The organism is Lacrimispora sp. 38-1 (genome assembly GCF_049890855.1).
GTDB lineage: Bacteria > Bacillota > Clostridia > Lachnospirales > Lachnospiraceae > Lacrimispora.
Window position 1 is genome coordinate 57502 of record NZ_JBANEW010000032.1, and the last position, 57671, is coordinate 115172.

Here is a 57671-nt window from a genome sequence, read left to right on the forward strand (position 1 = left end):
CGGGATTCGGACTTGGATTTGAACGCTGCGTCATGTATTTAACCGGCATGGCCAATATCCGCGACGTCGTTCCATTCCCGAGAACCGTTAACAACTGCGAATTATAAGCCGCTGAGGCTGCTGCCAATAAATCAGACAGCCTCTTTATACGGGAACCATGTATGAAGGGAGTTTGGAATTTCTTTTATATGTGGTTCCAAGTCTATGAAAGAGGAATACGTACAGCAGGCATCAGGTTCTTTCATGCAGTGCTGTACAAGCGAGGTATTGACGATGAAATTCATACATATTGCAGATGTTCACTGGGGCATGAGCCCTGACAGCGATAAACCCTGGAGCCGGGAACGTTTCCAGGATATAAAGGACACCTTTTCAAAGGCCGTAAACCAGGCTAAGACTCTGGAAGCTGACTGTCTTTTTATTTCCGGTGATCTTTTTCACCGCCAGCCCCTTGCCAGAGATTTAAAAGAGGTTAATTATTTATTTTCAACCATTCCGGGAGTGCGTGTGGTCATCATTGCCGGAAATCATGACCGAATCCGTAATAACTCCGCCCTTTTAAGCTTTACCTGGGCTCCAAACGTGACTTATATCATGGGAGAAGAGCTGGAAAGCGTTTATTTTAAAGAGATCAATACGGAAGTCTACGGCTTCAGCTATCACTCTGTTGAAATACCGGAAAACCGCCTTGACCACTTGAAAGTGCCTAACAACGGAAGAATTCACGTTCTTTTAGGTCACGGAGGAGATGCCAATCATATCCCCTTTGATAAAGGCGCCATGTCAAATCTTGACTTTTCCTACATTGCCATGGGACACATTCACCGCCCTGAGATTCTTATTGAAAACCGTATGGCATTTGCGGGTTCTCTGGAACCTCTGGACAAAACAGAATCCGGTCCTCACGGCATTATGGTAGGAGAGATCAATGAGGTGACCCGTATGGTAACTTCATTAAAATTCATTCCTCTCGCAAGGCTTCAGTACATCTCTCTTGCAGTCAATGTTACCCCTGCCACCACGAATACAGAACTTGCCATGAAAATCACCCAGGAAATTCAGAACCGTGGCGGAGATAACATTTACCGGTTTCGCATACGGGGTATGAGAGATCCTGATATTACTTTTGATTTGGATATGTTGTCTGCCCGCTTTAAAATTCTGGAAATCATTGACGAATCGGAACCACAATATAATTTCTCCGCTCTCTTTGCTGAACACCCAAGCGACATGATCGGCTTCTTTATTCAGGCACTTCAGAAGCCTGAGATGAGCGGGGTGGAGAAGAAAGCGCTTTATTACGGAATCAATGCTTTGCTTCGTACTACGGATGAAAGGAGCTGACCCATGAAAATACTGGACATCTACATCAATGGATTTGGGAAATTCCATGGCAGGAACTTAACGTTTCATGATGGAATCAACATTGTTTACGGAAAAAATGAGGCTGGAAAATCCACAATCCATACGTTTATCCGCAGCATGCTCTTTGGAATCGAACGGCAAAGAGGCAGAGCTTCCAGAAATGATCTCTACTCCCGTTTTGAACCATGGGAAAACAGCGGGACCTACGAAGGCCAGATCCGCGTGGAACATAAGGAACATACCTACCGCATCGAACGCACCTTTCAGAAGAACAAAAAAGAGTTTAAAGTGGTAGATGAAACGGCAGGACGAGAAATCGAGCCCACGAAAGCGTTTTTAGATGATCTTCTGTGCGGATTAAGCGAGACCTCCTACGTCAACACCATCAGCATCGGCCAGTTAAAAAGTGCCACTGATGAAGGCATGGTAACAGAGCTGAAAAACTATATTGCAAACTTAAATACAACGGGCAATCTCGCACTTAACATCACCAAAGCCGCCGCCTGCTTAAAGTCCCAGAGAAAAGAGCTGGAGGCCCAGATGGTGCCGGAAGCAGCCCGCACCTATACCTCGTTATTAAGTGAAATCCGCAATATAGAAAAGGAGATTTCAGCCCCTGAGTATGAAAACCAGATTCAGACCTATCAGAAGCTCCGCGTGGATATGAAGACTGATTTGGAAGAACGGCAGGCGGAAAAGGAAGAGCTGATCAAAAAAGTGGCAAAAGGCCGGCAGGTTCTCACAAGCAACCAGTTTACCGATCACGAATCGATTCAATTTTATTCACAGAAGGCAAAGGAACATTATGATGATTACATGGAGGCCGAGGCAGCCTGTAACCGCAGGCCAAGAAAGATTGCCTCCGCTTTTTCATTAATTATTGCAACACTTTTGCTTTGCAGCACCGGTATTATTTACTATATGGGGGAATCTAATTATTTCTCCGCGTATTACGGAGTTGATCTCATTCTGCTTCTGAGTATTTTCGTGAGCGGCGCTCTTATTTTCTATCTGATCGGCTTAATCCTATTTCTAAGACTTCGCCATCACCTGAAGGATATGGAAATGAGCGGCAAGATACTTCAGGAGATCCTGTCCAGGCACTTAGGGGATACAGACATTTCACCGGATGCCATACAGGCGTTCCAGAACCGCATGGCAGAATTCACCCGGCTCTGTTCTGCTGTCTCCAAATCGGAAGATGCCATCAGTCAGAAAGCTGCTGAGATTGAAGAACTGAATAAAAAGCTGGAAGGCTGCGGAGTGACCATTGAAACGCAGCAAAAAAGCCAGTGGGAGCTGGAAAAGAAGCTGGATCATCTCTCCGGCTGTAAGACTCAGGCGGAAGGGCTGAAGCACATTCTTGCTGAAAATGACCGTATACGGGAAGAAATCTCTGCTGTAGACTTAGCACTGGAAACCATGACCAACTTATCTTCATCCATACGGGACTCTTTCGGACTTTACTTAAATAAGGCAGCCTCTGATTTAATAGCCGGAATCACAGGCGGGATCTACACCAGCATGAGCGTAGATGAAAACCTGAATATCTTTTTAAATACCAAAACCAAGCTGGTTCCTTTAGAGCAGGTCAGCAGCGGAACAATGGACCAGGTTTATCTGGCGCTTCGTCTGGCTGCTGCTACCTTAATTCAGACAGGCGATGAAAAGATGCCCTTTATCTTCGATGACAGCTTTGTCCTTTATGATGACGACAGACTTAAGACCGGTTTAAAATGGCTGTCAGCTACTTATACCAATCAGATTATTATTTTCACCTGCCACCAGCGGGAGGCTCAGATGATGACTGCCAACTTAATGCCTTATCATTTAATCGAAATATAAGAAAATCCCTGAAAGAGGTTTTAATCTCTCTCAGGGATTTTCTATTTATCACAGGTCTTAACTGACCCGGTTATAACTCCGATTATGGCTCCGATTACAATGCCAAAAGCTGAAGGAAAAATCCAGCCAAGTCCCGCCGTATAAAACGGAAGCTTTATAAGCAGGGCATGTAAAAATCTAGCTCCTGCCTGTTCCAATGCCAGAAGCACTCCTGTAATTCCGGTTAAGCCCATGGTACAGACATAGACCGCTCTCCAGCGTTTCCCATCGCGAAATGCGAAAGAAAGTATAATCAGTACAATGGAAACCGGATAAAGAGCATTTAAAACCGGAACTGATATCTCCAGTATCTTATTAAGTCCTGCATTGGAAATAATCAGACTGACCAGGGCGAATAAAAAAGCCCACGTCCGGTATCCTACCTTTGGTATAATGGTACAGAAATACTTGCTGCAGCAGCTGATCAGACCGATGCAGGTATTCAGGCATGCGATGAAAAAAACAACCGCAAGCAGAACAAGACCGGCTTTTCCATATAAGAACTGTACCGCCTGGTTTAGGGTCTGAGCACCATTCTCAGCTGTACCGAATGCGCCGCCCGTCACTGCTCCTACATGAGATAAGGCACTGTAGACCAGTAAAAGGATTCCACCTGCGAAAAAACCGGCCCGAATGGTCTCCCTGACCACATCCGTTTCTTTTTTTACACCCATAGCTTTAATATTAAGCGATATAATAATGCCGAAATTTAAAGCTGCAATGGTGTCCATGGTCATATAGCCTTCCAGAAAGCCTTTGATAAACGGTGCCTTCTGATATGCCTCTGAAGGCTGTCCATATACCCCTGCCGGGTGAATGATACACCCTGCAAAGATCACTGCTATCAGAACCAAAAGTATGGGGGTCAGAATCTTACCCAGACGGTCGGTCAGCTTATCAGGTTTTAAAGCTATTACAAATGCAATGGAAAAAAACACCACTGAGTACAAAAACTGCATCAGCCCGCTTGAGCTCCCCTCCTTTAGAAAAGGAACTACTGCCATTTCAAAGGACGTGCTTGCAGTTCTGGGAATGGCAAGGCATGGTCCGATGGATAAATAAATTAGAAAGGTAAAAATAAAAGCAAATTTCGGGTGAACCCGTCCCGCCAGCTTATCCAGTCCGCCGGACTGGGCTACTGCTACGACTCCTAACACAGGAAAGCCAATTGCGGTTACTGCAAAACCTGCCACTGCAATCCAGGAAGCTGTTCCTGCTGATGCCCCCAAAAAGGGTGGGAATATCAGATTTCCCGCCCCAAAAAACATGGAGAATACTGTCAGACCCGCTAAAACTAATTTTTCTTTTGTTAATCGCTCCATAGTCCCCCCTCCATATATTAACGGTCTCCGGCACGGTAACGCTCCAGCAGACGGTTGATTCTGGTAGTTGGATTGAGCAGACCGCTCAGGGAAGCATCATGGTTTAAATTGTCAATTATAAGGGCAATGTATTTGCTCATATCAACATTGATATAATAAGGTCTGGACAGAAGATCCGGTGTCTGGTATACCAGATTGGTGGTTAAAATCCTGTCGATTAAACCATTTTCATAATATTCATCAAACTTTGCAAGACCGTTGGTAAAGAGTCCGAACGTAGCGCATACAAATACTTTTCTGGCCTTTCTCCGCTTCAGCTCTTTTGCAACGTCAAGCATACTTTCGCCAGAGGAGATCATGTCATCAACAATGATTACATCTTTGCCTTCCACGCTGCTTCCCAAAAATTCATGAGCAACGATTGGGTTACGACCATTTATAATCTGGGTATAATCACGCCGCTTGTAGAACATACCCATATCAAGTCCCAGTACATTGGCAAAGAATACTGCACGTCCCATCCCGCCTTCGTCCGGGCTGATTACCATCATATGCTCGCTGTCAATATCCAGTTCCTTCTCTTCCTTTAATAAGTATTTAATAAACTGGTAAATTGGCTGAACAGTCTCAAAACCTTTTAAAGGAATGGCATTCTGCACTCTGGGATCATGGGCATCAAAGGTAATAATGTTTTCCACACCCATATTCACAAGCTCACGAAGCGCCAAAGCACAGTCAAGAGATTCTCTTCTGGAACGCTTATGCTGACGGCTCTCATATAAGAAAGGCATGATCACATTAATACGTCTTGGTTTGCCTGCAGATGCTGCGATCACACGCTTTAAATCCTGAAAATGATCATCAGGGGACATGTGGTTGGTCATCCCGCACAGAGAATAGGTCAGACTGTAGTTGCACACGTCAACCATGATATAAAGATCATCGCCCCGCACTGACTGCTGCAGGGTTCCTTTCGCCTCTCCGGTTCCAAATCTGGGGGTACTGGCTCCAATGATGTAAGTATCTCTCTGATAACCGGAAAAAGCGATGGTAGATTTATGTTCACTTTCCCGATCCTGTCTCCATGCTACCAGGTAATCATTCACTTTTTCTCCCAGTTCCTTGCAGCTTTTTAAAGGAATTAAGCCCAATGGTCCAACCGGAATGGTTTCTATCGTTTTCTCTTCGTAAAGCATTTGTTTCTCCTCCAACGTGTCCTTATGCAATGCAACGGTTCTTTTATAACATTATGCGCGAAAATAGTCAAGTTAATCGGATAGTTTTTTCCTGATCCTGATATCATCTCCGTAAAGAGGAATCACGGTATAGCGGCTGATCAGCCTGGAGGTAACACGCTCCGTATACCGGTCTCTCAGTTCATTGATCGGATGATTGGTGGATATAATTGTGGACTTTGAAGAATTAAGCCGTTCATTAATGCAGTAAAAAAGTTCGGAAGAGGTAAAGCTGTTATTTAACTCTGTTCCCAGATCATCGATGATTAAAAGATCGCAGTCCAGAATGTACTGATACATTCCTTTCATATCATCCTCATCCTGATAATCAAACCGGTTTTTTGAAAATACTTCAAAGAGGTCATTGGCAGATAAATAGATCACGGAGTAAAATTTATCGATCAGCTCTTTGGCTATACAGTTTGTTAAAAAAGTCTTCCCAACTCCTGTCGGTCCTGTAAACAGCAGATTACCATGGTCTTTGGATAGATTTTTAATAAAATTTTTACAGGTATCCGTTACCTGTATCATATACTGTTTCACTGTCCTGTTTAAAACTGGAATTACTCTGGTATCATCAAAATATTCATAGGAAAATGTATCAAAATTCTCAACAGCAATGATCTGTTCAATATTGGACTGTGCGTATAAATATTTCATCTCTGACTGACGGAAGCAGTGACACTTAACTCCCTTAGCATACCCGGTATCTTTACAGTCCTTACATAAGTACTGCATCTCCATAAAATCTGCCGGATAACCGTAGGACTTTAAAAGAACCGTCTTCTGTTCCCGCAGATCTGCAATTTCATCTCTCAGCTCTTTTAAAGCTTCCTTATCTCCGTCCAAAAGTCTTCGGGCGCAGACGACTGCTCTGGTGCTGATGGAATCATCAAGTTCCTTTATCACAGGTATCTTATTATAAACTTGTGCAATCCGCTTTTCCTGTTCATGCCGGTTCTTTAACTGCTGCTGCCCGTAAGCCCGCATGATGGCATCATATTGTGAATTGCTCAGTGCCATAATTACCTCCGTTCCTGTTGTGCTTATCTACCGTTACTTAAGCTCTGTCAGCTGTCCAAGAATAAGGGCATCATAATCAATCTCCCGTTGAGGGAAATTCTGAAACTGGTTCTGCCCGCTTCTTCCCTTTGTGCCTGCTGCCTGCTTATATTCTACTGCTGTCTTTTGGCCTTTATCGCTTCCAGCCTTTTTCCGGTCCGCATGCTGCTCGTCCAGCCTGCGAATGTCTTCCATTGTACGGGCTCCGGCTTTCTTCCAGCCTTCTATAATCTTATCCGTATACGGGAAACTGGGGGAATGTGTCGCTGTCAGAGTGCGGCTGCAGGCCTCCATAACCAGCTCTTTGGTAAATCCGTAAGTACGGAACCATTTATCCATGTACTCCCGCTCTGAGTCGCCGGGATTGCGGTCACTCAGTCCAAACGCCCTCATGACGGCAAAGGAATCCTTAGAAAAAGTAAGTGCATTATTCTTCGCATCATCTACCGTCTTAATACCCTTTTCGTGCCAGCTGATGGCTACCGTCTCAATATACCGAATGCTGGTATGTCCGCCCTGTACACAATACTCAACCACATATTCTAAAAGCTCTGCAGGCATATGAAGCCCATCATAAAGATAAGCAAATACCTCACATTCTCTCTGAGTAAAAACTTTGTTCATATATTTCTGGGCAATATAAAGCAGCTGTGAAAAATCCTCATCTCCTGCCAGCCCGCTGATCTGATCAGGAGTGTAGGATTTACGGCCTGCGGATTCCACAGGTTTCTCCTTTTTCTCTTCCGCTGCAGGGCGTACGGAACATGCAGTCTCCGATACCGCAGAAGTAACCTGCTGCTTTGAAATGGCCTCCTCGCCCAGTACCCCAGCCTTTTTCCAGTAAGATAAGGCACGCATCACATCGGCCTCTGTATGGTTTAAGGCATCGGCGATCGCAGATACGGTTACCTCTTCCCCTTCATGACGCATCAGAAACAGATATTCTTTTATGTATTCACCATTCGCCGAAGCCATAAAATCATCTATAAATTGATTGGATATTATCGTACCATTGATCTTAAAACTGCTCTTAAAATTCACCGCCATAACCTCACCTTTTTATCATGTTCCTATCATACCACAGGTCTTTCCAAAAGAAAATAGGGGCAGTTATCCACTAAATCAATTGTGGATATTGTGGATAATGTGGAAACTAAGTATACATAATCTTGGTTTATCCACTATCATCCTGTTGAATTGCTGATAAAACCGAGATTTTTTAAATTGTGAGACTATAATTTATGTAAATTAAAAAATCCACATAGTTTCTTAACATAAAATGTTGAAAACTATGTGGATAATGTGGATAACTATAAGCCCAACAGCTTTTCTCCCACTTTTACAATATCTCCGGCACCCATAGTTATCAACAAATCACCGTGTATACAATTTTCTAAAATAAATGTTTCAATCTCATCAAACGAGGTGATATAATGCGCTTTTACACCTTTTTTCTCTATTCTATCCACGATATCTGCAGAGCTGATCCCCAGATTATCGGTTTCTCTTGCTGCATAAATTTCTGCCAGAACTACCTCATCTGCCAGAGACAGTGCATCTGCAAATTCCTCAAGAAATGCCTTTGTACGTGTATAAGTATGGGGTTGGAAAACAACCCACAGTTTTTTATGGGGATAATGCTTCGCTGTATTCAGGGTTGCACGGATCTCCTGGGGATGATGGGCATAATCATCAATGATGGTAACACCTCCCAGTTCTCCCTTCTTTTCAAAGCGCCTGTTGGTACCTGTAAAATGTTTTAGCCCTTTTTTTACCTGATCCAGTGAAATTCCAAGCTCCGCGCAAACGGCGGCAGCTGCCAGGGAATTATACACATTGTGTTCTCCGGGTACTCCAAGGGTGACCTTATCCACGACAGTACCATCGATCTTTAAATCATAGGTGGCTCTTGCCAGATCATCAAACTCAATGGTCTCCGCCTGGTACCTGCTTCCGGCTTTCTTTCCAAACGTAATTACCTTACAGGGAAGATCACGTACGATCTCCTCGATATTTTCAATGTCGTTATTAATCACCAGCAGTCCATCCTTAGGAAGCTTCTGGGCAAACAGCCGGAAAGAGTTACGAATATCCTTGATATCTTTAAAGAAATCAAGATGATCTGCCTCTATATTTAAAATAATCTCAACAGTCGGATAAAAGGACAGAAAACTATTAGTATATTCACAGGCTTCGGTCACAAAAAGTTCCGGACCTCCCACACGTATATTCCCCCCTATGGAGTTTAAAATTCCTCCTACTGAAATAGTGGGGTCCGCATCTGCACAGAGAAGAACCTCTGTAATCATAGAGGTTGTCGTTGTTTTCCCGTGAGTTCCCGAAATCGCAATCGCATTCTCATAATTCTTCATCATCTGACCAAGCAGCTCTGCCCTGCTGAGAATGGGCAGTCCCTTTTCTCTTGCAGATATCAGCTCGGGATTATCAGAATGTACCGCAGCCGTATAAACCACCACATCGATTCCTTCTGTAATATTCTCCGCACACTGTCCATACGCAATCTTTGCACCTTTTGCTTCCAGGTGATGCGTCAGTTCCGATTCATGTGAATCTGATCCGGTTACTGTAAATCCCTCATCCATGAGAATCTCAGCCAGACCGCTCATGCTGATTCCTCCAATACCGATAAAATGAACTGCCTGTGGTTTATGAAAATCAATCTGATACATGCTTTATCCATCCTTAATTTATTGTTTTATTTATGTAACGGTTACTTCCACTTACTTTTACTGCTTTTTTCTTATAAAGTCAACCGCTTTCTTCTTTATTATATAAGAAAAATGGAAGAAAATCTACCCGGGAATCCAAACTGGGACCTTGCCTCAGGGTGAGACGCCCCGTTTGCAGCTGAAGTGTTTTTCATGTTATATAAAAATGCACCTTACAGATTCTATGACCTGTAAAGTGCACTTTATGACACGGAAATTATGTTCCGGATAATGCAAGTCCTGCTCGAACAGGCAGAAGTTCTCTAAAACCATCGTTTCCAGCCGAAGCCTCTGCTACCGAAGCAATCAAATAAAGCATTTCCTTATAACTTCTAAACAGCTGCTGCTGTCTGCCCTCTCTCCAGTAAATAATTCCCTGCCAGGTTGCGTGTTCGTGAAATAGCACTTTAATAGAGAAAGAAGCAATCTTCCCCCCTCTTCTGCAGAGCGTACATGCATCACTGGATATCAGCTGTCCATAATTCAGCCCGTACTTGGGTATATCGTCATTTTTCAGTTCATATTCCATAAATGTACCAAGAGACTTTGCAAGATCCACCGGCTCCACCTGCTGCTCTAATGTCTCAGACGGTATATTCTGGTAATTTCCTGTAAACTTTCCGGAATGGTAGGTATCAATTGCCACATGGCAGGTAGTCATAATGTTATTAACCTGCTCTTTTCTGTCATTACCGGTCAAAAGCAGGTACATGGCAAGAATCAGTTCAAGTTCACTTTCAAAAGGTGTCTTCACATCGCCTTCAATCCACCTTATATTCCCCTGCCAGCTTGCATAATACCGATACTGTACAAAAACATAAAAGGTCGCTAATTTTCCAGGTCTTTCATTTTCACTGCTTTTTTTTATTTCGGGAGTAAGATCTTCTATTCCAGAAAACTGCCGCCGTTGAACCGTCTGCTTCGGACAGCCCAGCTGATCAAATATCCGATCCATATTAAAAAACATCTCCAGGAGGCTTTCAAATAATATTCCGCCAGAGCCGCTTTCATGAAATAAAATCCCTTTTATACTATTATCTTCAAATTCATCTACCGCTATTGTAAAATACCTGTCTGAATTACGAACCACACTCATTCTTCCAACTGTCATCCCTTCACCATAGTCTTTCATTTGTAAATTTATTATATAAAAAAGCGGTTACATTTCGGTTACATAACATTGTTTTAGATAATTATATTTTATCACATGTAACTAACGAATGAAATAGAAAATATATACAAAAACTCCTGACTTTATCTGGGTCAGGAGTTTCTAAATCTGTGATCTTTTATCAGACTGTTTCTGAAAAGAAACGATCAAATATAAGATATTTATACCTGTTAAGAACACCCAGCAATATATTACCCAATACTCCAATTGCAAGAATCTCCCCAATGCCAACCGTGACCATCGCATACCAGATCATATCCGGTGAGCCATAAGCATAACGAAGAACCCATGGAATAATAACAACATTGGACAAAATAGGCGGTATACATACCAGCCATTTATTACCCCGGAGTTTGTAGGCTCCAACCGCACCAATCAAAGTGGCCAGACTGCCAAAAATCACATCAAGTGCCGCTGCGCCGCACAGGAGATTAGACAGAAAACAACCGATAAATAATCCGGGAATTGCAGCTGGGGTAAAGTAGGGAAGGATACAAAGCATTTCCGAAACACGAAACTGGACTGGTCCGAAGCTAATGGGGGCAAATGCCATGGTCAGCACCGTGTAGATTGCAGCAATAACTGCAGAAAAAACCATGAAATGAGTTTTCACTGATGATTTGTGATTCATATTTTTTTCTCCTCTAGTTTTGTTTTAGGTGTGGAAGGTCACGAACACACCGGTCTTTGTTGTGAAAATCCTTGATTTTAAAAGGAATATCACGGCCTTATTATTGTCTTTCGGGTACTAAAAATCAGGTGTTGACATAACTTTGACACAATTACGCCTGAGATATGCTTTAACCACCTTATTTTCAAATCCTACAGACTGCTACAGTATACCATTCCCCAGTGGATTTATCAAGTGGCTCTTTGGTTTCGGTTTTATCCGTATTATCGTTTCTCTTACTCCCAGTAGTTTATAAATCCTTTCTATAATACCTTTGAAAATATTGAAGTACATTTAATTGTAATTTTTCCTTCTCTTTTAAATTTTGCATAAAATAATCTTCACAAAGTCGTTTATCTTCCTCAACTGGTCTGGAATAATCAGCTTTAACATCTGTTTTTACATTTTGGCTAGCTGTCTTCACTGTGCCATCCACTCTATTCATGAAAGCATTCCAGTTTTTTTCAGACATATTGATACTACCTTTGCGGTCATTCTCTAAATCCGCATTAATCTTTTCCATGATTTTTAATTTCCAATTCAATACTTCATTTCTAAATGCTTGTGCTCCCGCTTTTTTTGATGATACGTCGGTATGACAGTATTTATCCAACCCAGCTATTTCCATAACAATTTTCCTCCTCCACTCTGCCTGTCTATATAATATTATAACCAATCTTTTCTGGGTTTCAATCACTATTTATGAAATTCGCGTGACACACTCTGTCACAGCTTTGTATAAACCAGATCAATCCCCTATAAAAAACAAGAGCCATCCCCTGTCCCAAAAAGGCAGGAAATAACTCAAGGACTTATTTTTTCATCCACCACTCCTTAGGAATTGTGTCCAATTCAATAATACAATTGATTTGGTGAGATAATACATCTTTTGTCACATCAAAAATTGCTTTCGCATTACATAAAATGCAGACCGCATCCCCAAAAGTTGTCTTAGCAGCTGCACCTCTATCATAGAAAGCCTGTTCCAGTTTTGTGTAATTTTCTGAGATATGATCCGTGACAGAATTATTATGGCGGTGCATAAAGGATGGCTTTATCTGACCGTCAGGCATAATGATCTTAAAATATGTGGGCTCCTTAGTCAGTCGATCCGGCACATCTAAATGTTCTTCCACACAGTGAATAAAGGTATTTCTCTCATGCCCCACTCCAAGAAGCAGAATTTTACCGTTTCTTTCTTTTAAACGATCATAGCACCCCCCTGGAGGGCAGGGCGTTGTTCGGCTTTCTTCTCCTTCAATAAATGCTTCGCTATCCTTTCCGTATACAGCTACACTATGAGTCGGATGAAGCGAACGAAGCACACCGTTCCGTTTCATGAAAAGATTAGGTAAAATCCCGACACAGGCGGGCTCTATTCTGGGATCAAATACATTATGATATTCTGACATGGAAAACCATGTATGAGTGGGCAGTATTAGAAGACCTTCAGACAGGTATTCCATAAAGACATCCAGTACGGTATCCGCTCCACCTTCAACCTCTCCGATTGCCTTCATGGATGAGTGCACCAGTAAAGTATCATTAGGCTCTATTCCCATTACTTCTAGATTTTGTTTCAGATTTTGTTTTGTAATCATAATGATACCTTTCTTATCCCAAATCAATTAATAGTTTTATATCTGCAATCATAAGGGAACCGCAGGAATTTTGCAAACAGCTATGATTCATACCACAAAACCACCACTGTTATCGAACTGGAATATAAAGATCTACTTCAGTATCTGGGTGATCGTAGCCCAGAAATCTGTTATCATAGAGTTCAAAGTCCTCCCGCCAGTCCAATTCCTCTTCGGTTGTTAAAAACCAGGTTCCCCATATATATTCAAACGTCTGAGGCAGCATACTTAAGCTTCCCCTGTGAGTGAACACGGCATACTTTCCTGCAGGCAGAACCTTTCTGACAAATTGCGGTGGCAAGCCTTCAAAAGAATGTACTTCATAGCCTGCAACCTCCGTAAATAAAACCCAGTCATTCATAGTATAAAGTGTGTTTTCATTGCAGGCTTCGCAGATTCCAAAACCTCTGCCTCCCTCCACCAGATTCGGAATTTTATGATACATTCGGTTTGCATTATTCCAAAGATCTCTTAGTTTTATATCGGACAGTGTCGTTTCACCCCGAATCCCTGCTACTTTAATCTCAGGTATGGTTGCAATTTTGGGATGAACGGTTACGTTAGAAATCAGATGCTGTAAAAGTCCCTGATCTAATCGTTCTTTTGCTCCCACATAAGCATCCAGCCGATTAATGCGATATGTCTGCGGGCTTACCCGATATATTGATTTAAAAGCCCGGCTGAATGCTTCTGATGACTCGAAACCACTGTCTACAGCAATATCGATGATTCTCTCATCTGTATATAACAAACGCTTTGCTCCATCGGCCAGGCGGCGTTTTTTAATGTAACTTCCTATTGTTTCACCCAGTAGAGAAACGAACTGCCGGTTAAGGTGATAGTAAGAGTAACCGGCAGCCCTGGCCACATCTTCTACACGAATGTCTTCTCTTAAATTGGCTTCTATATAAATCACTGCCCGTTCCAGCGACTTCCGGTAGTCCATGTCAAATTTCTCTCCTTTTTAATTTATCGGCTGATAAGTATAAATAACCGGATCTGCTTTTTCAAAATTTAATCCGATTTCCCTGACCGTTTCTTTCATATCATCGCTTACCAGAAAGCGTTCCCAGCCATTCTCTTTTCTTCCGCCCCAGCAGATATCGATGGATTTATCTGACGGAGATAAGATCATGCTCTTAGTGGTGCCAAAATATTCTTCATAATAATGGGTGCATAATCCCTCCGGATATTTTGATAAAAGCATATTTTTTAACTGATCACTTGTTATCCCAGAAGCGCCAGTCAGGGTTTTTGTAATATAATCATAACGCTTTGCTGAGTGGACAAATGCTTTGGGCTCATAAGGTACCAATTCAGGTAATACCGGGTGATTGGTAGCGTGTAAAAACTGTTGGGATGAGTCAGCATCCAGCTTTTTAAATGCCAGTCTTCCATCCACTGTCTCTACCAGAGCGGTATTTCCAGCCTGATCAAGAAGTATTAAATTTAAGTTATAGGCGATGGGAATATTCCTGATATACTGAAGACCATCACTTACATCTTTACAATTCTCCAATAAGGCGCGAATAACTGCCCAGAACTGAAGACCTCTAATCCTGGGTTCCCTCATATACGGCATTGCACCAACGGGAAATCCACAGGAACTCATAGTCACCGCCAGCCCATGTTCATTAATACCATCATCTCTGCCGAAGAATAGTACACTGGTGCCAATATGTGCATACTTTCCTTTTATTTTAGTTTTCACAAGACAGAAATCTTCGGCTTCATGATGAAACTCATAGTTTCGGGCAAGAAGCGGCTTATGTTCTGCTGTTATAGATGGCAGCAATGCCATATGGCTGCAGCGGGGCAGCAGATAAGTCATTCCATAGAAGAAAATTTGATCTGCATTCACCTGCAATGCGTCTGCAAATCCTTGAATTTCCTCAGTTAGTCCGGGGCACCATTGATCAAACAGTTTCTGTGCCTCCTTGAAATCATCTGTTCCAAAACCTTCCACCGATTGGGTATGGAGTGCTTTTAGTTGAGGAATCTCTCCCATAATCCTGCCCATCTGGTAACCCGTTTCATAATTTGTGCCTTCTAGATTCATGGTATAAGCTGATACATTATTCATATTCTTAATCCTCCTGTTCTGTATATAGTTTAATCAGACAGACGGAGTTTTACATGATATTTTCTGCTCTTTTTATAGAACTCAGTTACTACACACATTAGCTTCCCGCACCTTAACATATACAATATACCAACTTTAATTTTATTATACTATTACCCCGTAATTAATAATTTTTAATCTTCCCTCTATTTCGAACATACGTTCTTTAACAATCATAACACCAACACTTTATGAAGTCAATAGTAAATCTTAAATCTTAAATGTCGAATTTTAATTAAAATAATCAAAAATATTGTTGACACTATGTCTACACGGTGTTATTATTTGTACACACGCTAACAACAACTTTAATTAAAAATACAATCTTCTAAAAACTCCCCTTTTTATTATCAATCGTTCTTCTCTCCTGTTTCATGATAATCTGACCTGTTAACTGCCGGCAGACGAAAAGCGAAAAGGAGAACCATTCAATATGAAATCATTTCAAAAACCAACCATACCAGCAAGAGAAGAATTTCACAGATTCTATGCAGGTGAAATTAATGTCCGCGATTTCTGCACCGAACGTACAAATCAGCGCCGGATTCCCCCTTATACACCGGAAGAACGCAAGGTTCAGTCAGACAGAGCCCAAATGCCGGACAAACATACCACTTAGAACCTAATATTATAAGAGATACTATTTCAATCAGCATGATAAAAAGGGGAAAATAAATTGGCCAGAGAACAATCCTGGCACAAATTTATATATAAACTGCAAAGCAGGTGATTAGCCCAGGCAGGGTTTTGGAGCAGCTGACATTTACCCTCTTATGCCTGGCAAAGTTCTGTTCTTGACTATTGTCAGTAAAGCAATTATAATATTGCAATAATACCATATATTGGATATTACTAATTCTTACCATTGTTATATAATGTTGTTATATTGGGGATTATTTTACAGTGAATTTGAGTTTTTTTATGGAGTAGAGGTATATAAAAAAAACAAAGGTAAAGAAGGGAAAACACATGATGAAAAAATTAAAAGTTGGTAAACGGTTATTGCTTACATTTCTTATTGTGGTATTATTTTCTGGTCTTGCAGGAACCATAGGAATCCTGCTCATCCACAAAGTTAATAAGGAGTATAGTATTGAACTCCAGGATTATGGCTTTGCACAGGGAGATATCGGAAGCCTCGGGCAGGCATTTCAGGCACATCGTGCAACAATTTTATACATAATCTTTTCAGAGGATGCATCTGAAACGGAAAAACAGAAGCAGATTTTAGACACACAGATTAACACCATTAACCAGTCGATGAAGCAGGTGGAGAGCCGTATGAAGACTCCCGCCGAGAAAGAACTCTACAGCCAGCTGGCTGAGAAGATGAAAAAATACGAAGGTATTCGAAGCAATACTTTAGAGCTTGCCGGTAAATCCACACAGGAAGCCATGGCTACCTTCCGCAGTCAGGCAGCTCCTCTCGCAGCTGATATCGCCAACACCATCAATACCATGCTGGCGAATAAATCCAATGACGGTATCGCAAAATCAAACCAGCTGGAATTACAGACCAATGTTTTTATCGTAATCATGGTCATTATCATACTGGGTTCCATTGTAATTTCCATATTAATTGCGATCTATATCACCCGCGGAATTATCAAGCCGATTGTTGAATTAAAAGACGTGGCCGATAAGATGGCGCAGGGTAATTTAAACTGTCATCTGGAATATACTTCTAACGATGAGCTGGGACATCTTGCCGAAAGCATGAGAACCATGATGGATAGAATCTCCTACTACATGAACTATATTTCCGTTACAACACAGCAAATGGCTGACGGAGACTTTAATATTCCTCACGATCCGGAAGAATTTAAAGGAGCATTCCGTGAAGTTCAGATATCCATTGAGAACCTTACTGATTCCCTTAATGATGTCATGATTAAAATTACCCAGGCTTCCGATCAGGTAGCAAGCGGTGCTGATCAAGTGGCAGACAGCGCCCAGGCTCTCAGTCAGGGTGCCACAGAACAGGCTTCCTCCATTCAGGAACTGGCGGCAACGATCAATGATATCTCAAGCAACATCAATCAGAATGCTGAGAATGCAAAAGAGGCAAATACTCAGGTGGAAACTACCTCTGCAGAGGTGGAATTTGGAAAAACGCGGATGGAGCATTTGAATTCTGCAATGGATACCATCAGCGAAGCTTCTTCTGAAATCAGCAAGGTTATAAAGACGATTGAAGACATTGCTTTCCAGACTAATATTCTGGCATTGAACGCAGCCGTAGAGGCCGCAAGAGCCGGTGATGCAGGCAAAGGCTTTGCTGTGGTTGCAGATGAGGTACGTAATCTTGCCAACAAGAGTCAGGAAGCCTCCCAGAATACTGCTGCACTGATTGAACGGGCGCTGGATTCCATTGAATCCGGCAATCACATTGCCAAAGAAACTAAGGAATCCATGGATCGTATCGTCGTGTCCTCCCAGACCGTAGCTAAACTTGTTTACCAGATTTCCACCGCCACTGAACAGCAGGCAACTGCAGTTACCCAGGTTACGCAGGGTATTGACCAGATTGCAAGCGTGGTTCAGACCAATTCCGCCACTTCGGAAGAAAGTGCGGCTGCAAGTGAGGAGATGGCAGGTCAGGCTCAAATGCTAAAATCACTGATGAGACAGTTTCAGTTAAAAGACTAATAAACGCACTACAATAGAAAAGAGGGTATGCTCAGTCAGATTATGAGCCATACCCTCTTTCCCTATTTCTGCAAAAAGTCTCCCGCCTTCCACCGTTCCACCTCTGCATCTGTACCAAGGACAAAATGCTGCCCGCCTATATGATGTTCCGAACCTGCCAGATAATCGATTCCCATTCCTTTTAAGTCATAGGTAAACGACGTCCGGCTTCGTTCTGATACAGGATCCGGTTTTGGAATGGCAGACAATAGGGATCTGGTATAGGGGTGGATCGGTCTGGAAAATATCTCTTCTGTTGTTCCCGTTTCCACCATATGTCCCAGATGGAGAACTCCGATTCTGTCTGAAATATATTTTACCATGGATAAATCGTGAGCGATAAATAATATGGCTGTCTTCGTCTGCTTCTGAAGCTCTTTCATTAAGTTCACTACCTGCGCCTGAATGGAAACATCCAGTGCACTGATGGCCTCATCAGCAATAATCAGTTCTGGTTCCATAATAAGAGCTCTTGCAATCCCGATCCGCTGTCTCTGACCTCCTGAAAACTGATGGGGATAACGATTGGCATGTTCCCTGGAAAGGCCCACCATATCAAGAATCCGGTATACCTTTTCCTCCCTTTCCTCCGGGGTGGAATACATGTGGTGAATATCAATCCCCTGAGCAACGATATCCAGGATTTTTTTTCTGGGATTCAAACATGCCATTGGATCCTGAAAGATCATCTGCATATTGGTTCTTAGATGCTTTGTCTCTTCGGCGGAGAGTTTTCCGGATATTTTAGACCCCTGAAACCAGACCTCTCCGGAAGTTGGCTCATACAGACGAATCACAGATCTTCCGATGGTGGATTTTCCACTTCCCGACTCTCCCACCAGACCGTAGGTTTCTCCAGGATAAATACGGAAAGATACCCCATCTACTGCTTTTATGGAAAACTTCCTGCCAAGCTTAAAATGCTGCTTTAAATCTCTGACATCCAGTAATGGATTTTTATTCTCCTCCACTTAAATCCACCTCCTCCCGCATCCTTTTAATCCTTTCCTGTAATGCCTCCGGCATTGGCACAGCGGGTGCATTTTCATGAAGAAGCCAGGTAGCAGCATAATGAGTATCCGTAACCTGAAACATTGGAGGCTCAAGACGGTAATCTATATTTAATGCAAACCGGTTTCTTTCTGCAAATGCGTCACCCTCTGTTTTATTTAACAAATTAAAGGGACTTCCGGGAATGGTGTACAGCACCTCGTCATCCGTATTTAAATCCGGCATGGCAGATAATAATCCCCAGGTATAAGGGTGTTTAGGATCATAAAAGATCTCTTCTGAAAGTCCTTTTTCCACCACTTTTCCCGCATACATAACCGCCACATAATCAGCCACTTTTGCTACAACTCCCAAATCATGGGTGATATAGATGACAGAGATTCCCGTCTTTTTCTGAATCTCTTTAATCAGCTCCAGGATCTTAGCCTGAATGGTCACATCTAAAGCAGTAGTTGGTTCATCACAGATCAAAACCTCCGGATCACAGGACAGGGCAATTGCAATTACGACTCTCTGCCTCATTCCACCAGAAAGCTGATGGGGATAGCTTTTCATTCGCTTTTCCGGCTCTGTAATCCCTACCAGATCAAGAAGCCTTACCGCCTTTTCATACGCTTCCTTTTTATTGGTTTTGTAATGATAACGCATTCCCTCCATAATCTGATTACCAATCGGCATGGTGGGATTTAAGGAAGTCATGGGATCCTGAAAAACCATTGCAATCCGCCTTCCATTTATACGGCGGCGCATCTCCTTCTTGCTGAATGTCAGCAGATTCTCTCTCATCTCCTCCCCCTTCTTACGGGAAGTAAAGTCAATTGTGCCGCTTTTTATTTTTCCGTTTCCGCTCAATATTCCCATAATCGCCTTCACAGTCACTGATTTGCCAGAGCCTGATTCCCCAACTATAGCAAGCGTTTCCCCCTGATATAAATCCAGATTGACTCCCCTGATCGCATTTACTTCACCGGCAGAGGTCTGAAAAGAGATAGATAAATCTCTGATTGACAAAACCTTATCTTTGTTCATAATCTGCCTCCTACATCTCTTTCATTTTGGGATCAAACGCATCTCTCAGTCCATCTGCCAGCATGTTAAAACTGAGCATAATAACTGCCAGAACCACCACCGGCGATATGATCATATATGGATGAGTAGTAAAGGATTTAAATGCATCGCTGATCAGTGAACCAAGCGAAGCTAACGGTGCCGGAACACCCAGGCCGATAAACGCCAGGAATGCCTCCGTAAAAATCGCATTTGGAATGGAAAACATGGACATAATGATCAGCTGACCAAAAATGTTGGGAAGTATTTCTTTAAAAATCAGGTAGAAATCTCCCGCTCCTAATGTTCTGGAAGCGAGTATAAACTCTTGTTCCTTCAGCTTCAGCACCTGGGCCCTTGCTACCCTGTTCATACCAATCCAGCCTGTGATGGCAAGTGCCAGCGTGATGGTAGCAAGCCCCGGTTTCAACACCAGCATGAGGAGCGTCACAATGACAAGGGTGGGAATCCCATTTAAAATTTCTGCAAACCGCTGCATGGCATTATCCACTGCACCTCCGAAATATCCGCTGATCAGACCGTAACTCATGCCAAAGCACATATCAACAAGAACGGCAACCAATGCGATATAGAGAGAAATTCTGGTACCCATAAATGTCCTGGTAAATATATCTCTACCCAGTACATCCGTACCAAACCAGTAATAAGTATTTTCCAGCCCGGTGGTTTTTTTAGGATCTGCATACCGGTTCACAGTAACTTTACCCGTGGAGGTACTCATGGTTTCTGAACCATCCATAATCCCCCACCGTTCCAGAACCGGAACTCTGGGAGCTAGATTCTGGTTTGCTATAATCTGTTCATTGTATGTATAACCGTTCATATAAGGACCGGCAATGGCCATGAAAACGACAAAAACAATAGCAATAAACCCAGCTGCCGCTCCCCTATTCTTCAAAAAGGACGAAATGACATCTTTCCAGTAAGACTGTGCCGGATAAACCCGGTCAATTCCTATGCTGTGGTTTTCTGCCAGCAAAAAGTCATCCGGCTTAAAATCAAGAGATACTGCTTCCTTATTATGACTGCTCATAGTCATCCTCCTTTGCCAGCCTGATCCGCGGATCAATGAGACCATATAAAATATCCACAGCAAGCATGATTCCGATATACATGGCACTATATATAAATGCCAGGGTTACGATCACATTATAATCATTGGACTGGATGGCCGTAACCAGAAGGCTTCCGATTCCCGGAATGGAGAATATCTTCTCCACTACCAGAGAACCGGTCATCAGGCTGACAACAAGAGGTGCCAGAACTGTAACAATAGGAATAAGCGCATTTCTTAACCCATGAATCAGTATGAGCCGCCAGCCGGGAAGTCCTTTGCTCTCTGCAAGCAGCATATAATCGGATCCCAGGACTTCCAGCATTTCCGTTCTGGTAAACCTGGCCACTGTTGCCACAGTAAACATGGCTAAGGATATGGTAGGAAGAACGGAGGATTTCACTGCTTCCTGCTGCTGATACAATAGAGGAAACCATTTAAAATGATAACCAAGAGTATAAGACAGCCCCAGTGCAAACACATAAGAAGGAAGACTGACACCAAGAACAGATATAACCGTTGTCATGGTATCAAAAATAGTATTATGCTTCAAAGCTGCTATGAGTCCCAATACCAGTCCCACTATAGTTCCAAGTAAAACTGCCTGCCCTCCGATTCTGATTGAAATGGGAAGTCTGGATGCTAAAAGTGTGGTAATTGATGTATTCTTCGAAATGGTATAGGATACTCCAAAGTCACCGGAAAGCATATTTTTTACATAGTTAAGGAACCGTATGAATACCGGTTTATCCAGGCCGTATTTGGCATTCAGCAGCGCTACCTGAGACTGGGTCAGTTTTTCATCATTGAACGGGGAACCCGGCATCAGCTCCAGCATAAGGAACAAAATAAGCAGGATCGCCAGCAAAGTTGCCGCTGAAATGCAGATTCTCTTTACAATATATCGTTTCACAAACGTTACCCTCCCAATTTAAGCAGCCAGAGGAATAACAGGCAAGGCCTGCAACCCCTCCGGCAGCCAGAATATAAAACCTGCAAAGTCTTATTTCTTAGTTGTATTCTTAAAATAACGGTTGATTGCGATAGAGTGGAATTCCACACCCTCAACTCCGGCCTTCTGCATCACAGCATTTCCCTTCTGGTAAACCGGGAAAATAACTGCATTGTCGCAAACAATTTTTTCTGCACCGATTAAAGCTTTCCATCTTGCTGCTGGATCAAGTGCAAGTTCCCCTTTTTTGGCAGACTGGATAATCGAATCATATTCTTCATTAGACCAGAATCCATAGTTGTTTGGGCTGTCGGTAATCCACATATCAAGATAGGTCATGGGGTCTGCATAGTCCGGTCCCCAGCGGGTAAGACCAATCTCAAATTCACCTGCCTGCATACGCTCTACACGGTTTTTCTTAGGCATCTGCTCTAAGTTAATGGTGATTCCGGGAAGTGTAGTCTGAATCTCTGACTGAAGGAACTGTGCCACATTGATGGCAGATTCCGTATCCTCAACAATCATGGTGTAGGTCAGGCTCTCCACTCCCAGTTCTTTTTTCGCTTCTTCCCAGTATTTTAAAGCTTCTGCCTTATCCGTTTTAAAGTAATTGCTGCCTGCATCCTCCCGGTAATCCTTTCCATCAGGACCAGTTGCCAGAAGAGTTGGTACTGCGAAGTATGCAGGTATAGAACCATCCTTTAAAATATTTGCACAAACCGCCTCTTTGTCAAAACAGAGTGATAAAGCCTTTCTTAAATTGAGATTCTCAAGACCTGCCACTTTGGTATTAGGTGACATATACCATAAATAACCTGCCATGATATTCTTAAATTCCGGATCTGCCTGGAACTGCTCCACCTGCTCACCGGAAAGTGTGACTAAGTCTAAATCTCCGTTCTGATATGCAAGCATTGCCTGCTGGGAATCCTTAATAACCTGATAATTGATTCCCTCAAGCTTTACCTTATCTGCATCCCAGTAATCCGGATTTTTCTCCAGCGTGATGGTAGTAGCTGCCGGTTCATAGGCTGTAATTTTAAATGGTCCGTTTGACAGCAGCGTATCGGGTGTGCTTGCATACTGGTCGCCGCACTTGGTGAAAAATTCTTCATTTACCGGATAGAAAGTTGGGAAAGCCATCAGAGATTCAAAAAACGGTACCGGAACGTCAAGCTCTACTTTCAGTGTTTTGTCATCAACCGCAGTCACTCCCAGCTCTTCCAAAGGTTTTTCTCCCGAGGAGACTGCATCCGCATTCTTTATGCCTGCGATTCCTACAATAAAAGCGTATTCACTTGCTGTTACCGGATTAACTGCCCTTCTCCACGCAAATACAAAATCCTTAGCAGTAACAGGCGTTCCATTGGACCATTTTGCGTCTCTTAAATGATAGGTAAGCGTCAGTCCATCTGCACTCTTATCCACACTCTCTGCCAGTGCCGGAACTGGATTTCCGTCTGCATCCAGCTCATAAAGACCATCCGTGGTATCCGCTATCACCTCAAATGAGGTCCCATCGGTAGCAATCTGGGGATCCATGGAAGCGACCTCCACATCAATATGTACGTTTAATGCATTTCCTTTTGCTGCTGTTGCCGCCTCTGTCTGAGCAGCAGCCTGGGTTGTGCCTGATGCTGGCGCCGCGGGCTTGGAATTTCCACAAGCGGTTAAAGACCAGACCATTAGTCCTGAAATCCCCAGTGATACCATTTTTTTCATGGCTTTCTTCATTTAACTACCTCCCAATTCTATTAAATTTAAAAAAACAAAGGCATCTGGCAGAATTATTTCCTGTTCAGACGCCTTAGTCTTAATTTTCTATAACTTTATGATATTTTCCCATATTTGTCAATAGTTTTCCAGCTTCGTTCCATATAATAAAATCAATAAGTTAATATTTCAATCACTTACTTTATATAATTAGGTTATCTCCTAAATAGAACAATAATACCGGCACTTTTTCTATATAAATATGCTGGTACAAATAAAATAAGACGCAGAATCTTATCAATTCAACGTCTTGCTTTCATTCCCTTACGTTTCCAGTCCGAAACGTTCTTCCAACATGTTTCTTAGAATATCCACGATACCACCCGCATCAACTCCGGTCTCATCAACGGTAATATCCGCATATTTTTCATAATAAGGAATCCGTTCCTCATACAGATCCTTTAATGTCATTCCATCTTTCAGCACAACCCCCCGGTCAGTTAAATTCCCCAGCCGTTCCTCTACTGCTTCATAGCTGAGTTTTAAGTAAACCACTGTACTGATCTTCTTTAAATGCTCCATGGCTTCCTTTCCGTAGATGACGCTTCCGCCCGGAGCAATGACGCTGTTGTGGACGGAAAGTTCTGCATTCACCCGGTTCTCCACATCAAGAAAACCTTCCAGTCCTTCCTCGGCAATAATCTCTTTTAACAGCCTTCCTTCCTGCTCCTGAATCACGATATCCACGTCAACAAAGGAATAACCAAGACGCTTTGCCAAAAGAACGCCTACCGTGCTCTTCCCTGATGCCGGCATCCCGATTAAGGTAATGTTATCAAGATTCTGGTTCCTTCTCATTTCCTTTTCCTCCTGTCCTTTGACTTCTTCTCCGGCTTTCTGACCGAATAACCAAAGCTGCCCACCTTTTTTCCCAGTTCAAAATATTCACCATGGGAATAGGTAATCAGCTTAGACTGATTTAAATGAAATTTATTCTGCTCATCCATATACCGGCTGTCTACCGTCACGCCAACTACCTCAGCCAGAAACAGATCATGACTTCCAAGCGGTTTAATCTCCGTAACCTTGCAGGAGAGAATCACGGGACTTTCTGCTATTCCGGGAGCGCCGATATTGGTTAAGGAACAGGGAGTCAATTTCATATCAGCAAATTTATCCACGTCTCTTCCTGATTTCACGCCGCAGTAATCCGCTGCACGCACCAGATCTGCCGTCACCAGATTTAGTGCAAACTCACCCGTTTCCTTTATAATATCGTAGGAATAGCGCTCACGCCTGATTGAAACTGACAGCATGGCAGGAGAAGAACAGATCGTCCCGGCCCAGGCTATTGTAATAATATTGGGCTTTTCTCCCTGACGCATACAGCTCACCATTACTGCAGGCACGGGATAAAGCATATTTCCAGGCTTCCAGTCTGTCTTACCGGATGTCTTTGCCTGTCCGGATTCTCTGTTAATCTTATCTTTCATGAATCCTGCCTCCCATTATTCCTGCACTGCCAGCATAATTCCGGGAATCAGCTGTTTTTTTCTGGATACAACACCCGGGAGACTTACCAGATGGTCTTTTCCGTTTTCCTGTGCATCTTCTGCCCGGAACGCTGTTGTAATCATCTGTTTTGCACCCTGTCCCTCACAGAGAAGTTCTGTAGATTCCGTGAGAATATTGGTCAGCATGAAAAACATCATGTCTACCCCATGCTCCTCTCTCGCCTTTTTCATATAGGGAAGCATTCTCTCTTTTAATTCATCCAGCTCTTTGGAGTTTAAGGAACTGATCTGTCCCACTCCAAAATTCACCTTTCCAAATGTAAACTTCTTAAAGTCCTGATAGAATATCTCTCCGTCTGTCTTTCCTTTTAAGTTGCTTCCTGCCGCAAACATGGATGAAGCATACTTTTCCACCTGGATTCCGGCAATCTCGGCAAGGCTCAGAGCAGCTTTCTTATCCGCTTCTGTGCAGGTGGGAGAACGAAACAGCAGAGTATCGGAAATGATCGCGCTGCATAATAAACCGGCAATTTTTGGTTCAATCTCTGTATGATTTTCCTGATACATCTGGTATATAATCGTTGCCGTGCACCCAACCGGCTGGTTGCGGAAGAAGACAGGAGCTATGGTTTCCACAGTTCCCAGTCTGTGATGGTCAATAATCTCCAGAACCTCAGCACTTTCCATTCCCTCAACAGCCTGGGACCGTTCGTTATGGTCAACCAGTATCAGACGTTTCCCTTTTGCACCAAGGAGGTTCCGGCGGGAAATCATTCCTTTATACTTTCCATTCTTATCAAGTACAGGAAAATCGCGGTGGCGCTTGCTTGCCATCACATCCTTTATGTCTTCAATGTAATCTTCCACTTCAAAGGTAATCAGTCCGTCTGTCTTCATAAAATAACTGATGGGAATACTCTGATTTACAAGACGGGCAGCGGTATAAGTATCATAAGGAGTTGTCATGACTGCACAGCCGCGTTCCTGTGCCAGTTTCTTTATCGTCATGGATACTGCTGCCCCTTCACACACAATAATACAGGCAGCCTCCATCTCAATGGCACAAAGCTGGGATTCGTAACGGTTTCCCAAAATAACCAGATCACCTTTGGCAATATAGTATTCCATCATGTCGGGATTGGCAGCGGCAATTAATACCTTACCATTATTAAAATAATCCCCTGTATCGCCGACTACCATGTTTCCTTCCAGAGTCTCCACAATATTTGCATACTGAGTATTGGCTTTGGAAAGAATGCTGCTGTCATATACGTTCATATAGGATTTGGCAATATCACCTACCGTAATAAGACCCTCTAACATTCCGTCATCAGTCACGGCAGGAATGGTCACAACATTGGCCTCCTGCATTATATTCCACGCATTTTTCAAGGAAAGGTTTTTCTTTACTCCACGGGTCTCCCTTATCTCAATATCCAGCACCTGAGTCTTCACATTCTCAATCAGTTCCGGAGGTTCCACCCCAAAATAATTAAGTACAAACTGGGTTTCTTCATTTACCTGCCCAGCTCTGCCCGGCTGATAATCTTCTTTCGTCAGCAGCCTTTTTAAATTGGCATAACAGACAGCTGAACAGATCGAATCTGTATCCGGATTTTTATGTCCAATCACAATTGTTTTTCTGTTTCTACGGTTCTCTTCCATGCCTTCCTCCTTTATTTCATAATCTGTTTACACAGCGTTCATATTGTGTTCACATGTATTTTTTATACTAATTGTATAGAAATCAAACAAACAAAAACGCTTAAATAGTCAAATTGCACATAGATTTTTCATAATTGCCCCGACTGCCTGGCAGCCGGGGTCTCCTCATTTTACAAGGATTCATCCTTTGTGAAGTATTCCCATTATATCATAATTTAGTAAATTGTAAATAAGCGTTGGCAGCTGCTAACGTGCTCTTAGTGAGAATATTTCCGTCCAGAGCAAATGATGAAAATCAAACGTATGTCCATTAGATGGAGTATTATGGGAATTCTGATAGTAATACTGATGCCTTTATGCTACAATTATGGTTATATAATCTAAATCTGCAGGCAGGTGAAATAAGTTGAAAATTGTCATTGAGGAATCACGCGATGGGGAAGAAGACCAAATAATTATTAAATGCCGGGAGATGACTGACGAGTTGATTCAATTACTGGCTATGATTAAATTACATGATGCACTTATTGCTTACGATGGAAATAATATTCACCGTCTTCAGCCGAAAGAGATCTATTACATCGAAGTTGTTGATAATAAAACTTTCCTATATTGTAAAGATAAGGTGCTTGAATCAAAACAAAAATTATATGAATTAGAAAGCTTTCTTTCAAAAAGTGACTTTCTGCGGGTATCAAAATCGGTACTACTTAATTTAAGCAAAATTAAAACGCTGAGTCCCGCGCTAAGCGGACGCTTTGAAGCGACTCTTGCCAATAACGAAAAAATTATTATTTCTCGTCAGTATGTAAGCGATTTAAAAAAAATACTGGGAATATAGGAGGCGTCAGCATGAATGCAGAAAATTTGTTAAAAACAATGTTTCGTTCCTTTTTCATAATAGTAACAGGGATTATTGCTTCTATGTACGTATTTTGCCTGATATTTTATCCGGATGCCAGCTTTTCCCTGCATGACATTGGTGGAATACTAGTGATGGCTTTTGTCAGTGATCTTCCATATCTTCTTTTTTACTCGGGTAAGGAACTCAGCAAAAAGCAGATGTACATTCGTAAATCAATACACCTGCCAGTACTTTTATCCGTAGTTTTGTATTTTGCCTGCATTTGGGACTGGATCAGTCTTAACCACACCAAAGAGGTTCTGACATTCGTTTTGCTTTTTCTATTTGTATACATTATGGTTTTTTTTACTTGCAAATATCAAGATCAAAAATTGGCAGACAAGTTAAATCACCGACTTAGAGAGCGTTACCGCTCACAATAGAATATATCTATAAAGATGGCAGGCTATTAACAGCTTACCATCTTTTTTTTACATCTTACCTCGCCGTAATCGCAGCATACTTTTTAACCTATTGCCTGCATTGTATTGTTCTGTTACAGTGATAACCGAAAGAGGTGATTAAAAATGGATAAAATTATTGAAGTATCAAATTTACAAAAAAGTTATTCGAATCTATCTGCCGTAAAAAATATTAATTTTTACGTTGAACGTGGGAAACTTTTTTCATTTCTCGGTACGAATGGTGCAGGTAAATCAACCACAATCGATATCTTATGCACATTAATGAGTTATAACAGCGGCGAAGTTACCATAGATGGGCTAGATCTTTGCCGTGACAGACAATCTATAAGAAATATAATTGGTGTCGTCTTCCAGGACAGTGTGCTGGACCCGCTGCTTACTGTGCGGGAAAACCTCATCATTAGAGCAGAATTCTATCAATCGGACAGAGCCATGATTCAAAAAGCTGTCTACGAGGCTGCTCAGGCAACCGAATTATGTGAATTTATTGATCGCCCCTATGGTAAGCTTTCAGGAGGACAGCGGCGCAGAGCGGACATTGCGCGGGCATTGATTAACACACCTAAAATACTTTTCCTTGATGAACCCACAACCGGCCTGGATCCGCAAACGCGAAAAAGCATCTGGAATGCAATTAAACTGCTTCAGAAAAAAACCGGAATGACAGTTTTTCTTACAACCCACTATATGGAAGAAGCTGCTGAATCGGACTATGTAATTGTACTGGACCACGGAGAAATCGCAGCAAAGGGTACACCAGTTGAATTAAAAACAAAGTATGCCACCGATCGCTTAAGGCTGTCTGTATCAGATGAATGCGCCTTACGTCAGATCCTGCTGGATTTTAAGCTTGACTTTACCATATCAGCAGGTGAGTTTGTAATAAATCTGACTGATACAATGAAAGCTTTGCCTGTATTGGAAAAATGCAAATCCTGCATCAGCAGTTTTCAGGTTTTACAAGGTACTATGGATGATGCTTTTATTGGTATTATGGGGAGGGAATTAAAGAAATGAATATATTAATAAAACGGAACTTAAAAGTCTTTTTTCGTGATAGAAGCGCAGTATTATTCTCCCTGCTTGCGATTTTAATCATTATCGCATTATACGCAGTGTTTTTAGGCGATGTATGGCTGGATAACTCCATGCAGGATATAAAAGGCACGAATTATTTAATGAATACCTGGCTTGCAGCAGGGCTTCTTGCAGTAGCGTCCATCACAACAACTATGGGGGCATTTGGCATTATGATTGACGATAAAGTCCGTAAGATCAACAAGGATTTTTACTCTGCACCAATTAAAAGCAGCCAGATCACAATGGGATATATTGGCAGTGCATTTTTAATAGGTGTAATAATATCAATCATTACGGTTTTTGTGTCGGAAATTTATATTGTATTCCGTGGGGGAGGGTGGATGACGCCTATTGTGCTCTTAAAAGTCATATTACTGGTAATTTTCACAACCGCAACAAATACTTCTATGGTCTGCTTTATTGTTTCCTTTTTTAAAAGCCACAGCGCATTCAGCACTGCCAGTACAATAATAGGTACTTTAATTGGATTTTTAACAGGCATTTATCTCCCCATAGGAGCCCTGCCTAAATCCGTACAAATTGTCATAAAATTGTTTCCTGTATCCCACGCCGCTTCGCTCTTACGCCAGGTACTTATGGAGGATGCCATGAAGGCTTCATTTTCAGATATACCAGCAAGTTATTTGAATGAATTTAAAGAGTATATGGGAGTTACCTTCCGCTTTGGTGACTCTGTTATCTCATGGTGGCTCAGTGTATTCATTCTGGTATGCACAGCCGCTTTATTTTATGGTCTGTCTCTATTAAATTTATCAAAAAGAAGCCAATAATGGTATCAAAATACTTTTACCTTAAAAGACCTCATTTCCAGATTTTGGGAAACGAGGTCTTTTATTGACATATTCAATTTCACATTATAAATATATGAATAATCATCAGTCAAGAATCAGTCTTGCCGCCCCGTAGATACCGGCATCATTCCCCAGTGTTGCAAGAACAATTTTACTCTTGCTTTTTGATATAGGAGTAAAAGCATCATAATGGCGGAAGATCTCATCAATGAGAAATTGTCCTGCCTTTGATACTCCACCGCCTATAACAAATACTTCCGGGTCTATGACCATGGAAATCTGAGCCAGAGTAAGACCGAGATAATGACCAACTGTATCCATAACAGACTTTGCCAGTTCATCTCCAGCCTTTGCTGCATCCAGCACTTCCTTTGCAGTTACTTCATCTCCGAAGTCCCGTAAAACAGAAGGAATGTCCGTAGAAGCCATTTTCCGCCTTGCTTCTCTTGCAATTCCAGTGGCGCTTGCAATCTGCTCCACGCAGCCTACACCGCCGCAGTTACAATGCTCCGTCTCTTCATCCCGGATATGGATATGACCAATTTCCCCTGCCAGTCCATGTTTGCCGGAAATGATCTTCTGTCCGAGGATTACGCCTCCGCCCACGCCTGTGCCCAGAGTGACCATTACAATGTCTTCGAAGCCTTTTCCTCCGCCCTGCCACATCTCGCCCAGAGCTGCTACATTGGCATCATTTCCGCAGAGCACCGGAATTCCGTCCAGCCTGCTGCTCAGTTCTCTTCCCGGATATAAATCACGCCAGCCTAAATTAACGCAGACCTCCACATATCCGTCAGGCATAACCGGGCCTGGAACTCCCATTCCTATGCCTTTGATCTCATCAAGAGAGATATTACGCTTCTTAAGTGTCTCCAGAATGGAAGCAGATACATCATCCAGAATGTATCTTCCGTTCTCTTCCGTTCTGCTTCCAACCTCCCACTTATGAAGAAGTTCCCCTGTTGTTTCAAATATTCCGATCTTAACAGATGTTCCTCCCACATCTATGCCAACACACTTTTTTCCCATGTCCAGATACGCTCCTTTATGCTTTTGTATCACAGCCGAAGTATAATTATAAGGATTTTGCCACTTCCGCTACATGCTCAGGCGTAAATCCAAAATGGTCAAATAACAGATTTGCCGGTCCGCTGGCTCCAAACCCGGTCATGGTCACATAAGCGCCGTCAAGGCCTACATATTTACCCCAGCCAAAATCGCTTAACGCTTCCACTGCCACACGTTTTCTTACTGCCTTTGGAAGTACGGATTCCTTATACGCTTCGCTCTGTTCCTCAAATAAATCCATACATGGCATGGAAACTACGCGGACTTTTCTGTCAGAAAGAAGAGCTTTTGCCTTTACGGACAGTTCCACTTCCGATCCGCTTGCAATGAGAATCAGATCCGGTGTTCCTTCACAGTCGTCAATTATATAGCCTCCCTTTAATGCCTCTTTGCTGCTTCCAGGCATAGGAGTCAGATTCTGTCTTGTAAGAACCAGAGCAGTCGGTGTCTTTTTGGAGGTCAGTGCAGAGTACCATGCTGCTTCTGTCTCTGTCTCATCACAGGGACGGAATACATGGAAATTCGGCAATGCCCGTAACATGGCAAGCTGCTCGATTGGCTCATGTGTCGGTCCGTCTTCGCCAACACCAATACTGTCGTGAGTAAATACAAAGGATAACGGCACTCCCATCAAAGCGGAAAGACGTGCCATTGGCTTGGTATAATCACTGAAAACAAAGAAAGTAGACACATAGGTACGAAGTCCGCCGTGAAGCATCATACCGTTTCCAATCGCTGTCATTCCAAGTTCCCGGACTCCAAAATGCATGTTTCTGCCGCCTGGGTTTTCCTTGCTGTAATCTCCCATATCCGACATATTAGTCTTATTAGATGGTGCTAAATCTGCAGAACCGCCGATTAAGTTTGGCATATATGTCTTAATTCTGTTTAAAATCTGTCCGGATAAATTTCTGGTAGCATCTGCTTTTTCAGGTTTTTTCCAGAAATCAGCGCATGCCTCAATGGATTTTTCTCCTGCATCCGGATCGTGATAAGCATTCCACAGTTCTTCCATGTCAGGATACTCCTGGCAGTAAGCAGCGAACATCACATTCCATGCCGCCTCTGTTTCAGCCTTTTCCTCAGCAAGCTTTCTATAATGGCTGTAAACTTCCTCCGGAACATAGAACGGCTCCATAGAAGGCCAGCCCAGGTTTTCTTTTAATGCAGTGATATTGTCTGCACCCAGAGGCTCTCCGTGAGCACTTGCTTTTCCCTGCTTTGCAGGACAGCCATACCCAATCTGGGTCTTTATGGTGATGAAGGACGGATGTTCGGTATCAGCCTTTGCATCCTCGATTGCACGGCCGATAGCCTCTAAATCGTTTCCATCTTCAACCGTAATAGTCTGAAAACCAAATGCTTCCATACGCTTCTGTACATTCTCTCTAAATGCGATATCTGTACTTCCCTCAATGGAAATTTTATTGGAATCATAAAAAACAATTAATTTTCCCAGACCGAGAGTTCCTGCAAGAGAAAATACTTCGGAGGAAATTCCTTCCATCATGCAGCCGTCTCCGCCCATAACATAGGTGTAATGATCAACCACAGGATAATTGTCCTTGTTAAATACCGCAGCAAGATGGCTCTCGGCAATTGCCATACCGACTGCCATACCCATACCAGCACCAAGAGGGCCTGTGGTTGCTTCAACACCAACCGTATGGCCATATTCCGGATGTCCCGGAGTTTTAGAACCGAGCTGGCGGAAATTCATCACATCCTCTTTGGATAAATTACCGTATCCGAACAGATGGAGCAGAGAATACAAAAGCATGGATCCATGACCTCCGGATAAAACAAAGCGGTCTCTGTTGGCCCATGTTGGGTCTGCCGGATTATGGTTCATGTGATTTGCCCATAATTCATATGCAGCAGAGGCACAGCCTAATGGAAGTCCCGGATGTCCGGAGTTGGCTTTCTGGATTGCATCGGCAGAAAGGATGCGGATTGCATTAATTGACATAGTATCGATGTTGCTCATTGGTATTGTCCTCCTATTTGTAATCTTATTTCTTTCATGTTTTGGGGTCCTGTCACGATCAGAGTATTGGGAAATCTGCCGTTTCGGATTTTCGATATGGGAAAATCAAATGTACCGGAAAACTTAAGCCTTCCTGACATATTATAGACTCTGCAAGAGTCTTCATTATACAAAATTACCAGGTTTCCGTCAATATCGGCATGCGTATACTGATATTGGAAACCACTGGTAAATACCGGATTCCCATTGGATTTATATACATTAAGCTTATAAGGATTTTCCCCTTCAGGGTTGTCCAGAATCATTCCCACATACTTGTCCGAATAAAATACACTTTTAATCTCCGCCTCTACAGGCACCTGCTTAATCAGTTCCGGAGAAAGCGCATTCTTTGTGGAATAAAATGAAATACCGTTATCTGCAAATGCGCAGGAATATGTATCATCAAGAAATCTGACCTGTGCTACAAGTGTTGACTCATAAGGTTCATCAAATCCCCCCACAAGCCGGTCCGGTACGCTTTTCCCAATTTCTGCAAAGTTATGAAAAGCAACCCTTCCATTCATGGTTCCATTCTTTAAAAATGCATAGGACCCGATCAGCTGTGTTCCATCAGGAGATAAACTGATATCTACCGGATAACCGGAATCGCCTCCTAAAAGAGCCTTGATCTTCACATCCAGAGAGCTTCCATCCCGCTTATAAAAATAAACATAATTGGAGGTAGTGTCTTCTAAGATTGCCGCCACCACACCGTGAGCAGATACAGAAGCCTTTATAATGGGCAGCACTGTATTAGCCACTCCGGTATTTCCTGTCTTATCAAAGATATAGATGGAATTACCCTGCTGGTCCGCAATAACCGCGTAGGGACCGTTTACACTGGCAACCGGTGATTTCATCTCATAGCTTTGTATCCATATCTCTTTTCCCTCAGCATCTATATACGAAGCCCCATCTTTGCTGTATTTCAGCACGTTGCTGCCGAAATTTAAATATCCTACATAGCTTCCCTCATTCAGCGACTTTTCCCAGATGACACTGTATCCAGTATACTGACAGTATTTAAAATATGTATACAGACTGACTGCCGCTGCAGACAGGATAAAAAACACCACCAGAAAAATCTTTAATTTTTTCTTTTTCACCTTGGTGCGGGCTCTTTTTATGATTTCATTACTGTCCTCGTCCTTTTGCGGTGAAGCCGGGACAATCTGACGCCGCAGCTGGTCTTTCTTTATCTCTCTGTTCATAGAGTTCATATCGCTCATGCAGTTTCTCCTAAAAATGCCCATATATAATAGTAGTATACATCAAATCAGAGAGAAACGCATTAAGTTTTTCTATGGAAGACGCAATTTCTGACCCGCAACTATCTTATTTTCGTCCTCCAGCCCATTCAGCTCACATATTTCCTTTAATTTATTGACATTTTTGTATTCGGCAATGCAGATTCCATACAGCGTTTCCCCTTCTACCACTGTATGCGTCCGCTGGCCTTCGGCTGCTGCAGCCTCCGTCGCAGGAGAAGTCTCAGTCTTGGCTGCCTGTGTCACTGTTTCTTCTGTAATCTTTTGGGCTGCGGCCGCAGTTTCTTTCACTGCAGCTGTCTCTCCGGCTGATTCCCCAGCCTGGGCCGCAGTCTGCGCCTGCGAAGTTTCCGGCATGGTTTCGGACATCGTCTCCTTATTGACTGCAGAAGTTGGATAAACCTCTCCATCTGCTTCTTCTAATATAACTCCGGATTCCTTTTTTCCGTCTTTTTGCTGAGCCTTATCACCCAGCAGGAGTTTTTCTGCTTTGGCAGGAATTGCAGATACCACCACGCTCTCCATACTGTCCATCTGTTCATAGTTGTTAAACATAACAATTCCGCCAGCTAATATGACGACTGACATGGCCATGCACATGCCCCGGAGAAGTCCGACAGTCTGATGCCTGTCCGCTGCTTCTTCCTTATTCTCGCCCATTCGCTTGCGGAATTCTTCAATTACCTTATCATTTGTATCGGTTTCGATACGTTTTACATCCTTTCGCAGTACCATATAGTCCTGCATCATCTGATTGCGTTCATAATAGATACTGTACCCCTGAAGCTTGTAAAAGCCATCCTCTGAGGTTACATAAACTGTTTCATCTCCTTCTGTTCCACAGCTTAGATACATTAGTTTGTTGGGACCTCCAAAATACTGCATATGCTGCTTCCAGTAATTTAGAGGACTTAAATCATCTCCCGGACTTCCACATAGAAACCAGCCCTGTATGGACCGTTTGGGAAAAAGCTGTTCCATATTTTGGGATGCTCTTTTCCATGACAGCTCTGTAAAAGACACCTTCCGGCCTTCCTCCGTCACATCCTCCATCTCAAGCGCTCCGTCAATGAAGATATATGGAGTACCGTCATTCAATTCCATACTGCCTAACAGAAGTCCGACCCGCAGTCTTTGTCCGCTTACAGGGTACAGACGCTTTAAATATGTGTTAACATAATCCTCTACATATAATTTTACGATTTCATCCCTTTCCCCAATCTGTCTGATATTTTTCGGCAGCTTTGGGAAAGGATTGTATAATTCACCCATTGGATCACCCCGCTATTCTATTTAATCCAATGAATCATAGCATATGGTATTTGAAAAACGTGTCAAAGAAAGTACGTATTTTCCCATAACTTTTCGACAATACAGATGCTGCTGCTAATGCAGTCTGCCATGCGCATGACAACAGAAAGCCGGATACTCTGAAGCATAAGCGGATCGTAATTTCCACAGCTTCCCACAATACCTGTGATGAATATATCCCCAACAGCCCGAAGCTCCTTGCTCACTCCAAGGCCGGGTTTTAACGCTCCTTTTCCAAGGGTAACAAAACCAATATGCTCTATATTTCCAACCGAAGCATCCACTGCCACCACCACATGATTGGGGTATCGCAGTTTTAAAATAGTCTGATAGGTTTCTAAATTCATGGCATGAACCGGACGCTCTAATGTACCCAGTATCTCCAGATGTTCCAGTCCCATTTCATTTAGCTTATAACCAATTAAGGGCCCAAGGCTGTCTCCCGTGGAACGGTCGGTGCCAATACATAAAAACAGCACACCTGCCGATTTCCCATTCTCCTGCTCCGAGCATATCATGTTGTAAAGTCTGGACGCAAACTCCTCTGCTTCAAAGGTCTGCCTGGTGTCGTAATAAAAAACATCCCGATTTCCCCGGATCGCAATTCTTTCCCATAATTTCATAATATACTGCCCTGCTGTCCTTATTTTTCTCTGTTCTATTATAAGCCGGGTTTCCTGGAATTATTCACCCCATTCCTTTAGAAAAATGCAAAAAAAGTACAGGCCTGCCATTTGCCCCGGCAGGTTCCTGTACCTTCATTTAGTCTTTTATGCTATTATAAATTTCCTTGGCCTCACTGATGGTTGAAGCCCTTCCCATTCGTATGATATCAGCCAGTTGGTCAAGCTTTTCCGGGATCATAAATTCAGATCCGATATAAGAAGCATAATTATCATTGATAAACAGCGTCTGTTCCTTAACCCGTATCTGCGCTTCCTTCCAGTTTATAACCGCGTCTTCATGCTCTTTCTCAAGCTGTGAAATCTTCTCTCTCTTGCTGCTGGCGATCTCATCGGAAATAATGGTACTTGTCACCTTATCAAATGTATTTAACGCATCCTGCTTCTTGTCTGCAATATCCGCAAGATCCTGTTCTGTCTTAGCAATCTCGTCATCGAACCGCTCCAGATTATAGACGGTCTCATTCCGGTCCTTTTTTATGGAACGTACAATGGAACGAAGCTTTCTCCGATTAGACTTTATAGAATTTTTAATCGCTCTTCCTTTTTTTAACGCCTCCGGATGTCTGACCCGTGTCCGGTTATTAATCAGTATATAAATTCCTCCAAAAAGCAAAATGGAGACAAAATAGATACCTGCCAGATAAAATGCTTTTCTTTCAGGTATCAGAAAATAGATACCACAGGGAATGGCAAGAAAGAAAATGAACGCAGTAAAAAGAAGTATGATAAATTCAGAAAATCCCCTGGTAAAAAACAGTGCATAATACCACGTGCTTCTACAGTAAGAAGGGACATGATCCCGTTTAAAAACAGATTTTAACTCAGCAAACAGCTCCCTGTTTTTGTCCTTAAGCTCCTGAGTCTCTTCTTCAATCCGTTCCTTTACTCCCTGGGTTTTCGCTTTCTCCCGCTTGTTCCTTAAGCGCTTTAAATGGTCCTGTTCCTTAGCGATCTCCCCGTCATAGGTATCGTTAATCTCCTGAATCCTCTTTTTCACCGTAAGGCTGATGGCATCGGTCACAGCCTTTCTCTCTGCTTCCAGTTCTCTTAAAAGACTCTTTTCTTCCAGACGGTATTTCTCCAGCAAACTCCTGCTTACCGATAGTTCCTGAACGGCTCTGCATGCCTCTCCAAGAAATCCAACCTGATCTTCTATAGGCTGTGCCATCTTTTGTCTTCCTCCTTCGGTTTTTCCTCTCACAATTTTATCATAGGTTGATTGGTTTTACAATGTCCTGTATTTCATCCTTGCCATATTCCTGCACATAATGCTATAATCGTTTCAGAAAAATACTGCCGTTTAACCGAAATTTGTCAGATAGAAGGGAAAATCATTATGTTTCGTATGTGGGCAAAATTAATTAACAACACCCGGATCGTTAAGGATACAGTCATCTGCATCTCCGATTACAGTCTGTCCAGGACTTCCATGGTCTTTCAGTCACTGGAGGAGATCTGTTATCAGTTTGATCTTGGAAAGCCCATATGGCTTGATTCTACCGTTAAGGAATTTAAAATTCATTCAAAAGCACGATTTACTCAGGATAACTTTATGGAACCCATCGATTTTGATTTTCTGGAGATACAGATTATAGAAGAATAATACTTACTGGTATTAAAAAAGTCCTCCACTTACATGGCAGGACTTTTTTATATTCTAAAGCATATTATAATCTCTTTAAAAGCGCTTCTCTCTCCTTCTCAAACCCGGGTTTTCCAAGCAGAGCAAACATATTCTTTTTATAGCTTTCCACCCCCGGCTGGTTGAATGGATTCACTCCCAGAATATAGCCGCTTACACCACAGGCATATTCAAAGAAGTAAAACAGCTGTCCCAGGCTGAATTCGTCCTGACCCGGAATGTTAACCATCAGATTCGGGACATCTCCGTCACTGTGCGCCAGAATCGTTCCATTCATCGCGCTCTTGTTTACGAAGTCCACGCTCTTTCCCGCCAGATAATTCATTCCGTCTGTATCAACCTCTTCTTCCTTTAAAAGGATCTCTGCCGGAGATTCTTCTACGTTTAATACAGTTTCAAACATAATTCGGGACCCATCCTGAATAAACTGTCCCATAGAGTGCAGATCTGTGGTCAAATCCACTGCTGCCGGAAAAATACCTCTCTGATCCTTTCCTTCGCTTTCTCCAAACAGCTGTTTCCACCACTCGGAAACATAATGTAGGCTTGGCTCATAATTAGCCACGATCTCGACAGCTTTTCCTTTTCTTAAGAGGATGTTGCGGACCGCCGCATAGCGGAGAGCACCGTTTGACTCATAAGGAGCGTTTACCGCCTCCTCTCTGGCTGCTGCCGCGCCTTCCATCAATTTATCAATATCAGCACCTGATACCGCAATCGGAAGAAGGCCGACTGCCGTAAGCACTGAGAAACGTCCTCCCACATCATCCGGAACTACAAACGTCTGATAACCTTCCTGGTCCGCTAAATTCTTTAACGCACCCTTCGCCTTATCCGTGGTGGCATAAATCCTTTTATTTGCCTCTTCACGTCCATACTTTTCGATCAGCAGATCCTTAAATACACGGAATGCAATTGCAGGCTCTGTGGTCGTACCGGATTTGGATATAATATTAACGGAGAAATCTTTTCCTTCCAGCACGTCCTTTAAATCCTGTATATACTTGCTGCTGATGCTGTTGCCGACGAAATAAATCTCCGGAGTTTTACGCTTTCCTTTTGGTAATACGTTATAAAAGCTGTGGGATAAAAATTCGATCGCTGCTCTTGCACCAAGATAAGAGCCGCCGATCCCGACAACAAGCAGTACATCAGAATCACTCTGAATTTTTTCTGCTGCCGCCTTTATTTCCTGGAATTCTTTTTTATCATAATTGACCGGTAGATCAATCCACCCCAAGAAATCGTTACCTGCACCAGTTTTGTTCATCAGCACTTCCTTCGCACACAGTACTGTGGCTTTCATGTTATCCATCTCTTCTGCTGATACAAATCCTGCTGCCCTGGAATCATCAAAAACTATATTTCCCATTGCTAATATTCTCCTTTTCCTATTATGTCAGGTTCCTGTATGCCTGTTTAGGAAAATTATATCATAGAACTCATCGAAATGCGACTTTATTTTCTTCTGCCCTCCGAACGTTCATGTTAAATACTCCTGCAGAATTTCGCCGATCAGCTTTAATTCATCCGGGTTTAAATCCTTAAGCCAGTCCTCTCCCTGCCTGTTTCCCCTCTCTTTTTCCCTGCTTGCTGCAATCTGCTCCAGACTCTTTTTTAAATAGTCCACATCACGGACGGAACCTTTTGCTTCCGATGCTTCCATGGATTCTCCTCTCATTGGCACATGCTCCATTTCATCAGAATATTCCTCCGCCTGCTTTTGTGGACGGTTGCGCACCCTCTGTCTGGTGCTCCTTCTGTCGGCCTTTCTGTCTGGCTCAGCTTCCAGTTCTGCTGTACCTCTTGACTGTGCTCCGTAAATTGAACGGATATTTTCACGGGGTTCCAGCCGCGGTCCCGACATGGAGGCTGATTCCTCCCGCTCCTGATCCAGCCGGTAGATCAGTGTATTCTCCAGATAATTGTCCAGCGCTGCAAACAGCTGCTGACGCTTTTCTGTAATTCCGGCACCATGGTCCACCAGTATGGTAAACAGTCCTGCCATAATTCCAACGGAGCCATACAGTACAATATAGTAAGGATCTGTACGGTACCAGTAAGAACCAAACGCGGCTGCACCTCCCGCTAAAAAGCACCACAGTGTCATCTGATTGGAAAACATGTTCCAGCCATGAAGTGTTATACCCATATGTTTAAAATCATACATCTGTCTTTCCAAATAAGGCTTGACCCTGGGAATTCCCTGGTTCACCTGATAAGTTGATTCGGTCTTCTGTTTAAATGCACGAAGATTCCTGTTTTTGGTAAGTGTCAGATTATCTGATTCCTTAATCAGTCTTTTGTAGAGGTTACGTGTCAGCCATCTGGTAATAATGCCAATGCCGCAGAAAACTGCCAGCACGTATAACGCTTTGCCTGTCTGTAAAAATTCCAGCATAATAATAGCTCCCCTTTCTTCCCGGCATCTCCGGGTGATAGGTTTATTATAAACACCCCGACTGCCTTTGGGAAGATGAGAGAGCCTAGAATCGTTCGTCAAATCCTGTCAGGATTCGATTCTTAAGTTAATCTGAATATTTTTCCGTCATAGCTAAAATAAGGTTCACGGAAGCTTTTACTGCCTTTTGTTCAAACTCGCTGTAGTCCATATTTGCGCTGTCATCCGCCTTATCTGAGATTGCTCTGATAATGAGAAATGGTATATGGTTTAAGTAGGCTGTCTGTGCAATAGCAGCCCCCTCCATCTCCGTACAAAATCCCTGAAATGTATCAGAGATCCAGGTCTTTTTAACCCTGTCAGAAACAAACTGGTCCCCTGAAACCACTCTTCCTTTAAAAATTCCAACTTCAGGATTCACCTCTTTGCAGCAATTCTCAGCCAGAATGCAGAGTTTTTCATCCGCATGAAATGAAAATTCCTTCATCTGGGGAATCTGTCCTGCGGGGTAACCAAAACCGGTGGCATCCATATCATGATGCACTACATCTGTGGAAAGCACCACATCTCCGATATTGATCTCATTCTTTAAAGAACCGGCAATTCCGGTATTAATCACAGCGCTCACATGGTAATGATCTGCCAGAATCTGTGTGCAGATGGCAGCATTGACCTTTCCTATGCCACACCGGACTACAACCGCTTCCATCCCTTTTAATGTTCCTTTATAAAAATCCATTGCCGCTATGGTTTCAACCGTTACGTCCTTCATGGATTCTTTTATTTCTGCCACTTCCACATCCATTGCTCCGATAATTCCTAACATAGCAGTCCTCCTTTATGTTTTATCCATTGTTTCATCGGCTACCGTATCATTATAACGGAAAACGGAGCAATTGTGTTAATAATTTCAATATTTTCCGGACGTATGATCATAAACAGCAGACTGTTTTAATTCCGGTTCCACATTCTTTACAGTGAATGATTCTATGCCTTTGCTGACAGATACATCAGAAAGTTTAAATTTTGAAATCTGTTCTCTTAAAATCTGTGCCTGTGCAGCAAGTTCTTCACTGGAAGCAGAGCTTTCCTCTGCAGTTGCAGCATTGGTCTGTACGACTGCGGAAACCTGGGAAAGTCCCTGGTTAATCTCTACAATGGTGTTTGCCTGATCCTGAGTATCGGATTCAATCTGTTTAATGGCTTTTTCAACCATTGCCGATTTTTCCGCAACATCATCTAAAAGTTTCAGGCTTTCATTGGCCATCCGCTCGCCTTCTGCTACCTTATCAGTAGATTTCTGTACCAGGTCTGCCGTCTGTTTGGCCGCTTCTGCTGATTTCGCTGCCAGATTTCTTACTTCATCCGCTACAACAGCAAATCCCTTGCCTGCCTCTCCGGCTCTTGCTGCTTCTACTGCCGCATTTAATGCCAGGATGTTTGTCTGGAAAGCGATGTCTTCCACTATCTTTGTTACCTTGGATATTTCTTCAGAAGAATGGCTGATTTCTCTCATTGCTTCATTCAGCTGCTTCATTCTGTTGTTGCTCTCTCCCACTCCCTGACCTGCCTGGAAAACAGATTCCGTTGCGTTGCGCACTGATACTGTATTTTTTTCCGCTTTTTCTGTTACACTGTGAATGGAAGCTGTAAGCTCTTCTATGGTTGCCGCCTGCTCTGTTGCCCCTGATGCAAGTGCCTGGGAAGCGTCAGAGACCTGACCTGCGCCGGAATTAACCTGCTCTGCAGCAGAATGAATTACCTGCATGGTGGAATTAAGAGAAGTGATGGTATTTAATAATGACTGTTTAATTGATGAGAAATCGCCCACATAGTCCAGGTCAACGGTAAAGTTCATGTTACCCTGTGAAAGCATTGTGAGTTTGGCAATAATATCTTCAATATAAGAAACAAGTCTTGCATTGGTAGAACGTATACTCTCGGCCATACGTCCCAGTTCATCACGGCTCTCATACTTAATTTCGGAATGAAGATTTCCTTCTGCCATATTTTTATAAACAGCTTCTATCTCTCTGACAGGAATTAATATTGCTCTCGTAAGTACATAAATAATCACAAGTGTGGCTAATGTAGACAGCACCAGTACAACACAAAGAATAACCCATGACTGTGATATTGCACTCTGAGCAGTCTGTTTCTGGATATCTGCCTTCTGCGCTCCAACAACATTCATCTGCTCCATAATATCCGCAATTTGATTAAAGGCAGGTAAAAACTCGTTTTGGAAAATAAGATAAGCTTCTTTGGAATCTTTATTTGAGGGATCTTTAATTAAATCAAGTATTTTATTACGTGCGGTTTCTGCTTCCTGTACATGCGCCTTGACATCTGCTATATTCTTATCATTAGCCGAACTGCGCTGATGGGTTGCGAACTCTTCCAGAACGGTCATAAAGTTTTCTGCACTTTTTCCTGATAAATCAAGGGATGACTGATAATCCTCCCCTGCTTCTTTCTGAAGAATTGTCATCAGCAAATATCTCTGGACAGACACCATTTCCCGCTGAGCCGTTAAATTATAGGTGGTAAGGGGATATGTAAATTTTGAATACATCCCTACCTGCGCTCCGATTTTTGATATGCTGTGAGCCGATGTTGCAAGAGAAATCAGTAATATTGCAAATAAAATTCCAAATCCTACGGATAGCTTCAATTTCACTGACAGCCCTCTGATAAAATCTTTAAAACCTCTTTTGTCACTCATAAGTGTACCTCCCATTGTATATTTATTTTTAACTAATCTATCTCTGGACAGCGAAAAATCCAGGCTTTTACCCTGGTTCTTTTCCGCCCTTCAGTTTTTCAATAACTATAGGTGCTGCAGTCAGAAACCACACGGTATATCGTTCGGGATTTTGCAGCATGCTTTCAGAGAGATCAGCAATTTCCATCCACTTCAGATCCATAACCTCATTGGGGTCCGGACTGATTTCTCCATTATACTGACCAATAAAAATATGATCATATTCATATTCAAACATATCCTGATGGAACTTGTGATAATAAACGAATGAACCTGCTTCTTCACAGATGCAGGCGACCCCAAGTTCCTGATAAAGCCGCCTTTCAACTGCTTCCTCTAAGGATTCATGACTCCGGGGGTGGGAGCAGCATGCATTGGTCCATAATCCACCGGAATGATATTTCTCCAATGCACGCCTCTGAAGCAGCAATTTCCCCTCATGATACAGAAATACCGAAAAAGCCCTGTGAAGCAATCCCTTTTGATGACACTCCTCTTTGGTTGCTTCTCCACTTTCCCGATCCAGTATGTCAACACATATTAAATGGTCCATAATTACTCCAATCAGTCATTTTCAAGATATTCCTTTAAAAATAAATCTGCTGCAGCTTCCACATTCTCACACAAAAGCTTAATTTCCTCCGCCGTTGCATGTTCAACATGAACACCCAGGCTTACAGACACCGGCTCTCCGGCTGCAATACACAGCTTCTTCGCAATTCTCTGTGCCAGCTGTGCATCCTTGTGCCCTGGTACCGTCAGGGTCCATAAATCACAGCTGGAAAGCTGCTGCCCATCTAATGGTACGCCGGGAGACGCTAATGCCACTCCGCCAAGATGGGGTTTCTCCCCGCCGCTTATAAAAACAGCCAGCCCGTTCCCCTTCGTCACATGGACACTGAGATTTACTGCATACTTTCCGGATCCCCAGGTTTTGCTTATCATAATATCTCTCCCTTTTTCCTTTTTCACTGCAGTTATTCTGCGCCGTGCCACGGAACAAAGTTTTTAAAATCAAGTCCAAACTGCATCAGGATCTTTCCAACCACATGATTAATCTGATCGTCCAGAGAACGGGCACCATTGTAAAAAGTCAGCATGGGAGGAATTATGGTACAGCCTAAATCTGCAGCCTCATTCATGTTTCGAAGATGAACCTTTCCAAGAGGCATTTCTCTTGTGCACAGAACCACTTTCCGGTTTTCTTTCATACAGACATCAGCTGCCCGGATCAGGAGATTATCGGTAAAACCGTTTACAACTCCGGACAGCGTCTTCATACTGCAGGGCAAGATAATCATTCCGTCTGTCTGATAAGAGCCGCTTGAGATGGCTGCGGCAAGATTATGTACATCATAATTATAATCTGCCTGTTCCGTCAGCTCCTCAAAGGGATAATCCGTCTCCAGCTCCCAGGTTTTTCTGGCACAATCCGATACCACCAGATGCACCTCACAATCCTTAAAACTCTTCAGCGCTTTCAGCAGATAAAGGCTCATAACTACACCGGTTGCTCCTGATACTCCTACAATAATTCGCATTAAAACACCTCTCTTAAAAAACAGTTAAATAACGCCCAGCACCGCAAACCATGCTACGGCAAAGGCAACTGTCAGGAAAATCGGAATGAGCAGCGGAACCCCCATTTTTACGGTTTCCTTTTGTGTATACATTCCGTTTTCCTCTCCCTGTCCAACCAGAATATTAAGGTGATGGAACGGAAGAACATAATGACCGGAAATAGCAAGATAAATAACAAAAATCACTGCCAGTTCATTGATTCCCAGTGCATTGGTACAGACGAGAATTGCCGGTATGGCAACACCCATTACTGCAATGACAGATCCCATAAACATATGGATCAGGATTGCAATTGCCGCAATCATCAGGGACAGTACCAGTATGTTTCCCGGCATGGTTTTCGGAAGCAGGGTAGCCGCAAGCCATTCATTCATGCCGGTTACCGCTCCCACTTTTCCAATGGCAATGGCAGAAGTTAAAAATACCAGAACATGAACCGGAACATCTCCCCACTCTTTCACTGTCAGGACATTACCAATCACCGGAAGAGCCATACACATTGCCACCGCCAGAGTAACCCAGCCTACATCAAGACCGGTAATACCATTGGTAAGCCAGAGACCGATTGCGATCAGGATCCAGATCAGAGTTCTCTTCTCCTTTTCAGTCATCTTTCCAAGAGCTGACTGAGCCGTACGCACCTCATCAAAATTGACTTCAACCTCTTTTGACGGCTTAAACAGGATCAGAATCAGGAGCATGGTTGTAATACTTAAAAACAGGGCCGGCGGTCCCATAATCTGAAACCAGCGTACAAAATTGATGCTTTCAGTGGTGCAGTAAGTCACTACCAGGGGGTTAATCACGGAATCTCCGGTTAAGAATATAAGTGAAACCGGAACAGAAGCGGCAAATACCGTAAATCCCACCTTAACTGCATCCTCCTTCGGCATATTTGCCGCCTTGATCACAACTGACATAACCGACATGATTAAAAACGCCCGGGGCCAGGGATGGGGGATGAACAATGATAAAATAAAGGTCAATACAAAAATGCCGATGATGATGCTCTTCCACGAGCTTACAAATTTCAGGATGTAGGCATAAGAGATACGTTCCCCTAATCCCGACTTTTTAACAGCTGCTGCAATCATATAGGCACCGATGACCAGCCACAGGGTTGAAGTTGTCCAGCCTGCAAACACCACTTTTGTATCGGCAAGCTTTAAAAGACAGACGGAGACCAGATAGAATCCCCCAACGTAACCTGACTGGGCAACCTGTGCAGCCCACCAGACTACGGTCATTAAGGTTAATCCAAGACAGATCTGCCCTTCTCTGGACAGGCCGTCAAGCGGAAGAAGTAGGACAAGAACAAAAATAATGATACCGATCAAAAAACCTGATTTCTGTTTAGTGAATGTCACTGATGCTTCTCCTTTCACGATCAGAGTCTCAAAATATTATTTATCAAGAGGGGGAATCGGAGGAATAATCTGCAAATTTTCTATCTGTTCTTTTTTAAGCTTAAACTTTTCGTGAATATGGGGAGTCTCAGTGGATCTCCAGGAATAAAAGCAATCCATACATTCATAAACTTCCCAGACATTTCCTACAGGAGAGGTTGCAATCACTTCAATTTTATTTCCGTCACAGCGGGGACATTTCATAGTTTCAATCTCCTTTCGTTATAGAGCTTACATCTCAGCCATCAGTTTACGAATCAAAGCTTCATACTTTTCATAGCCTGCAGGCGGCTCTAAAAGTTCAACCTCTCTTGGATTAGGCTCCGGATCCTTTGGAGTTGTCGCATCAATAATCAGTTTAGAATGCATTCCGGCAGGATAAGAAGATGGATCAAGAGGCATTCCCGGGCAGTTTGGAATAACCACAACATCCTTATCCGGTCTTACACGGGTTGTGAGCGCCCACATAACCTGAGGGAGATTAAACGGATCAACAAACTCATCAACAATGATAATGATCTTACTGTACGAACCTCCGTGAGGAGTGGAAAGAAGGCGGAATGCCACTTCTTTGCCAAAGCCGCCGAACCGCACCTTTGTGGAAATAATACAGCCAATTCCATGCGTATACATGGCATTAACTGCCTGTACCTCGGGGAAATCGCGTTTTATCTGCTGGTAAAGGGGAACCGATGTATTTAACGCCATAAGATAATCGATTTCGGTCCACGGAATACCCAGATACAGATTTTCAAAAATCGGGTTTGTTCTGTGAGTTACATGAGTAATTGTAATTACGCACTGGCGTCTGGAACCTGAGTAGGAACCCGGAAATTCTCCGAACGGGCCTTCTACCTCACGTACCCTTGGCTCAATATAACCTTCCAAAACAACCTCAGAACCGGCAGGAACGTAAAGATTCTTATAAAGATCGGACTGAACGATCTGGGTCGGAACTCCATCCTGGAGCGCGCCTACAAATTCATACTCATTCTGAGTATACATAACCGGAGTCGATGCCATATAGGTCACCAGCGGGCTGTTTCCAACCGTAATACAAATCGGAACCTTTTCGTTTTTCCGTTCAGCCGCTTCCAGCTGGATTGCAATATCATGAAATGCAAGAGCCTGAATGCCCACACGGTTTTTACCTTTCACCTGTATGCGGTATGTACCTACATTCAGTTTGTCAAAATTATCAGGCTCATTGGGATCTGCCGTGATAATAGACGCTTTGGAAAGAAAGAAGCCTCCATCCTGATCATTGATTCTGTATAATGGAAGAAGCTCAAACAGATTGATATCCTCTGGTTTATCAATGGTATTCTCTTTACAGGGTGCTTCTTCTCTTTTCAGAATTTCAGGTTTAACCGGAAAGCGGTCCCATCTGCGGTTGATTTCATGAAACTGCTCTTTGGTTGATGCTGTTTTGTCCATTCCCAGCATCAAAGCATGATTGGCCCATGAACCATGTACGTTGGTGACTACGCTGTAAGGATATCCTTTTACCTTTTCAAATAAAACTGCCGGACCGCTCTCAATGTTTGCCGCAGCTCTGCCTGCTGCTGCAATATCCGGTTCTGGATTAACCTCCTCCTTGATTCGTACTAACTGACCGTTTTCTTCCAGAGTGGAAAGGAAACTGCGCAAATCCTGATAAACTTTTGCCATAAATTTTCCTCCTGATCTTCTTCATATGCTGCTGATACGGTTGCCTGCTGGTTAATTTTTCCAACATAATAAAATTATAATCAATTACAATTTTCGTGGCAATTCGATTAAATTCGTGCAACTATTCCAAAATGGAAACGGAAAATTTTAAATCTTTTCAATTATGATTCCTTGCAAAATATAAAACAAGCAAACGTCGGATTAAAAATTCATATATAGTGTACTTTCACTGTAAAATAATAGTTAATTTTTACAAATATTTTGCATTTATAAGTATTCTAAAATGTCATCACAAAATAGTATAAACATATTTTCCTTCGCGTCATTCTGTATTATAATAGTGGTAATGACAAAACGTACATCTGAATTTGGATTTTTACGATTTATCAGTAACTAAAGGGGGCTATTTGATTATGACTAAATGGATTGATGATTTCTTAGCATTGGCAAAGTATAAAAATTTTTCTTCAGCTGCCGAAAGCATTTATATTTCCCAGTCTGCTTTATCAAAACACATCAAGGCAATTGAGAATGAACTGGGAATCGTGCTGTTTATCAGAAGCAATACAAAGGCAGAACTCACAGAGGCAGGCAATGTTTTCCTGGATTATGCAATAAACATCCGCCAGTGCACCCAGGACTTAATGACTAAATTAGAAAAATTTGGAACCTCCTGCTATATTACTCATTTAACGGTAGGAACAATACCATGTCTTGCGGAAAGCGGGATTATGCAGCTGCTCCTTAATTTTCAGGAGAAATTCGGTAATTATTCCATAGAAATCGTGGAAGATGACCAGTCACATCTGCTTAAGATGCTTTCTCAGCAGGAGATTGATGCAGCTATCTGCCGTACGGATTTACTTTCCGATCCGGAATATGATTCCATTCCTCTGGTTTCGGATGAGATGGTTCTTATCTGCAGCAAAAATGTTTTTCCTTTCGAACAGGGAAGTGAAATTGATCTGACCGGATTTAAATTTGATAATATTTACACCATTGCCAAAGAGTCTGATATTTACAGACTTACAAAAAAACAGCTATATGATATTGGCTATACAGGCAGTATTGCCGGAACATTCCCCAGGCATATGATGCTTCTGTCTTTTTTGTCTCAAAAAGGCGGCTGCGCTATTTTACCCAGACAGCTTGCTAATCTTCAGATGTTTCCTGAGCTTACATATTATAGGATAAGAGATTCGGTAAAGACAAATATCGGTTTCACCAAACTATCCTCCAACAGTATAAATCCCCAGTTAACCGACAAATCCAATATGCTGTTTGACTATTTAAAGGAGCAGAAGGAACAGATTTAAAACCGGATTCGTGTGATATTTTGTTTTCCTTCCTTCTATGATCTATTGACACTGACTCTTGAATTCGTTATAATTCTTTAAAGTTTCTGATAAGATGAGAGTCATGATTATACGGAGGTATCAATGATGAAATATAAAACACACGGAGTATGTTCCCAGGAAATTAATTTTGAAATAGAAGGCAGCAAAGTCGCTCATGTACAGTTTGTAGGTGGTTGTTCCGGAAATACACAGGGAGTATCAAGGCTTGTTGAAGGCATGGAAGTTGACGAGGCAATTCACCGTCTGGAAGGAATCAAATGCGGTTTCCGCCCGACCTCCTGTCCGGACCAGTTATCCAAAGCATTAAAGGAATATAAGGAAAGTCATTAATATGAAAAGCGCTGCCAGATGAACGGATTTTTTCCGGCATCTGGCAGCGCCTGTTTTATATTTAAGATTCTCCGAATACCGCTCTGTAATCAGCCTGAAATTTAGCAATTCCCTGAGTTGTTAACGGATGGTTAACCATTTGTTCCAAGATTTTATACGGAACCGTTGCAATATCGGCACCCGCTTTTGCACAATCGATTACGTGAATGGGGTTGCGGATACTGGCAGCAATAATTTCTGTTACAATATGGTGTGTTTTAAAAATATCGGTAATTTCCCCTATCAGTACTATTCCTTTCATGGAAATATCGTCAAGGCGCCCCATAAACGGTGAAACATAAGTCGCTCCCGCACGTGCGGCCAAAAGGGCCTGAGCCGCCGAAAATACCAGAGTTACATTGGTCTTTATCCCTTCTGTATTTAGTACCTTAACCGCTTTCAGGCCTTCCGTTGTCATCGGGATTTTTACTACCATATTGGAGTGAATGGCAGCAATCTCCCTTCCTTCCCGGATCATCCCATCTGCATCAACCGTTGTTGCCTTAACTTCCCCGCTGACAGGTCCGTCAACGATGGCTGTAATTTCCTTTATAACTTTTTTAAAATCCCTTCCTTCCATGGCAATCAGAGAAGGGTTCGTTGTAACACCGCAGATGATCCCCATATCATTTGCTTTTCTTATGTCTTCTACATTGGCTGTATCAATAAAAAATTTCATTTTCTCCTCTTCTTCCCTATACAAGACTTCTGATATTTTCAATCTGGTCTTTATCAAGCTTTAATATATCACTGTTCTCCATAGAAGTATTTGAGTCTTCTATTAAAATCATTTTAGTATCTTTCTGCGTTATCGTATTGTGCCATAAGGTTGCCGGTATGTTAAACACCTTCCCTGGAACCATTTTAACGCAGCCAAATTCTAATCCGCTTTCTGTTTCGTTGGCAAAAACAAGGGTACATGCGCCTTCTGTCAGTACGAAGAGTTCATCTGTTTTATTATGCCTTTCCAGGCAGTCAATACCAGTAATGTCATTGGCGGGCTTCCAGTTTTTAATGCCAACAGTCCATTTTTCATTTTCAAATACCCGTTGCATTCCTTCTCCGGTAAATTCATAACGTTCAATATTCATTTTTAAGTAACTCTCCTTTTATTTTAACATCTCTTTGCAGGTATTGACTACATGTGCCGCTGTCAGACCGTAAGCTTCAAAAAGCTGTTCCGGTTTTCCTGACTTTCCAAATTTGTCCTGAATTCCCATGATTGCAAATTTAGCCCCTGTATGACCGGCCAGAACTTCAGCTACTGCAGAACCAAGGCCTCCGATTACGGAATGTTCCTCCAGCGTTACAATGCCTTTACAGGTTTCATTCATTTTCAGAATAATATCTTTATCGATGGGTTTGATGGTATGCATGTTTACGACAGAGGCATGGATTCCTCCCTTTTCAAGTTCTTCAGCCGCTTTTAATGCCTCAGGAATCATCAGACCGCAGGATATGATGCAGATATCATTTCCCTCTCTCATCACATTTGCTTTGCCCGGAATGAAGGGTGTATCTGATGTTGTAATATCATCACAAACAGGCCTGGCTACGCGGATATACACGGGACCGTTAATTTCTGCAGCGGCCATAACTGCTTTTTCTGTTTCACTTGGATCACATGGTACAAAAATCGTCATGTGAGGCATCTCTCTCATAAGAGCAATGTCTTCAATAGACTGGTGGCTTCCCCCGTCTTCTCCTACGGACAGACCGGAATGAGAAAATCCAAACTTTACATTTGCATTGGTATAACAGATCGAATTGCGTATCTGCTCATAGGCACGCCCTGCCCCAAATAAAGCAAACGTACTAGCAAAAGGTATGTATCCTGTACTTGCAAAACTTGCAGCTGCACACATCATGTTTCCTTCCGCAATTCCCATATTAAAGAAACGGTCGGGATATTCTTCTTTAAACATACAGGTCTGGGTGGCATGTGCCAAATCCGCATCCAGCACCACTACTTTTTCATTTTCTGCCCCTAATTTTACAAGTGACTCTCCATATGCAACTCTAAGCGACTTTCCCATTTAAACTACCTCCTGTTCTTTCATTGCCATGGCAAATTCTTCTGCATTCATCGGCCTTCCATGCCAGCCGTACTGATTCTCCATGAAAGAAACTCCTTTTCCCTTTATGGTATTGCAGCAGATAAATTTGGGTTTGCCTGTTACCGGAGCCTTTAATGCCCTGGTTATGGCACTGATATCATGTCCGTCCACTTCCACACAAGCAAAACCGAATGCTTCAAATTTCTTTTTAATATCTCCGAGACTCATGACCTCTTCATTGCTTCCATCAATCTGAAGCTTATTATAATCCAGCATAAATGTAAGATTATCCAGTTTATAATGGGCTGCTGCCATAGCGGCTTCCCATACAAGCCCTTCCTGGCATTCCCCGTCACCTAAGACTGCATAAACCTGATAGGACTCTTCTGCATGCCTGGCCGCAAGTGCCAATCCCATTGCAAGTGATGCTCCCTGCCCCAGAGAACCCGTATTCATATCCACACCCGGTGTCTTTGTACAATCCGGATGCCCCTGAAGGTGGCTGTCAATCTGCCTGAGTCCTGCCAGATCCTCTTTTGGGAAATATCCCAGATCTGCAAGAACCGCATATAGCGCAGGGCATGCATGTCCTTTGCTCAATACCAGCCGGTCCCTGTCCGGTTTATCAGGATTCTCAGGGTCAACGTTCATTACCTCATAATAAAGTGCCATAAGCATCTCTACACAGGATAAGGAACCTCCTGGATGTCCTGACTGACAGGCAAATAACATCTTAAGAATGTCTGCCCGCAATTCCTTTGCCTTCAAATCGTACTGCATAATTTTTTCCTCCTTATTATCGGCTTAACCTTTTACAGCTCCCGCCGTCAAACCTTCTACTAATCGTTTCTGAGCAAAGAAGAACATGATACATACCGGTATAATCGTTATGATTCCTCCCGCTGTAAGTAAATCCCACTGAACACCAAGCTGTCCGATCAGACTTTTTAAAGCTACTGGAATGGTACGTGTTTCTGTATTGGTAAACATCACAGCAAATGTATATTCATTCCATGATGTCATAAAGATATAAACACCGGTAGCAACCAGGCAGGGTCCCAGAATCGGAAGTATAATCTTCACAAAAGCGACACCTCTGTTGCAGCCGTCTACCAGGGCCGCTTCCTCAAGAGACATGGGAAGATCATTTAAGAATCCCAGCAGCAGCCATACGGAAAACGGAATGGTAAATGTGGTATAAGATAACACCAGAGAGGTGGGTGTGTACAAAAGTCCCAGTTTCCGCATAATGGAATACAACGGAATCAGCAGCAATACCGTTGGGAACATATTATTGCAAAGAAAGGTACACATAAGAATTTTTCTTCCTGCAAACTGGTATCTTGAGAACGCATATGCTGCAAGGGTAGATGCCGTCAAAGATACCAAAGTCGTCATTGCCGCTACAATAAAACTGTTCTTGATCGCTGCAAGGAAATTAACCGTAGTTGTGAAAAGCTTCCTGTAGGACTCAAACGTGATTGATTTCGGCCAGTATGTGACTACCATTCCATACAGTTCTTCCTCGGGCTTTACCGAAGTAATAAATGTCCAGTAAAAAGGAAACAAAATAAAGAGCAGTATGATTGTCAGCGGAAGGTACACACACACAATCTGTCTTACATCAACTCGCTTCTTCATTCTTATACCTCCTCTTTAAAGTTCATTTTCAAATATGGAACAGAAGCAAATAACAGAAGAGCTGCCAGCAATATTGCCATTGCAGATGCATAACCCAGATTTAACGCATTTCCCTTATTGAAAATATAAACACTGAGCGTCTGTGTAGAATAAGCCGGTCCTCCTTCTGTCATGTTAAAGATCACATCCACAGAATTGGCAACCCAGATGACACGAAGCAGTACTGTTACATAAATCGTGTTTTTTATCGATGGAATGGTTATATAAAATAATTTCTGCCAGAAAGATGCCCCGTCAATGTCAGCTGCTTCATAAATCTCCGTGGACACCCCCTGTAACGCAGCCAGAAGCATCAGCGAAAAGAAGGGGATTCCCTGCCAGATAATCGTCACAATGACACTGGGAAACGCCGTCATCACCTGAGAAAGAAACGGGATCTTATTGGTTATCAAATGGGTTTTTAACAACAGATCGTTTAATACGCCAAAATTACCGTCATAAATCCATCTCCACATTAACCCGATCAAAACACCCGGTGTCACCCAGGGTATCATGCTGACTGCCCTTATCACTCCCCTCCCTGCAAACTCCTTGTTTAGAAAAAGAGCCAGAATAAAACCAAACAGGAACTGAAAACCAACACCAAACACCACCCAGACTATGGTCCGAATGAGAGCCCCCTGAAAGAGCGGATCCCTTAATGCTGCCATATAATTGGAAATTCCGTTAAATGCAATCTGTTTCGGTCTTCTTAGATCATAGTTCTGGAAGCTCATAATGATTGCATTGAAAACCGGTATAAATACCACGCACAGGATGATCAGCACTGCCGGAGCAACTAATACATACGGCCATATGGTCCGTTTCTTAACCATTCGTATTTCCCCTCCTAACTGGTTGGGGCTGCATACATAGCAGCCCCGACATATATATCTACTATTGATAAAGTCCATCCTGTAAGGTCTGCATACACTGTTTGGCAGAAATGCTTCCAGTCAGCGCCTGAGACACTGTATTCGGCCAGATGTTAGAAATCCATTCGGTTGTGGTATCAAGGATCGGAACGATACCCGCATGACCCTGTCCCTCGATAGATGCTTTCATAAAACGGTTATTCTGGAAGAAATCAGAAGCCTGAACGCTCTTACTTACAGGAACATTTCCGGTTCCCTCACACCACATTTTCTGACCTTCCCCCGCGGCCAAATAAGATACCCACTCAAAGGCAGCCTGTTTATTCTCACAGGATTCAAATATAACTGTTTCCGTATCACCCATTGATGTCCACTGGCTCTTGCCTGCCGGAAACGGGAAAGCAGAAACATCATCTCCGAATAACTTTTCCATATCCTTGCTGGAGCCTGTATGGTGAATGGTCATTGCAGCAAGTCCTGACTGGAAGTTGGCAATAATCTCACTAAATCCATCACTGGTCGCTGTAGGCGGTACATATCCTTTTTGATAAATATCAATGAAGTCCTGCATGCCCTGTACCGCCTCAGGAGTCGTCAGATCTTTAAAGCTTCCGCCCCGTCCATAGACAAAACTGCCCCATGGCTCCTGGCCTCCCTTTGCGCCTCTCATGCCAAAACCGTATATATCAGTCTTTCCATCTCCATTGGTATCCATGGTGCACTTTTCAATTGCCTGCAAAAATTCCTCATAGGTCTTCGGCACTTCGATTCCTGCCTTTTTAAAGATGGATGGTCTGTAATAAACATAAAGGACCTGAATATTAAATGGCATTACATAAATCCGCTGCATATCTCCAGCCTCTACCATAATGTTATAAATATTATCATCAATATCAGACTTTTTATCCCAGGCATCAATCATTGGTGTTAAGTCAGCCAGGAGATCATTATTAACAAATAATGGCGTAGAAGTGAGCTTCCAGGTTGCACAGTCTACATCTCCGCCCCCCATCTTTGCATTAAATAAATTCTCCGAATAAGCACCTCCATCCCACGGGCTTTCTTCCCCAATAACAGTAATACCCTTTCCGTTTTCAGCATTAAATTTCTTAATGATGTCCTGCATAAGCTGGGAATAATCTGTATTATCAGCCCAGTAACGGAATTTGATTTCACAGGGTTTGATTTCCTCTGCAGGTGCCTGTCCCTCCTTTGAAGCAGCAACTGTGGTGGCTGCCGCTGTCTCTTTTACCGCTTCCGTTGTCTCTTTGCTGCCTGAAGAACAACCTGTCATTGTTCCTGCTGCCATAAGAGCTGCCATGGCAATTGCCATTGTTTCCTTTCCAAATAAACTTTTCTTCATTTTTGTTCCTCCCTTTCCCTTACATCAGTTAATGTATCCCATACATGCCGCTCAGCCAGAAATTTAGCTTCCATATAGTTGCCGTCGGCAATGGCTTTATAAATACCCCTGTGGCTTCGTTTTGCCCGTTTAAAGCTCTCCAGGTCATTATGGGTTTCTACGTGACTGCGCCGGATGGATTCATTGATGATAGGGACCACCCGAATGAGTACTTCATTATGCGTGCATTCCGCAACAGCTGTATGGAATTGAACATCCATCTCAGCAGTAGAAGTGCTGTTAATTTGTATCCGTTCCATTTCCTCAACAAGTCTCTCAAGATTTTTAATATCCTGAGGAGTTGCTCTCTGCACGGCCAGCCCTGCGATCTGAGGTTCAATCAGCATACGGGTTTCAAAAAGATTTTGAATCAGATATTTCTGATTGGTAAAATGCAGACCCAGCGGGTCATCTCCTATACCGGTTCCTGCGCTGATAAAGGTACCGCTTCCCTGACGGATAACCACAACATTTTCTGCTCTTAAAAACTTCATGGCTTCTCTTAAAGTAGACCGGCTCACCTCAAAAAGCTCTGACAGTTCATTTTCTGTCGGCAGCCGGTCTCCCGGCTTCATCTCCCTTTGTATGATCATCGTTTTTACCTTTTGTGCGATGGTCATAGGTAGCGCATCAATATTCTGCATCTTATCTGAATTTCTCCTCATGGCATTCTCCTTTATCAAAATAGCAATAGGCGTTTTGCACATTTTTAACCGCATTATTCAAATGTATTTGTTTAATTTTATTCATCATCTGACCTTATGTTAGCATAACATATGATGTATGTAAATATACTTTCGGCAAATATTTTCTTTTTCATCATATTATAACAAGTTTTATGTTGCTTTTTGTTTATATTGTATAATTATCCATTAAAATTCATCATACCTTTAATATATAGATCATACCAATTGGTATGTTGTTTATTATGTTGAACATTTTATTCAAAAAATTAATGAAATTAAAATTAAGAATATCACAGCATTTTAGTCAAAGGTATCGGTCCAATTACTTTTCAATTTTATAACTTTAATCCATTAATTTGCCTGCTAATTATAGTATTATTTATGACATTTTGGAATAATTTAAAAATCCCTTTCTTTTTTATTGACAAATCATTTTCACTATTTTAGTATCTAATTATAAGTCTGGAAAAACCGGATTAAATAACTGATTCGGAATCCAGGTAGTAAGAAAGGGGATAAAATATGAGAAATGGAAAAAGAATCATCAGTATCATCACTACCTGCTTTATGGTTACCAGTTTATGTGTCATTAGTCCCACACCTGCACATGGCGCTTCAAACGAGTACTATGTTTCAGCAAACGGCAGCGACTCTAATAATGGACAGTCAAAAGACAAGCCTTATAAGACAATTGATAAGGCGTTAGGCAATGCATCAGCAGGTACCACCATTTATTTAATGAACGGTACCTACAAATCATCAGCTACATACAAATTAAGCAAGAGCGGTACTTCCAGCTCACCCATTAAAATAATGAATTACAGCGGTCACAAGCCAGTGGTTGATTTCTCCAGCCAGCCATATGCCGACAGCTCAAGAGGGTTCCAGATTACAGGAAACTACTGGGTTATATCCGGTCTTACCATTCAGAATGCAGGAGATAACGGAATTCATATCAGCGGAGGCAATAACCGTATACTGGACTGCTTCATTACCAAATGCGGCGATACCGGTCTTCAGATGAGCAACGGTGCCTTCAATAATGAAATTACCAGAGTCACCTCTACCTATAACTACGATTCCAAGACGAATGGTGAGAATGCAGATGGTTTTGCTGCTAAATTAAGCATCGGAAGCGGCAACGTATTTAAAAACTGTATCGCACTTAACAATTCTGATGACGGATTTGACTTCTATTCTGCTGGCAATGCAGTAAAATTATACAACTGCGAGGCTTCTTACAACGGAAAAGGCGATGGAAACGGACAAGGGTTTAAAGTCGGAGGAAATTATACCAGCGATAACCATTACCTGGAGGGCTGCACCGCAAT

The 57671-nt window shown here is 42.6% G+C and carries 56 protein-coding genes (2 of these 56 only partly in view); 13 read left to right on the top strand and 43 right to left on the bottom strand.

What is annotated here, in order from left to right:
• The 3 genes from asnS to V7D18_RS07430 all read left to right on the top strand — a co-directional run.
• Positions 1 to 107: the final stretch of an asparagine--tRNA ligase gene (gene asnS, locus V7D18_RS07420; RefSeq protein WP_426152953.1), read on the top strand. The gene continues 1285 nt to the left of window position 1, outside the view; only the last 107 of its 1392 coding nucleotides appear in the window; its start codon lies off the left edge, out of view; the stop codon is at positions 105 to 107.
• A 166-nt stretch (positions 108 to 273) separates the two neighbouring features.
• On the top strand, positions 274 to 1344 hold the full coding sequence (locus V7D18_RS07425) for a metallophosphoesterase family protein (RefSeq protein ID WP_426153110.1): 1071 nt from the start codon (positions 274 to 276) through the stop codon (positions 1342 to 1344).
• Positions 1345 to 1347: 3 nt separating this feature from the next.
• Positions 1348 to 3210: an ATP-binding protein gene (locus V7D18_RS07430; protein WP_426152955.1), complete on the top strand. Its 1863-nt coding sequence runs from the start codon at positions 1348 to 1350 to the stop codon at positions 3208 to 3210.
• Positions 3211 to 3251: 41 nt separating this feature from the next.
• On the opposite strand, the gene brnQ is transcribed toward V7D18_RS07430, so the two are convergent.
• The 11 genes from brnQ to V7D18_RS07485 all read right to left on the bottom strand — a co-directional run bounded on the left by brnQ (position 3252) and on the right by V7D18_RS07485 (position 15161).
• Positions 3252 to 4571 carry a branched-chain amino acid transport system II carrier protein gene (gene brnQ / locus V7D18_RS07435; RefSeq protein ID WP_426152957.1) on the bottom strand — a complete coding sequence of 440 codons (1320 nt, stop codon included), beginning with the start codon at positions 4569 to 4571 and terminating at the stop codon, positions 3252 to 3254.
• 17 nt (positions 4572 to 4588) lie between these two features.
• Entirely contained in the window at positions 4589 to 5767 is a 1179-nt protein-coding gene (locus tag V7D18_RS07440) for a ribose-phosphate pyrophosphokinase (RefSeq protein ID WP_288827435.1), read from the bottom strand.
• 72 nt (positions 5768 to 5839) lie between these two features.
• Positions 5840 to 6829 carry an ATP-binding protein gene (locus V7D18_RS07445; RefSeq protein ID WP_426152959.1) on the bottom strand — a complete coding sequence of 330 codons (990 nt, stop codon included), beginning with the start codon at positions 6827 to 6829 and terminating at the stop codon, positions 5840 to 5842.
• A gap of 33 nt (positions 6830 to 6862) precedes the next feature.
• On the bottom strand, positions 6863 to 7915 hold the full coding sequence (locus tag V7D18_RS07450) for a DnaD domain protein (protein ID WP_426152961.1): 1053 nt from the start codon (positions 7913 to 7915) through the stop codon (positions 6863 to 6865).
• Positions 7916 to 8178: 263 nt separating this feature from the next.
• Positions 8179 to 9558, bottom strand: a complete 1380-nt coding sequence (murC, locus tag V7D18_RS07455; RefSeq protein ID WP_426152963.1) for a UDP-N-acetylmuramate--L-alanine ligase — start codon at positions 9556 to 9558, stop codon at positions 8179 to 8181.
• Between the two features lie 256 nt (positions 9559 to 9814).
• Positions 9815 to 10708 carry a hypothetical protein gene (locus V7D18_RS07460; RefSeq protein WP_426152965.1) on the bottom strand — a complete coding sequence of 298 codons (894 nt, stop codon included), beginning with the start codon at positions 10706 to 10708 and terminating at the stop codon, positions 9815 to 9817.
• A gap of 181 nt (positions 10709 to 10889) precedes the next feature.
• Positions 10890 to 11399 (bottom strand): QueT transporter family protein, encoded by a 510-nt coding sequence (locus tag V7D18_RS07465; RefSeq protein ID WP_426152967.1) that lies wholly within the window; start codon positions 11397 to 11399, stop codon positions 10890 to 10892.
• Between the two features lie 289 nt (positions 11400 to 11688).
• Positions 11689 to 12066 (bottom strand): hypothetical protein, encoded by a 378-nt coding sequence (locus V7D18_RS07470; protein ID WP_426152969.1) that lies wholly within the window; start codon positions 12064 to 12066, stop codon positions 11689 to 11691.
• A 184-nt stretch (positions 12067 to 12250) separates the two neighbouring features.
• The gene (locus V7D18_RS07475) at positions 12251 to 13039 is read right to left on the bottom strand and encodes an AAC(3) family N-acetyltransferase (RefSeq protein WP_426152971.1); all 789 of its coding nucleotides are present in this window, start codon (positions 13037 to 13039) and stop codon (positions 12251 to 12253) included.
• 109 nt (positions 13040 to 13148) lie between these two features.
• Positions 13149 to 14024: an effector binding domain-containing protein gene (locus V7D18_RS07480; RefSeq protein ID WP_426152973.1), complete on the bottom strand. Its 876-nt coding sequence runs from the start codon at positions 14022 to 14024 to the stop codon at positions 13149 to 13151.
• An 18-nt stretch (positions 14025 to 14042) separates the two neighbouring features.
• The gene (locus tag V7D18_RS07485; protein ID WP_426152975.1) at positions 14043 to 15161 is read right to left on the bottom strand and encodes a C45 family autoproteolytic acyltransferase/hydolase; all 1119 of its coding nucleotides are present in this window, start codon (positions 15159 to 15161) and stop codon (positions 14043 to 14045) included.
• Between the two features lie 472 nt (positions 15162 to 15633).
• Here V7D18_RS07485 and V7D18_RS07490 point away from each other — a divergent pair, with 472 nt between their 5' ends.
• A complete protein-coding gene (locus tag V7D18_RS07490) occupies positions 15634 to 15819 on the top strand; it encodes a hypothetical protein (RefSeq protein WP_426152977.1) in 186 nt (61 codons plus the stop codon).
• Positions 15820 to 16169: 350 nt separating this feature from the next.
• Positions 16170 to 17849: a methyl-accepting chemotaxis protein gene (locus V7D18_RS07495; RefSeq protein ID WP_426152979.1), complete on the top strand. Its 1680-nt coding sequence runs from the start codon at positions 16170 to 16172 to the stop codon at positions 17847 to 17849.
• Positions 17850 to 17911: 62 nt separating this feature from the next.
• Here V7D18_RS07495 and V7D18_RS07500 read toward each other — a convergent pair whose 3' ends face one another.
• The 8 genes from V7D18_RS07500 to V7D18_RS07535 form a co-directional block, all read right to left on the bottom strand.
• On the bottom strand, positions 17912 to 18859 hold the full coding sequence (locus tag V7D18_RS07500; RefSeq protein ID WP_426152981.1) for an ABC transporter ATP-binding protein: 948 nt from the start codon (positions 18857 to 18859) through the stop codon (positions 17912 to 17914).
• Positions 18846 to 19928 carry an ABC transporter ATP-binding protein gene (locus V7D18_RS07505; RefSeq protein WP_426152983.1) on the bottom strand — a complete coding sequence of 361 codons (1083 nt, stop codon included), beginning with the start codon at positions 19926 to 19928 and terminating at the stop codon, positions 18846 to 18848. The genes V7D18_RS07500 and V7D18_RS07505 overlap by 14 nt, the downstream gene beginning before the upstream one ends.
• Before the next feature lie 10 nt (positions 19929 to 19938).
• On the bottom strand, positions 19939 to 21000 hold the full coding sequence (locus V7D18_RS07510) for an ABC transporter permease (RefSeq protein ID WP_426152985.1): 1062 nt from the start codon (positions 20998 to 21000) through the stop codon (positions 19939 to 19941).
• Positions 20987 to 21934, bottom strand: a complete 948-nt coding sequence (locus tag V7D18_RS07515; RefSeq protein WP_426152987.1) for an ABC transporter permease — start codon at positions 21932 to 21934, stop codon at positions 20987 to 20989. Before V7D18_RS07515 ends, V7D18_RS07510 begins: the two co-directional genes overlap by 14 nt.
• 90 nt (positions 21935 to 22024) lie before the next feature.
• Positions 22025 to 23707, bottom strand: a complete 1683-nt coding sequence (locus tag V7D18_RS07520) for a peptide ABC transporter substrate-binding protein (RefSeq protein ID WP_426152989.1) — start codon at positions 23705 to 23707, stop codon at positions 22025 to 22027.
• A 303-nt stretch (positions 23708 to 24010) separates the two neighbouring features.
• A complete protein-coding gene (locus V7D18_RS07525) occupies positions 24011 to 24544 on the bottom strand; it encodes a shikimate kinase (RefSeq protein ID WP_426152991.1) in 534 nt (177 codons plus the stop codon).
• The gene (locus V7D18_RS07530) at positions 24541 to 25179 is read right to left on the bottom strand and encodes a flavin reductase family protein (protein ID WP_426152993.1); all 639 of its coding nucleotides are present in this window, start codon (positions 25177 to 25179) and stop codon (positions 24541 to 24543) included. The genes V7D18_RS07525 and V7D18_RS07530 overlap by 4 nt, the downstream gene beginning before the upstream one ends.
• Before the next feature lie 15 nt (positions 25180 to 25194).
• Complete coding sequence (locus V7D18_RS07535; RefSeq protein ID WP_426152995.1) at positions 25195 to 26865, bottom strand: putative manganese-dependent inorganic diphosphatase; 1671 nt, start codon at positions 26863 to 26865, stop codon at positions 25195 to 25197.
• 406 nt (positions 26866 to 27271) lie between these two features.
• Here V7D18_RS07535 and V7D18_RS07540 point away from each other — a divergent pair, with 406 nt between their 5' ends.
• The 4 genes from V7D18_RS07540 (at position 27272) to V7D18_RS07555 (ending at position 30065) form a co-directional block, all read left to right on the top strand.
• Entirely contained in the window at positions 27272 to 27706 is a 435-nt protein-coding gene (locus tag V7D18_RS07540; RefSeq protein WP_426152997.1) for a LytTR family DNA-binding domain-containing protein, read from the top strand.
• An 11-nt stretch (positions 27707 to 27717) separates the two neighbouring features.
• Positions 27718 to 28152, top strand: a complete 435-nt coding sequence (locus V7D18_RS07545) for a DUF3021 family protein (RefSeq protein WP_426152999.1) — start codon at positions 27718 to 27720, stop codon at positions 28150 to 28152.
• Between the two features lie 144 nt (positions 28153 to 28296).
• A complete protein-coding gene (locus V7D18_RS07550) occupies positions 28297 to 29211 on the top strand; it encodes an ATP-binding cassette domain-containing protein (protein WP_426153001.1) in 915 nt (304 codons plus the stop codon).
• The gene (locus V7D18_RS07555; RefSeq protein WP_426153003.1) at positions 29208 to 30065 is read left to right on the top strand and encodes an ABC transporter permease; all 858 of its coding nucleotides are present in this window, start codon (positions 29208 to 29210) and stop codon (positions 30063 to 30065) included. The genes V7D18_RS07550 and V7D18_RS07555 overlap by 4 nt, the downstream gene beginning before the upstream one ends.
• A 105-nt stretch (positions 30066 to 30170) precedes the next feature.
• Here V7D18_RS07555 and V7D18_RS07560 read toward each other — a convergent pair whose 3' ends face one another.
• From V7D18_RS07560 to V7D18_RS07585, 6 genes are all read right to left on the bottom strand, one after another.
• Positions 30171 to 31115, bottom strand: a complete 945-nt coding sequence (locus V7D18_RS07560) for an ROK family glucokinase (RefSeq protein WP_426153005.1) — start codon at positions 31113 to 31115, stop codon at positions 30171 to 30173.
• A 46-nt stretch (positions 31116 to 31161) separates the two neighbouring features.
• Positions 31162 to 33141 (bottom strand): transketolase, encoded by a 1980-nt coding sequence (tkt, locus tag V7D18_RS07565; RefSeq protein ID WP_426153007.1) that lies wholly within the window; start codon positions 33139 to 33141, stop codon positions 31162 to 31164.
• Positions 33138 to 34412, bottom strand: a complete 1275-nt coding sequence (locus V7D18_RS07570) for a DUF5711 family protein (protein ID WP_426153009.1) — start codon at positions 34410 to 34412, stop codon at positions 33138 to 33140. Before V7D18_RS07570 ends, tkt begins: the two co-directional genes overlap by 4 nt.
• Positions 34413 to 34484: 72 nt before the next feature.
• Complete coding sequence (locus tag V7D18_RS07575) at positions 34485 to 35723, bottom strand: LysM peptidoglycan-binding domain-containing protein (RefSeq protein ID WP_426153011.1); 1239 nt, start codon at positions 35721 to 35723, stop codon at positions 34485 to 34487.
• A gap of 62 nt (positions 35724 to 35785) precedes the next feature.
• A complete protein-coding gene (gene yyaC, locus V7D18_RS07580) occupies positions 35786 to 36385 on the bottom strand; it encodes a spore protease YyaC (RefSeq protein ID WP_426153013.1) in 600 nt (199 codons plus the stop codon).
• Positions 36386 to 36524: 139 nt separating this feature from the next.
• A complete protein-coding gene (locus tag V7D18_RS07585) occupies positions 36525 to 37616 on the bottom strand; it encodes a hypothetical protein (RefSeq protein ID WP_426153015.1) in 1092 nt (363 codons plus the stop codon).
• A gap of 168 nt (positions 37617 to 37784) precedes the next feature.
• On the opposite strand from V7D18_RS07585, the gene V7D18_RS07590 reads away from it, so the two are divergent.
• On the top strand, positions 37785 to 38051 hold the full coding sequence (locus V7D18_RS07590) for a hypothetical protein (RefSeq protein WP_117418508.1): 267 nt from the start codon (positions 37785 to 37787) through the stop codon (positions 38049 to 38051).
• Positions 38052 to 38115: 64 nt separating this feature from the next.
• Here the strand turns inward: V7D18_RS07590 and V7D18_RS07595 are convergent, their stop codons facing one another.
• The 10 genes from V7D18_RS07595 to V7D18_RS07640 form a co-directional block, all read right to left on the bottom strand.
• The gene (locus tag V7D18_RS07595) at positions 38116 to 39462 is read right to left on the bottom strand and encodes a glucose-6-phosphate isomerase (RefSeq protein ID WP_426153017.1); all 1347 of its coding nucleotides are present in this window, start codon (positions 39460 to 39462) and stop codon (positions 38116 to 38118) included.
• A 111-nt stretch (positions 39463 to 39573) separates the two neighbouring features.
• Positions 39574 to 40491: a hypothetical protein gene (locus V7D18_RS07600; RefSeq protein ID WP_426153018.1), complete on the bottom strand. Its 918-nt coding sequence runs from the start codon at positions 40489 to 40491 to the stop codon at positions 39574 to 39576.
• A 127-nt stretch (positions 40492 to 40618) separates the two neighbouring features.
• Positions 40619 to 41317 (bottom strand): 5'-methylthioadenosine/adenosylhomocysteine nucleosidase, encoded by a 699-nt coding sequence (locus V7D18_RS07605; RefSeq protein WP_426153020.1) that lies wholly within the window; start codon positions 41315 to 41317, stop codon positions 40619 to 40621.
• 84 nt (positions 41318 to 41401) lie between these two features.
• Positions 41402 to 43216: a methyl-accepting chemotaxis protein gene (locus V7D18_RS07610; RefSeq protein ID WP_426153022.1), complete on the bottom strand. Its 1815-nt coding sequence runs from the start codon at positions 43214 to 43216 to the stop codon at positions 41402 to 41404.
• A gap of 67 nt (positions 43217 to 43283) precedes the next feature.
• On the bottom strand, positions 43284 to 43808 hold the full coding sequence (gene idi, locus V7D18_RS07615) for an isopentenyl-diphosphate Delta-isomerase (protein ID WP_426153024.1): 525 nt from the start codon (positions 43806 to 43808) through the stop codon (positions 43284 to 43286).
• A gap of 11 nt (positions 43809 to 43819) precedes the next feature.
• Complete coding sequence (locus V7D18_RS07620) at positions 43820 to 44200, bottom strand: hypothetical protein (RefSeq protein WP_426153026.1); 381 nt, start codon at positions 44198 to 44200, stop codon at positions 43820 to 43822.
• A 32-nt stretch (positions 44201 to 44232) separates the two neighbouring features.
• Complete coding sequence (locus V7D18_RS07625) at positions 44233 to 44796, bottom strand: UbiX family flavin prenyltransferase (protein WP_426153028.1); 564 nt, start codon at positions 44794 to 44796, stop codon at positions 44233 to 44235.
• Between the two features lie 24 nt (positions 44797 to 44820).
• A complete protein-coding gene (locus V7D18_RS07630) occupies positions 44821 to 46203 on the bottom strand; it encodes an SLC13 family permease (protein WP_426153030.1) in 1383 nt (460 codons plus the stop codon).
• A gap of 36 nt (positions 46204 to 46239) precedes the next feature.
• Positions 46240 to 46446 (bottom strand): non-oxidative hydroxyarylic acid decarboxylases subunit D, encoded by a 207-nt coding sequence (locus V7D18_RS07635; RefSeq protein ID WP_117418487.1) that lies wholly within the window; start codon positions 46444 to 46446, stop codon positions 46240 to 46242.
• 27 nt (positions 46447 to 46473) lie between these two features.
• Positions 46474 to 47913, bottom strand: coding sequence for a non-oxidative hydroxyarylic acid decarboxylases subunit C (locus V7D18_RS07640; RefSeq protein WP_426153032.1), 1440 nt, complete (start codon positions 47911 to 47913; stop codon positions 46474 to 46476).
• A 413-nt stretch (positions 47914 to 48326) separates the two neighbouring features.
• Here V7D18_RS07640 and V7D18_RS07645 point away from each other — a divergent pair, with 413 nt between their 5' ends.
• Both V7D18_RS07645 and V7D18_RS07650 read left to right on the top strand, forming a co-directional pair.
• On the top strand, positions 48327 to 49229 hold the full coding sequence (locus V7D18_RS07645) for a LysR family transcriptional regulator (protein WP_426153034.1): 903 nt from the start codon (positions 48327 to 48329) through the stop codon (positions 49227 to 49229).
• Between the two features lie 126 nt (positions 49230 to 49355).
• Complete coding sequence (locus V7D18_RS07650; protein WP_426153112.1) at positions 49356 to 49601, top strand: TIGR03905 family TSCPD domain-containing protein; 246 nt, start codon at positions 49356 to 49358, stop codon at positions 49599 to 49601.
• A 61-nt stretch (positions 49602 to 49662) separates the two neighbouring features.
• On the opposite strand, the gene fsa is transcribed toward V7D18_RS07650, so the two are convergent.
• The 8 genes from fsa to V7D18_RS07690 all read right to left on the bottom strand — a co-directional run bounded on the left by fsa (position 49663) and on the right by V7D18_RS07690 (position 56319).
• Positions 49663 to 50319 carry a fructose-6-phosphate aldolase gene (gene fsa, locus V7D18_RS07655; protein ID WP_426153036.1) on the bottom strand — a complete coding sequence of 219 codons (657 nt, stop codon included), beginning with the start codon at positions 50317 to 50319 and terminating at the stop codon, positions 49663 to 49665.
• Between the two features lie 16 nt (positions 50320 to 50335).
• The gene (locus V7D18_RS07660) at positions 50336 to 50731 is read right to left on the bottom strand and encodes a cupin domain-containing protein (protein WP_426153038.1); all 396 of its coding nucleotides are present in this window, start codon (positions 50729 to 50731) and stop codon (positions 50336 to 50338) included.
• An 18-nt stretch (positions 50732 to 50749) separates the two neighbouring features.
• The gene (locus tag V7D18_RS07665; protein WP_426153040.1) at positions 50750 to 51676 is read right to left on the bottom strand and encodes a transketolase family protein; all 927 of its coding nucleotides are present in this window, start codon (positions 51674 to 51676) and stop codon (positions 50750 to 50752) included.
• Positions 51677 to 52477 carry a transketolase gene (locus V7D18_RS07670; protein ID WP_426153042.1) on the bottom strand — a complete coding sequence of 267 codons (801 nt, stop codon included), beginning with the start codon at positions 52475 to 52477 and terminating at the stop codon, positions 51677 to 51679. It abuts the gene before it with no gap.
• 24 nt (positions 52478 to 52501) lie between these two features.
• Positions 52502 to 53338: a carbohydrate ABC transporter permease gene (locus V7D18_RS07675; protein WP_426153044.1), complete on the bottom strand. Its 837-nt coding sequence runs from the start codon at positions 53336 to 53338 to the stop codon at positions 52502 to 52504.
• A gap of 2 nt (positions 53339 to 53340) precedes the next feature.
• The gene (locus V7D18_RS07680; protein ID WP_426153046.1) at positions 53341 to 54213 is read right to left on the bottom strand and encodes a carbohydrate ABC transporter permease; all 873 of its coding nucleotides are present in this window, start codon (positions 54211 to 54213) and stop codon (positions 53341 to 53343) included.
• A 61-nt stretch (positions 54214 to 54274) separates the two neighbouring features.
• Positions 54275 to 55615, bottom strand: a complete 1341-nt coding sequence (locus tag V7D18_RS07685) for an ABC transporter substrate-binding protein (protein WP_426153048.1) — start codon at positions 55613 to 55615, stop codon at positions 54275 to 54277.
• On the bottom strand, positions 55612 to 56319 hold the full coding sequence (locus tag V7D18_RS07690) for a FadR/GntR family transcriptional regulator (RefSeq protein WP_426153050.1): 708 nt from the start codon (positions 56317 to 56319) through the stop codon (positions 55612 to 55614). Before V7D18_RS07690 ends, V7D18_RS07685 begins: the two co-directional genes overlap by 4 nt.
• Before the next feature lie 543 nt (positions 56320 to 56862).
• Here V7D18_RS07690 and V7D18_RS07695 point away from each other — a divergent pair.
• Positions 56863 to 57671, top strand: partial view of a right-handed parallel beta-helix repeat-containing protein gene (locus V7D18_RS07695; protein ID WP_426153052.1) — the 5' portion only. It continues 214 nt past the right edge of the window; only the first 809 of its 1023 coding nucleotides appear in the window; it begins with the start codon at positions 56863 to 56865; its stop codon lies beyond the right edge, outside the window.

Excerpts from the sequence above, each read along its gene's own strand:
- V7D18_RS07670 (WP_426153042.1), bottom strand. The coding sequence starts at position 52,477 with ATGCAGTACGATTTGAAGGCAAAGGAATTGCGGGCAGACATTCTTAAG.
- V7D18_RS07635 (WP_117418487.1), bottom strand. The coding sequence starts at position 46,446 with ATGAAATGTCCCCGCTGTGACGGAAATAAAATTGAAGTGATTGCAACC.
- V7D18_RS07690 (WP_426153050.1), bottom strand. The coding sequence starts at position 56,319 with ATGAGGAGAAATTCAGATAAGATGCAGAATATTGATGCGCTACCTATG.
- V7D18_RS07445 (WP_426152959.1), bottom strand. The coding sequence starts at position 6,829 with ATGGCACTGAGCAATTCACAATATGATGCCATCATGCGGGCTTACGGG.
- V7D18_RS07505 (WP_426152983.1), bottom strand. The coding sequence starts at position 19,928 with ATGAACAAAGATAAGGTTTTGTCAATCAGAGATTTATCTATCTCTTTT.
- V7D18_RS07605 (WP_426153020.1), bottom strand. The coding sequence starts at position 41,317 with ATGTTAGGAATTATCGGAGCAATGGATGTGGAAGTGGCAGAAATAAAA.
- yyaC (WP_426153013.1), bottom strand. The coding sequence starts at position 36,385 with ATGAAATTATGGGAAAGAATTGCGATCCGGGGAAATCGGGATGTTTTT.
- V7D18_RS07525 (WP_426152991.1), bottom strand. The coding sequence starts at position 24,544 with ATGAGAAGGAACCAGAATCTTGATAACATTACCTTAATCGGGATGCCG.
- V7D18_RS07465 (WP_426152967.1), bottom strand. The coding sequence starts at position 11,399 with ATGAATCACAAATCATCAGTGAAAACTCATTTCATGGTTTTTTCTGCA.
- V7D18_RS07680 (WP_426153046.1), bottom strand. The coding sequence starts at position 54,213 with ATGGTTAAGAAACGGACCATATGGCCGTATGTATTAGTTGCTCCGGCA.
- V7D18_RS07600 (WP_426153018.1), bottom strand. The coding sequence starts at position 40,491 with ATGCTGGAATTTTTACAGACAGGCAAAGCGTTATACGTGCTGGCAGTT.
- V7D18_RS07625 (WP_426153028.1), bottom strand. The coding sequence starts at position 44,796 with ATGCGAATTATTGTAGGAGTATCAGGAGCAACCGGTGTAGTTATGAGC.
- V7D18_RS07530 (WP_426152993.1), bottom strand. The coding sequence starts at position 25,179 with ATGAAAGATAAGATTAACAGAGAATCCGGACAGGCAAAGACATCCGGT.
- V7D18_RS07430 (WP_426152955.1), top strand. The coding sequence starts at position 1,348 with ATGAAAATACTGGACATCTACATCAATGGATTTGGGAAATTCCATGGC.
- V7D18_RS07660 (WP_426153038.1), bottom strand. The coding sequence starts at position 50,731 with ATGAATATTGAACGTTATGAATTTACCGGAGAAGGAATGCAACGGGTA.
- V7D18_RS07555 (WP_426153003.1), top strand. The coding sequence starts at position 29,208 with ATGAATATATTAATAAAACGGAACTTAAAAGTCTTTTTTCGTGATAGA.
- V7D18_RS07460 (WP_426152965.1), bottom strand. The coding sequence starts at position 10,708 with ATGACAGTTGGAAGAATGAGTGTGGTTCGTAATTCAGACAGGTATTTT.
- V7D18_RS07610 (WP_426153022.1), bottom strand. The coding sequence starts at position 43,216 with ATGAGTGACAAAAGAGGTTTTAAAGATTTTATCAGAGGGCTGTCAGTG.
- V7D18_RS07560 (WP_426153005.1), bottom strand. The coding sequence starts at position 31,115 with ATGGGAAAAAAGTGTGTTGGCATAGATGTGGGAGGAACATCTGTTAAG.
- V7D18_RS07520 (WP_426152989.1), bottom strand. The coding sequence starts at position 23,707 with ATGAAGAAAGCCATGAAAAAAATGGTATCACTGGGGATTTCAGGACTA.
- V7D18_RS07425 (WP_426153110.1), top strand. The coding sequence starts at position 274 with ATGAAATTCATACATATTGCAGATGTTCACTGGGGCATGAGCCCTGAC.
- V7D18_RS07550 (WP_426153001.1), top strand. The coding sequence starts at position 28,297 with ATGGATAAAATTATTGAAGTATCAAATTTACAAAAAAGTTATTCGAAT.
- V7D18_RS07685 (WP_426153048.1), bottom strand. The coding sequence starts at position 55,615 with ATGAAGAAAAGTTTATTTGGAAAGGAAACAATGGCAATTGCCATGGCA.
- V7D18_RS07650 (WP_426153112.1), top strand. The coding sequence starts at position 49,356 with ATGAAATATAAAACACACGGAGTATGTTCCCAGGAAATTAATTTTGAA.
- brnQ (WP_426152957.1), bottom strand. The coding sequence starts at position 4,571 with ATGGAGCGATTAACAAAAGAAAAATTAGTTTTAGCGGGTCTGACAGTA.
- V7D18_RS07545 (WP_426152999.1), top strand. The coding sequence starts at position 27,718 with ATGAATGCAGAAAATTTGTTAAAAACAATGTTTCGTTCCTTTTTCATA.
- V7D18_RS07620 (WP_426153026.1), bottom strand. The coding sequence starts at position 44,200 with ATGATAAGCAAAACCTGGGGATCCGGAAAGTATGCAGTAAATCTCAGT.
- V7D18_RS07645 (WP_426153034.1), top strand. The coding sequence starts at position 48,327 with ATGACTAAATGGATTGATGATTTCTTAGCATTGGCAAAGTATAAAAAT.
- V7D18_RS07440 (WP_288827435.1), bottom strand. The coding sequence starts at position 5,767 with ATGCTTTACGAAGAGAAAACGATAGAAACCATTCCGGTTGGACCATTG.
- V7D18_RS07570 (WP_426153009.1), bottom strand. The coding sequence starts at position 34,412 with ATGAGCGATATGAACTCTATGAACAGAGAGATAAAGAAAGACCAGCTG.
- V7D18_RS07470 (WP_426152969.1), bottom strand. The coding sequence starts at position 12,066 with ATGGAAATAGCTGGGTTGGATAAATACTGTCATACCGACGTATCATCA.
- V7D18_RS07490 (WP_426152977.1), top strand. The coding sequence starts at position 15,634 with ATGAAATCATTTCAAAAACCAACCATACCAGCAAGAGAAGAATTTCAC.
- tkt (WP_426153007.1), bottom strand. The coding sequence starts at position 33,141 with ATGAGCAACATCGATACTATGTCAATTAATGCAATCCGCATCCTTTCT.
- V7D18_RS07450 (WP_426152961.1), bottom strand. The coding sequence starts at position 7,915 with ATGGCGGTGAATTTTAAGAGCAGTTTTAAGATCAATGGTACGATAATA.
- V7D18_RS07640 (WP_426153032.1), bottom strand. The coding sequence starts at position 47,913 with ATGGCAAAAGTTTATCAGGATTTGCGCAGTTTCCTTTCCACTCTGGAA.
- idi (WP_426153024.1), bottom strand. The coding sequence starts at position 43,808 with ATGGACCATTTAATATGTGTTGACATACTGGATCGGGAAAGTGGAGAA.
- V7D18_RS07480 (WP_426152973.1), bottom strand. The coding sequence starts at position 14,024 with ATGGACTACCGGAAGTCGCTGGAACGGGCAGTGATTTATATAGAAGCC.
- V7D18_RS07585 (WP_426153015.1), bottom strand. The coding sequence starts at position 37,616 with ATGGCACAGCCTATAGAAGATCAGGTTGGATTTCTTGGAGAGGCATGC.
- V7D18_RS07665 (WP_426153040.1), bottom strand. The coding sequence starts at position 51,676 with ATGGGAAAGTCGCTTAGAGTTGCATATGGAGAGTCACTTGTAAAATTA.
- V7D18_RS07675 (WP_426153044.1), bottom strand. The coding sequence starts at position 53,338 with ATGAAGAAGCGAGTTGATGTAAGACAGATTGTGTGTGTGTACCTTCCG.
- V7D18_RS07475 (WP_426152971.1), bottom strand. The coding sequence starts at position 13,039 with ATGATTACAAAACAAAATCTGAAACAAAATCTAGAAGTAATGGGAATA.
- fsa (WP_426153036.1), bottom strand. The coding sequence starts at position 50,319 with ATGAAATTTTTTATTGATACAGCCAATGTAGAAGACATAAGAAAAGCA.
- V7D18_RS07535 (WP_426152995.1), bottom strand. The coding sequence starts at position 26,865 with ATGGAAGAGAACCGTAGAAACAGAAAAACAATTGTGATTGGACATAAA.
- V7D18_RS07575 (WP_426153011.1), bottom strand. The coding sequence starts at position 35,723 with ATGGGTGAATTATACAATCCTTTCCCAAAGCTGCCGAAAAATATCAGA.
- murC (WP_426152963.1), bottom strand. The coding sequence starts at position 9,558 with ATGTATCAGATTGATTTTCATAAACCACAGGCAGTTCATTTTATCGGT.
- V7D18_RS07590 (WP_117418508.1), top strand. The coding sequence starts at position 37,785 with ATGTTTCGTATGTGGGCAAAATTAATTAACAACACCCGGATCGTTAAG.
- V7D18_RS07495 (WP_426152979.1), top strand. The coding sequence starts at position 16,170 with ATGATGAAAAAATTAAAAGTTGGTAAACGGTTATTGCTTACATTTCTT.
- V7D18_RS07510 (WP_426152985.1), bottom strand. The coding sequence starts at position 21,000 with ATGAGCAGTCATAATAAGGAAGCAGTATCTCTTGATTTTAAGCCGGAT.
- V7D18_RS07485 (WP_426152975.1), bottom strand. The coding sequence starts at position 15,161 with ATGAATAATGTATCAGCTTATACCATGAATCTAGAAGGCACAAATTAT.
- V7D18_RS07595 (WP_426153017.1), bottom strand. The coding sequence starts at position 39,462 with ATGGGAAATATAGTTTTTGATGATTCCAGGGCAGCAGGATTTGTATCA.